Origin of the sequence: Pseudomonas iridis, assembly GCF_017980685.1 — a bacterium.
GTDB lineage: Bacteria > Pseudomonadota > Gammaproteobacteria > Pseudomonadales > Pseudomonadaceae > Aquipseudomonas > Aquipseudomonas iridis.
The window spans coordinates 685621-743291 of the sequence record NZ_JACXXO010000001.1; the positions used below are offsets into that span (position 1 = coordinate 685621).

The 57671-nt window shown below is 59.1% G+C and carries 52 protein-coding genes and 1 pseudogene (2 of these 53 only partly in view); 30 read left to right on the forward strand and 23 right to left on the reverse strand.

The window, feature by feature from the left end:
• Positions 1-57 carry the 3' portion of a 23S rRNA (adenine(1618)-N(6))-methyltransferase RlmF gene (gene rlmF, locus IEQ42_RS03215; RefSeq protein ID WP_150597503.1) on the forward strand. Its footprint begins 963 nt before the window's first position, so 57 of the gene's 1020 nt are visible here — the last part of the coding sequence; the start codon falls outside the window, past its left edge; its stop codon occupies positions 55-57.
• Between the two features lie 190 nt (positions 58-247).
• On the opposite strand, the gene IEQ42_RS03220 is transcribed toward rlmF, so the two are convergent.
• Positions 248-529 (reverse strand): HU family DNA-binding protein, encoded by a 282-nt coding sequence (locus IEQ42_RS03220; protein ID WP_003221909.1) that lies wholly within the window; start codon positions 527-529, stop codon positions 248-250.
• A 395-nt stretch (positions 530-924) separates the two neighbouring features.
• Between IEQ42_RS03220 and yejK the strand changes: the two genes are divergently transcribed.
• A complete protein-coding gene (gene yejK / locus IEQ42_RS03225) occupies positions 925-1929 on the forward strand; it encodes a nucleoid-associated protein YejK (protein WP_150594941.1) in 1005 nt (334 codons plus the stop codon).
• Complete coding sequence (locus IEQ42_RS03230; RefSeq protein ID WP_008083649.1) at positions 1929-2279, forward strand: glutaredoxin family protein; 351 nt, start codon at positions 1929-1931, stop codon at positions 2277-2279. Before yejK ends, IEQ42_RS03230 begins: the two co-directional genes overlap by 1 nt.
• A gap of 93 nt (positions 2280-2372) precedes the next feature.
• Here the strand turns inward: IEQ42_RS03230 and IEQ42_RS03235 are convergent, their stop codons facing one another.
• From IEQ42_RS03235 to IEQ42_RS03255, 5 genes are all read right to left on the reverse strand, one after another.
• Positions 2373-3308, reverse strand: coding sequence for a glutathione S-transferase family protein (locus IEQ42_RS03235; protein ID WP_210702527.1), 936 nt, complete (start codon positions 3306-3308; stop codon positions 2373-2375).
• A 743-nt stretch (positions 3309-4051) separates the two neighbouring features.
• Positions 4052-4354: a GIY-YIG nuclease family protein gene (locus IEQ42_RS03240; protein ID WP_042557776.1), complete on the reverse strand. Its 303-nt coding sequence runs from the start codon at positions 4352-4354 to the stop codon at positions 4052-4054.
• Positions 4355-4393: 39 nt separating this feature from the next.
• Positions 4394-4864 (reverse strand): nuclear transport factor 2 family protein, encoded by a 471-nt coding sequence (locus IEQ42_RS03245; protein WP_210702528.1) that lies wholly within the window; start codon positions 4862-4864, stop codon positions 4394-4396.
• A gap of 209 nt (positions 4865-5073) precedes the next feature.
• Positions 5074-6378 (reverse strand): CynX/NimT family MFS transporter, encoded by a 1305-nt coding sequence (locus tag IEQ42_RS03250; protein WP_210702529.1) that lies wholly within the window; start codon positions 6376-6378, stop codon positions 5074-5076.
• Positions 6368-7027, reverse strand: a complete 660-nt coding sequence (locus tag IEQ42_RS03255; RefSeq protein ID WP_115146337.1) for a FadR/GntR family transcriptional regulator — start codon at positions 7025-7027, stop codon at positions 6368-6370. Before IEQ42_RS03255 ends, IEQ42_RS03250 begins: the two co-directional genes overlap by 11 nt.
• 166 nt (positions 7028-7193) lie before the next feature.
• Between IEQ42_RS03255 and IEQ42_RS03260 the strand changes: the two genes are divergently transcribed.
• Both IEQ42_RS03260 and IEQ42_RS03265 read left to right on the forward strand, forming a co-directional pair.
• Positions 7194-7505: a type II toxin-antitoxin system MqsR family toxin gene (locus IEQ42_RS03260; RefSeq protein WP_150603736.1), complete on the forward strand. Its 312-nt coding sequence runs from the start codon at positions 7194-7196 to the stop codon at positions 7503-7505.
• Entirely contained in the window at positions 7502-7993 is a 492-nt protein-coding gene (locus IEQ42_RS03265; protein ID WP_210702530.1) for a type II TA system antitoxin MqsA family protein, read from the forward strand. The genes IEQ42_RS03260 and IEQ42_RS03265 overlap by 4 nt, the downstream gene beginning before the upstream one ends.
• Before the next feature lie 52 nt (positions 7994-8045).
• Here the strand turns inward: IEQ42_RS03265 and IEQ42_RS03270 are convergent, their stop codons facing one another.
• The 4 genes from IEQ42_RS03270 to IEQ42_RS03285 all read right to left on the reverse strand — a co-directional run bounded on the left by IEQ42_RS03270 (position 8046) and on the right by IEQ42_RS03285 (position 12208).
• Positions 8046-8810 (reverse strand): amino acid ABC transporter ATP-binding protein, encoded by a 765-nt coding sequence (locus tag IEQ42_RS03270; protein ID WP_007905492.1) that lies wholly within the window; start codon positions 8808-8810, stop codon positions 8046-8048.
• 10 nt (positions 8811-8820) lie between these two features.
• A complete protein-coding gene (locus IEQ42_RS03275; protein WP_150617206.1) occupies positions 8821-9918 on the reverse strand; it encodes an amino acid ABC transporter permease in 1098 nt (365 codons plus the stop codon).
• A gap of 10 nt (positions 9919-9928) precedes the next feature.
• The gene (locus IEQ42_RS03280) at positions 9929-11110 is read right to left on the reverse strand and encodes an amino acid ABC transporter permease (RefSeq protein WP_210702531.1); all 1182 of its coding nucleotides are present in this window, start codon (positions 11108-11110) and stop codon (positions 9929-9931) included.
• A 66-nt stretch (positions 11111-11176) separates the two neighbouring features.
• Entirely contained in the window at positions 11177-12208 is a 1032-nt protein-coding gene (locus tag IEQ42_RS03285) for an amino acid ABC transporter substrate-binding protein (RefSeq protein ID WP_210702532.1), read from the reverse strand.
• A 468-nt stretch (positions 12209-12676) separates the two neighbouring features.
• Here IEQ42_RS03285 and IEQ42_RS03290 point away from each other — a divergent pair, with 468 nt between their 5' ends.
• The 5 genes from IEQ42_RS03290 (at position 12677) to IEQ42_RS03310 (ending at position 17927) form a co-directional block, all read left to right on the forward strand.
• Positions 12677-13333, forward strand: coding sequence for an alpha/beta hydrolase (locus IEQ42_RS03290; RefSeq protein ID WP_210702533.1), 657 nt, complete (start codon positions 12677-12679; stop codon positions 13331-13333).
• A gap of 96 nt (positions 13334-13429) precedes the next feature.
• Positions 13430-14908 carry an ATP-dependent RNA helicase RhlB gene (gene rhlB, locus IEQ42_RS03295; protein WP_210702534.1) on the forward strand — a complete coding sequence of 493 codons (1479 nt, stop codon included), beginning with the start codon at positions 13430-13432 and terminating at the stop codon, positions 14906-14908.
• A 140-nt stretch (positions 14909-15048) separates the two neighbouring features.
• Positions 15049-15993: an ornithine cyclodeaminase family protein gene (locus tag IEQ42_RS03300; protein ID WP_210702535.1), complete on the forward strand. Its 945-nt coding sequence runs from the start codon at positions 15049-15051 to the stop codon at positions 15991-15993.
• An 87-nt stretch (positions 15994-16080) separates the two neighbouring features.
• Entirely contained in the window at positions 16081-17208 is a 1128-nt protein-coding gene (locus tag IEQ42_RS03305; protein ID WP_210702536.1) for an NAD(P)/FAD-dependent oxidoreductase, read from the forward strand.
• Between the two features lie 92 nt (positions 17209-17300).
• Positions 17301-17927: a helix-turn-helix transcriptional regulator gene (locus tag IEQ42_RS03310; protein WP_150597492.1), complete on the forward strand. Its 627-nt coding sequence runs from the start codon at positions 17301-17303 to the stop codon at positions 17925-17927.
• Between the two features lie 124 nt (positions 17928-18051).
• On the opposite strand, the gene IEQ42_RS03315 is transcribed toward IEQ42_RS03310, so the two are convergent.
• The 6 genes from IEQ42_RS03315 to IEQ42_RS03340 all read right to left on the reverse strand — a co-directional run bounded on the left by IEQ42_RS03315 (position 18052) and on the right by IEQ42_RS03340 (position 23399).
• The gene (locus IEQ42_RS03315; RefSeq protein WP_210702537.1) at positions 18052-18828 is read right to left on the reverse strand and encodes an ABC transporter substrate-binding protein; all 777 of its coding nucleotides are present in this window, start codon (positions 18826-18828) and stop codon (positions 18052-18054) included.
• Between the two features lie 298 nt (positions 18829-19126).
• A complete protein-coding gene (gene moaE, locus IEQ42_RS03320) occupies positions 19127-19579 on the reverse strand; it encodes a molybdopterin synthase catalytic subunit MoaE (protein ID WP_210702538.1) in 453 nt (150 codons plus the stop codon).
• Positions 19580-19582: 3 nt separating this feature from the next.
• On the reverse strand, positions 19583-19825 hold the full coding sequence (moaD, locus tag IEQ42_RS03325) for a molybdopterin converting factor subunit 1 (RefSeq protein ID WP_210624698.1): 243 nt from the start codon (positions 19823-19825) through the stop codon (positions 19583-19585).
• Positions 19822-20295 carry a cyclic pyranopterin monophosphate synthase MoaC gene (gene moaC, locus IEQ42_RS03330; RefSeq protein WP_210702539.1) on the reverse strand — a complete coding sequence of 158 codons (474 nt, stop codon included), beginning with the start codon at positions 20293-20295 and terminating at the stop codon, positions 19822-19824. The genes moaD and moaC overlap by 4 nt, the downstream gene beginning before the upstream one ends.
• Positions 20296-20533: 238 nt before the next feature.
• Complete coding sequence (locus IEQ42_RS03335; RefSeq protein ID WP_150617200.1) at positions 20534-21925, reverse strand: PhoH family protein; 1392 nt, start codon at positions 21923-21925, stop codon at positions 20534-20536.
• Positions 21926-22274: 349 nt separating this feature from the next.
• Complete coding sequence (locus IEQ42_RS03340; RefSeq protein ID WP_210702540.1) at positions 22275-23399, reverse strand: polysaccharide deacetylase family protein; 1125 nt, start codon at positions 23397-23399, stop codon at positions 22275-22277.
• A gap of 326 nt (positions 23400-23725) precedes the next feature.
• Here IEQ42_RS03340 and yaaA point away from each other — a divergent pair, with 326 nt between their 5' ends.
• The 13 genes from yaaA (at position 23726) to IEQ42_RS03405 (ending at position 41923) form a co-directional block, all read left to right on the forward strand.
• Positions 23726-24505, forward strand: a complete 780-nt coding sequence (yaaA, locus tag IEQ42_RS03345; RefSeq protein ID WP_210702541.1) for a peroxide stress protein YaaA — start codon at positions 23726-23728, stop codon at positions 24503-24505.
• Positions 24506-25314: 809 nt separating this feature from the next.
• The gene (locus IEQ42_RS03350) at positions 25315-26631 is read left to right on the forward strand and encodes a nucleotide sugar dehydrogenase (RefSeq protein ID WP_150594961.1); all 1317 of its coding nucleotides are present in this window, start codon (positions 25315-25317) and stop codon (positions 26629-26631) included.
• 98 nt (positions 26632-26729) lie between these two features.
• A complete protein-coding gene (gene alg8 / locus IEQ42_RS03355; protein ID WP_395593400.1) occupies positions 26730-28214 on the forward strand; it encodes a mannuronan synthase in 1485 nt (494 codons plus the stop codon).
• A gap of 35 nt (positions 28215-28249) precedes the next feature.
• On the forward strand, positions 28250-29419 hold the full coding sequence (locus tag IEQ42_RS03360) for an alginate biosynthesis protein Alg44 (RefSeq protein WP_042557754.1): 1170 nt from the start codon (positions 28250-28252) through the stop codon (positions 29417-29419).
• A 9-nt stretch (positions 29420-29428) separates the two neighbouring features.
• The gene (gene algK, locus IEQ42_RS03365) at positions 29429-30937 is read left to right on the forward strand and encodes an alginate biosynthesis TPR repeat lipoprotein AlgK (RefSeq protein ID WP_210702542.1); all 1509 of its coding nucleotides are present in this window, start codon (positions 29429-29431) and stop codon (positions 30935-30937) included.
• Complete coding sequence (locus tag IEQ42_RS03370; protein ID WP_150688560.1) at positions 30934-32421, forward strand: alginate export family protein; 1488 nt, start codon at positions 30934-30936, stop codon at positions 32419-32421. The genes algK and IEQ42_RS03370 overlap by 4 nt, the downstream gene beginning before the upstream one ends.
• A 26-nt stretch (positions 32422-32447) precedes the next feature.
• Complete coding sequence (algG, locus tag IEQ42_RS03375; protein ID WP_210702543.1) at positions 32448-34019, forward strand: mannuronan 5-epimerase AlgG; 1572 nt, start codon at positions 32448-32450, stop codon at positions 34017-34019.
• 10 nt (positions 34020-34029) lie between these two features.
• A complete protein-coding gene (locus tag IEQ42_RS03380; RefSeq protein ID WP_210702544.1) occupies positions 34030-35490 on the forward strand; it encodes an alginate O-acetyltransferase in 1461 nt (486 codons plus the stop codon).
• Positions 35491-35498: 8 nt separating this feature from the next.
• Positions 35499-36623, forward strand: a complete 1125-nt coding sequence (locus tag IEQ42_RS03385) for a mannuronate-specific alginate lyase (protein WP_210702545.1) — start codon at positions 35499-35501, stop codon at positions 36621-36623.
• Between the two features lie 214 nt (positions 36624-36837).
• On the forward strand, positions 36838-38403 hold the full coding sequence (locus tag IEQ42_RS03390) for an MBOAT family O-acyltransferase (RefSeq protein WP_150594969.1): 1566 nt from the start codon (positions 36838-36840) through the stop codon (positions 38401-38403).
• A gap of 10 nt (positions 38404-38413) precedes the next feature.
• The gene (locus IEQ42_RS03395; RefSeq protein ID WP_210702546.1) at positions 38414-39589 is read left to right on the forward strand and encodes an alginate O-acetyltransferase; all 1176 of its coding nucleotides are present in this window, start codon (positions 38414-38416) and stop codon (positions 39587-39589) included.
• A 14-nt stretch (positions 39590-39603) separates the two neighbouring features.
• A complete protein-coding gene (locus tag IEQ42_RS03400; RefSeq protein ID WP_042557747.1) occupies positions 39604-40260 on the forward strand; it encodes an alginate O-acetyltransferase AlgF in 657 nt (218 codons plus the stop codon).
• Between the two features lie 211 nt (positions 40261-40471).
• Positions 40472-41923 (forward strand): mannose-1-phosphate guanylyltransferase/mannose-6-phosphate isomerase, encoded by a 1452-nt coding sequence (locus tag IEQ42_RS03405; RefSeq protein WP_210702547.1) that lies wholly within the window; start codon positions 40472-40474, stop codon positions 41921-41923.
• Positions 41924-42001: 78 nt separating this feature from the next.
• Here IEQ42_RS03405 and IEQ42_RS03410 read toward each other — a convergent pair.
• Positions 42002-44733: pseudogene (locus IEQ42_RS03410) on the reverse strand (RHS repeat domain-containing protein).
• 183 nt (positions 44734-44916) lie between these two features.
• On the opposite strand from IEQ42_RS03410, the gene IEQ42_RS03415 reads away from it, so the two are divergent.
• Both IEQ42_RS03415 and IEQ42_RS03420 read left to right on the forward strand, forming a co-directional pair.
• The gene (locus tag IEQ42_RS03415; RefSeq protein WP_042557745.1) at positions 44917-45381 is read left to right on the forward strand and encodes a hypothetical protein; all 465 of its coding nucleotides are present in this window, start codon (positions 44917-44919) and stop codon (positions 45379-45381) included.
• 36 nt (positions 45382-45417) lie between these two features.
• Positions 45418-46242 (forward strand): SDR family oxidoreductase, encoded by an 825-nt coding sequence (locus tag IEQ42_RS03420; RefSeq protein WP_210702548.1) that lies wholly within the window; start codon positions 45418-45420, stop codon positions 46240-46242.
• A gap of 26 nt (positions 46243-46268) precedes the next feature.
• Here the strand turns inward: IEQ42_RS03420 and IEQ42_RS03425 are convergent, their stop codons facing one another.
• On the reverse strand, positions 46269-47150 hold the full coding sequence (locus IEQ42_RS03425) for a LysR family transcriptional regulator (protein ID WP_210702549.1): 882 nt from the start codon (positions 47148-47150) through the stop codon (positions 46269-46271).
• 109 nt (positions 47151-47259) lie between these two features.
• Here IEQ42_RS03425 and IEQ42_RS03430 point away from each other — a divergent pair, with 109 nt between their 5' ends.
• Positions 47260-48630, forward strand: coding sequence for an MFS transporter (locus IEQ42_RS03430; RefSeq protein WP_210702550.1), 1371 nt, complete (start codon positions 47260-47262; stop codon positions 48628-48630).
• On the forward strand, positions 48627-49025 hold the full coding sequence (locus tag IEQ42_RS03435) for a DUF4440 domain-containing protein (RefSeq protein ID WP_210702551.1): 399 nt from the start codon (positions 48627-48629) through the stop codon (positions 49023-49025). Before IEQ42_RS03430 ends, IEQ42_RS03435 begins: the two co-directional genes overlap by 4 nt.
• A 126-nt stretch (positions 49026-49151) precedes the next feature.
• On the opposite strand, the gene IEQ42_RS03440 is transcribed toward IEQ42_RS03435, so the two are convergent.
• The 4 genes from IEQ42_RS03440 to IEQ42_RS03455 all read right to left on the reverse strand — a co-directional run bounded on the left by IEQ42_RS03440 (position 49152) and on the right by IEQ42_RS03455 (position 54051).
• A complete protein-coding gene (locus tag IEQ42_RS03440; protein ID WP_210702552.1) occupies positions 49152-50018 on the reverse strand; it encodes an efflux RND transporter periplasmic adaptor subunit in 867 nt (288 codons plus the stop codon).
• A 10-nt stretch (positions 50019-50028) separates the two neighbouring features.
• Positions 50029-50229: a DUF1656 domain-containing protein gene (locus IEQ42_RS03445; RefSeq protein WP_042557739.1), complete on the reverse strand. Its 201-nt coding sequence runs from the start codon at positions 50227-50229 to the stop codon at positions 50029-50031.
• Positions 50219-52411 carry an FUSC family protein gene (locus IEQ42_RS03450; RefSeq protein WP_210702553.1) on the reverse strand — a complete coding sequence of 731 codons (2193 nt, stop codon included), beginning with the start codon at positions 52409-52411 and terminating at the stop codon, positions 50219-50221. The genes IEQ42_RS03445 and IEQ42_RS03450 overlap by 11 nt, the downstream gene beginning before the upstream one ends.
• Before the next feature lie 140 nt (positions 52412-52551).
• Positions 52552-54051 carry an efflux transporter outer membrane subunit gene (locus IEQ42_RS03455; protein WP_210702554.1) on the reverse strand — a complete coding sequence of 500 codons (1500 nt, stop codon included), beginning with the start codon at positions 54049-54051 and terminating at the stop codon, positions 52552-52554.
• Between the two features lie 280 nt (positions 54052-54331).
• Here IEQ42_RS03455 and IEQ42_RS03460 point away from each other — a divergent pair, with 280 nt between their 5' ends.
• The 3 genes from IEQ42_RS03460 to IEQ42_RS03470 all read left to right on the forward strand — a co-directional run bounded on the left by IEQ42_RS03460 (position 54332) and on the right by IEQ42_RS03470 (position 57183).
• Entirely contained in the window at positions 54332-55300 is a 969-nt protein-coding gene (locus tag IEQ42_RS03460) for a LysR family transcriptional regulator (RefSeq protein ID WP_150594981.1), read from the forward strand.
• Between the two features lie 380 nt (positions 55301-55680).
• Positions 55681-56055 carry a DUF6124 family protein gene (locus tag IEQ42_RS03465; protein WP_210702555.1) on the forward strand — a complete coding sequence of 125 codons (375 nt, stop codon included), beginning with the start codon at positions 55681-55683 and terminating at the stop codon, positions 56053-56055.
• Positions 56056-56808: 753 nt separating this feature from the next.
• Positions 56809-57183 carry a DUF6124 family protein gene (locus tag IEQ42_RS03470; RefSeq protein ID WP_210702556.1) on the forward strand — a complete coding sequence of 125 codons (375 nt, stop codon included), beginning with the start codon at positions 56809-56811 and terminating at the stop codon, positions 57181-57183.
• A gap of 81 nt (positions 57184-57264) precedes the next feature.
• Here the strand turns inward: IEQ42_RS03470 and IEQ42_RS03475 are convergent, their stop codons facing one another.
• A protein-coding gene (locus IEQ42_RS03475) for a hypothetical protein (protein ID WP_210702557.1) crosses the window boundary here: on the reverse strand, positions 57265-57671 show its 3' portion. The gene runs 76 nt beyond the window's last position; 407 of the gene's 483 nt are visible here — the last part of the coding sequence; its start codon lies off the right edge, out of view; it ends in the stop codon at positions 57265-57267.

Consider the following 57671-nt stretch of genomic DNA (forward strand, 5'->3'; position numbering starts at 1 on the left):
ACCTTCCAGACCAAGTCCGAACAGCAGATCTGGCGTCGCGAGCGCTGGACGCGCTAAACATTGCATCGACCGACGCAGGTCGATTCTGCTCGCGAAGGCGGCGTGTCAGTCAACTTTAAATATCGACTGACCCACCGCTTTCGCGAGCAGGTTCGCTCCCACATGGGATCGGGCGGCATCGCCAAATCGCAGACACAAAAAAACCGTGCCCGGATCGCTCCGGTGCACGGTTTTTTATTGCTGCGTCTTACTTGTTCACAGCGTCGGTCAGGCCTTTGGCCACAACCAGCTTGATCACTTTCTTCGCAGGGATTTCGATGGCAGCGCCAGTCGAAGGGTTACGGCCAGTGCGGGCAGGACGCTCGGTCACTTTCAGCTTGCCGATACCTGGCAGAGTGATTTCGCCGCCGTTTTCCAGCTGATCGGCAACGATTTGGCCCAGTTGGTCCAGAGCGTTACGCGCGGTGGTTTTCGGCGCGTCGATAGCTTCAGCGATGTCGGCGATCAGTTGGTCTTTAGTAAGAGCCATGTAGTGTTCCTTCCCTATCAAATTCATATGGATTGCAGAGTGCAGTGTCAGCCATCGAGCCCGATCTTCTGGATCTGGCACCCTCGGCGATAACCGCGACGAGTCGGGTTATAGATACCGAAATCAGGGTTTGGTTCGACCTGACAAATGCTGATTGCACGCTTAACGCAGTGACTTCGCGTAAGACCGGGCAAAACTAGCACAGAGACAAGGAAATATCCGCCTCTAGCTACCCATTTGGTCAGCTTTATTGCTCTAAACCGGTAAAAAACTGCATAAGGGTCGCACAGGGCCCAGGAATTGCCCTTCACCCGGCGCCAAAACCAGTGATTGCGGTACACTGGGCGCTTTTTCGGGGGAGCCTGCCCTCCTCCCATCCAACAGCCGAGAAGCCCATGCCGATCCGTCATTGCATCGTCCACCTGATCGACAAAAAACCCGACGGCACGCCCGCAGTTCTGCACGCCCGTGATTCTGAACTGGCGGAGTCGGCGGCCATCGAGAACATGCTCGCCGACCTCAACGAGAGCTACAACGCCAAACAGGGCAAAGCCTGGGGTCTGTTCCATCCGGAATCTGGCGCGTTTCCGTTCAGTGGCTGGCTGAAGGAGTACATGGAAGGTGGCAGAGACTTCACCGCATTCAGCAAAGTGGCGGTCGAGCATCTGCAGAAGCTGATGGAAGAGTCGAACCTGTCGGTCGGTGGCCACGTGCTGTTCGCCCACTACCAGCAAGGCATGACCGACTACCTGGCCATCGCCCTGCTGCACCACAGCGAAGGCGTGGCCGTCACCGACTCGCTGGACGTGACCCCGTCGCGCCATCTCGACCTCGGCCAGCTTCACCTGGCCGCACGGATCAACGTTTCCGAGTGGCAGAACAACAAGCAGTCCAAGCAGTACATCTCGTTCATCAAAGGCAAAAACGGCAAGAAGGTTTCGGAATACTTCCGCGACTTCATCGGCTGCCAGGAAGGCGTCGACGGCCCGGGCGAGACCCGCACCCTGCTCAAGGCTTTCAGTGACTTCGTCGAGAGCGAAGACCTGCCGGAAGAGTCCGCTCGCGAGAAAACCAAGACGCTGGTCGATTACGCCAGCAGCCAGGCGAAACTCGGCGAGCCAATGGGCCTGGAAGAGCTCTCGGAGCTGATCGACGAAGAACGCCCGAAAGCCTTCTACGATCACATCCGCAACAAGGATTACGGCCTGTCGCCAGAGATACCGGCAGACAAACGCACCTTGAATCAATTCCGCCGCTTCACCGGTCGCGCCGAAGGTCTGTCGATCAGCTTTGAGGCACACCTGCTGGGCTCGACGATCGAGTACGACGAAGAGAACGGCACCCTGATGATCAAGGGCCTGCCAACCTCGCTGACCGATCAGCTGAAGCGCCGCAACTGATGCTCGGCAATGTGCTGAAGAAGGTCGCGCTGGTTCTGCTGGTGGTCGTGGTTTATCAGAACTGGGGCAAGATCGAGCGGGTGTTCAACCCGTCGCAGATGGTGGCTGAGCAGACGCGGGCGCAGGCTAATGTCGTGCTCTATGCCACAGACTGGTGCGGCTACTGCAAGCAGACCAAACGCTTTCTCGACAGCAAGGGGATTGCGTTCAAGGAATTCGACATCGAGAAGGATGCCGAGGCGCGCAAGGCGTACGAGGCACTGGGTGGGCGCGGAATTCCGCTGATCGATGTGAATGGCACGTTGATTCGCGGGTTTGATCCGGACGAGATACTCGCTGCATTGAAATAACAGCAAGATCAAAAGATCGCAGCCTGCGGCAGCTCCTACAGGTGCAGCATCAATCCCACTGTAGGAGCTGCCGCAGGCTGCGATCTTTTGCTTTTAGCGTGCTTCGATACGGAAACCGAACCGCGGAAAGTGCACATGCACCACGCCGCCACGCTCGTCTTCGCGACGCACGATCAGCTCCTCACGACCGGCAAACAGCAACTCACCCACCACCGGATCAACCCCGTAATCCGTCGCGGCAATTGCCACCTGCTGGCCTGCCTTGAATCCGTTCGGGTCAACAAACTGTTCATCCGGCAATGCCGCTGGCGTCGCATTGCGTGCAACCTCCAGCGCCTCCTCGGACGTCATTTCGCTCGCAGCGCCATGCCCGAAGCCCAACACACGTCCCAGCCACGCGACGACGGCTGGATACTCATCCACCAGAGGCGCTGTCACGTGGGTCGCCTTGAGAAACCACATCGGGTGCGCCAAAGCAAAGTCGGCAATCGATGGATCGCCGAACAGGAAGTCACCTTGCTCGCGCTGCAACTGCTGCTCCAGACGCGCCATGATCGTCGGCCATTGATGCTTGGCTTGCTCGGTAGACAAACGCGTAGCGCTGCCGCCACTGAACAGGCCGGCACGGTCGGCCATAAACGCCTTGATCGCTTCCGGCGGTAATTTGCCGAAACGCACGGCAACCGATTCCGGCTGGAACACCAGGCTGACGGCATGCTGGAACACCACCGAGTCCGCCCACGTCGCGAAGCTGGCGGTGGTCATCTCCTGACCTTCGGGGAAAAACGACGGCTGCGCCTTCTCTTGCTCCAGTCGGCGGGCGATCAACGAAGTGTCGCAATAGATGTCAGCGCCGATCTGCAACACTGGGGTTTTGCGATAACCACCGGTCAGGGCGGTCAGATCCGGTTTCGGCATTACCGGCGAGATATTCACCGAGCGCCAGGACAGACCTTTGAAGCCCAGCAGCAGACGGGCCTTCTCGGCAAATGGAGAGGTCGGGTAATGATGCAGAATCAACTCGGACATGCTCGGCTCCGCCGCTCAGAAAGTGAGTCGGCAGCTTAGCGCGCATTTACTTAGCAGCCTACAGATCTGGCTGATGGGAACCGATCAGTCAGATTGATAAGACGAGTGTGGCCCCCGAACGAAAAAAACCGCCTCAGCCGAAACCGAGGCGGTCGTTCTCACCTCAATAAACCTTACATAAAGTCATCGAAGTGATCTCGCAGGAATTCGTAAAAGCGAACCGCTTTAAACGATCTCCATACGAGGCTCAGAGTACGCAGCAATAGCTTCATACGTATTGGCCTCCAGTCGGGAGCCAAACCTCCAGCGCGCTTACCGGACCATGTACGCCTTCGGAATACACGCTAGCGTATCCAGTGAGGCGGCCGATTGAGACACCCTTCGAAAAATCATTCCGGCACGGGAGCAACTCCGTGTCAGAGGGCATGAAACCGTTACGCCAATCAGCCAAGCCTCACTAGCTGCACTGTCATGCGAGCGGATGGAGAGTAATCGCGTTTCAGAACCGCCGTTTAAACAAATCGATCTGAAATCGCGCTCTTCCAAAAATCGCCTCAGGCTTGCTCGATGGCAAAAAGACGAATAATCTTCACCCACGCTAGTGTATCCAGTGAGAACAGTAATCCCGGCCGCAAACCGAGGTTTACGAAAAAAACCGCCCCGCAAGGCGGCTTTTTTTTGCCTGCCATTTGCGTGGTAGTCGTCTCTATCCGCAAGGATTTCTACCACCCGACAGAATCTGATCAGTCAGATTGATAAGACGCGACCAGACACTCCTTCGCGCTCTTGCGCAGTTTTTTGATCAACCGCTCCTGCCGCAAGGCGTCGCTCTTGTCGCGACAAAGCTCGGTGTAAACCAGTGCCGTGGCCGGGCTGGACAGGAAGAAGCGCGCGCCTTTGCCGCTTTGGTGCTTGGCAAAACGGCGCGCGGGATCGTTGCTGATCCCGCAATACAACGAACCGTTGGCCGCGCGCACGAGGTAGACGAACCAGGACTTGCTCACTGGCTCGACAACATCGACAGATTTTTCGCTAAGGCTGGTCACTTCGGGATCAAGACGCGTAGGAAACAGGCCGCGATCTTATCAGCGACCGGCCTGAAATGCCTTCAGTCCCTTCAGCGCCTGGGCACGTACAGCGTTGCGCACCAGAGGCGTCCAGCCCAGCAGCAGACCTTTGAAACCCAAGGCCTGACGCGACCAGCGCCACAGATCGAAATGATCGTGGTGCTCGCAGATCTTGCCATCTCGGAACACGAAGCGTGCCTGGATATCGTTGACCACGACGTTGCCGGTCTGGCTGAACAAATACGTCGCCACCCAATGCGCGCCGCCGCTGCGCTCATCGGCGCGAACGTTGTCGAAAGTCAGCGAAAAGTCTTGGGCGCGGGTGGTGAGCATTCGCCACATGTCGCCAGCATCGCGCCCACGCAGCTCACCAAAGGCCGGGTCGCTGAACACCACATCGTCGGTGTAACACGCAGCCATGGCCTCGGCGTCGAGGCGCTGGAAAGCCTGATAGAAGCGGGTGATCAACGCAGCGTGGGCGTCACTCATGGGCAAACTCCAAGGAATGGACAGATTGCCAGCACGATAATCTGCACAGCGCGCAAACACTATCGGCATTCGTGCACCGAATACCATTAGCGTCTTCGTTCAGCACAAATCCTGTAGGAGCATTCGAGTGCAACGAGGCTGCGATCTTTTGATCCTGGTCTTTAAAATCACAATCAGAAGATCGCAGCGTGCCGCAGCGCCTACATGAATCAGATTTTTTCGCTTGTGACCTGCACGTACAACGTACGCCCGGCGCCGAGGCCCGCGATGATCGCCCCCGTGCCAATGATGCCGAAGATCCAGCCCACCGCATTCCAGCCGCCCGTCCAGTCATGCACTACGCCGACTGCAAACGGCCCCATCGACGCCAGCGTGTAGCCGAAACCCTGGGCCATGCTCGACAGGTTGGCTGCGACATGGGAGTCACGCGAACGCAGCACGATCAACGTCAGCGCCAGACTGAATGCACCGCCCTGCCCCAGACCGAGCAGAATCGCCCAGCCCCACAGGCCTTCGATCGGCGCATACAGACAACCGAACAGACCGCCGAGGGTCAGCGCCATCACCACCACGATCGCCAGACGCTGATCCTTGCCACGAGTCGCCAGCCACGGCGCCGCGAGTGAACTGGCGAGCTGAACGATCACCGAACCGGACAGTACCAGGCCGGCCTGGGTCGGCGTCAGACCGCGCCCAATCAGGATCGACGGCAACCAGCCGAACACGATGTAGGCCAGCGACGATTGCAGGCCCATGTACAAGGTCACCTGCCACGCCAGCGGATCACGCAACAGTCCGCGCACGCGATAAGCAACATTGTGCGCACCGTGTTTCTGGCCGACTTGTGGTAGCCAGAACACCGCAGCGACCAGCGCCGGAATCACCCAGAAACCCAGACCCACGGCCCAGCTGCTGCCGAAGTGTTCACTCAACGGTACGCTCGATCCCGCCGCCATCGCGGCACCGAGACACAGCGCCATGGTGTAAACGCCCGTCATGGCGCCGGCGTGTTTGGCGAAGTCGCGTTTGACGATGCCCGGCAGCAGCACGCCAATGATGCCGATACTGGCGCCGCCCAATACGCTGCCGGCAAACAGACCGATCTCACCGAAATTGCTGCGCAGGATAATCCCGCCTGCGAGGGTCAGGAGAATCCCCAACACCACTCGCTCGGCACCAAAACGCCGCGCCAGAATCGGCGCCAGCGGTGCAAACAGACCGAGGCACAGCACCGGCAACGTGGTCAGCAGACCCGCCTGAGCGGCAGACAGCCCGAGGCTTTTCGATACGTCGCTAAGCAGCGGCGCCAGGCTCGACAGCGCCGGACGCAGGTTCAGCGCCACCAGAATCAAGCCCAGCAGCAACAGCCATGGCCGGCGCACCAGCGGATGGCTTTGCTGTACTTGTTCGTCATCAGCCTCGGCATCGATCAGCAGCTCTTCGAGCTCTGCCGTGCGTTTCGGGGCTGTGGATATCTCGTTGCGGGGCATGGATTTCTCGGTTTCAAGGTTCATTGATCAACTGCCTCGATAAGGCTTTGGCCCGTTCCGGGTCGCGTTGTTCGACGGCATCGAGCAACTCGATGTGCAGGTCGAACACTTCCTGACGGCGCGGAACGATGTTCAGCGTCTGGCGCAATTGCGCGCCGACGATGCTGGAAAAATAGCGATACAGCTCGCTGAGCGTCGGGTTATGCGCGGCGTCGACCAAACGGCGGTGGAACACCAGATCGCAGGCGATGTAGGTGTCGAGATCGCCGTGGTAATGGCTGCCGCTTGTGCCGAGCGCTTCACGCAAGGCGACGAGGTCTTCATCGGTGCGGCGCAACGCCGCGAGGCCGATGGCCTCGACCTCAAGGATGTGCCGGGTTTCCCGCGCCTGTTCTAGCGAACAACGCGAGAGCGCCTTGAGGGTGTCCAGCGGATCAATCACCGCACGCAGATAACTACCGTCGCCCTGGCGAATTTCAATCAACCCGGAAAACGCCAACACGCGCATGGCTTCACGCACGGTGTTACGGCTGATGCCCAGCTCGGCGCACAGCTCGGGTTCGGTGGGCAATCGCTCGCCGACCTGCCAGGTGCCGCTGTTGATGCGCTGACGCAATTGATCCAGGGCCTGATCGACCAAGGACCGCTTAACAAGAGGAGAAATGTCTGACATAGGATTCGCCCTTTCATCCAATCATAGGATGAATTTTCCGACATGTTAGTCAGACCCGTGTAGGACGGCAACCACCTAGGGTCAATCGGAGGGAAATGAAGCGGGATTTTCGATTAGTCAAAATTACCCTTTAAGGGTAATTTCAGGGACAGGGTTTTGGTTTCTTATGGAGAAGAACACGCCCCATTACGACTTGGCGGTGATCAAGGCTGAGGTCCGGCGGCTTGGCAGACAAGCCTTCACCAAGACCGCGGAAAAAACCGGTCTGGATCTCGGTTTCAGTTTCACAGAGATGCGAGAGATCGTTTTCGAGTTGCAGAACAGGATGTTGTACAAATCGATGACCAGCTACGACGATCATCGAGTCTGGCAAGACGTGTATCACATCAACTCAAAAGACCTGGAGATTTACATCAAGGTGACCTACCGCCCCGGTGGCGGCCCACCGATAATCTCCTTCAAGGAGAAAAACCCATGAAAACCCGGCAATGTTTCAGCTGTGGTGCCCGTGAGGGAATGAGGCATTTTGAGGGGCGCGGCGAAACCCTGAGTGTCAAAGGCATGGAGCGCCGCGTGGATGATCTTTCTGGCTGGGAATGTCAGCAATGCGGGGAAGTCGAATGGGATGACGACACCGATAGTGCTGATCGCTATACACAAGCAGGTGATGAGTTAGTTATCGCTGCCCGGCAAATGATCGGTGTCGAGATGAAGCGCATACGGCGCAAATTACACCTGACGCAAAAAGAGACGGTGCAACTGCTGTCAGGTGGAGGCCATAACGCATTTTCCAGGTACGAGCGCGGTGAAGTATTACCACCCAAGGCGCTGATGTTGCTGATGCGACTGTTGGATCGTTACCCGTACTTGCTGACCGACGTGAAAACCCTGGGCGAAGGGGCAGACTTGCGCGGAGCGTTCAAATACACCGAGCACAAAGAACACGAAACCCTCACCGTATCCTGACCCCCAAAAAACAAACCCGGCACAAGGCCGGGTTCGTTTTACACATCAGCCATCAATGCAGAATCTGGCTCAGGAACAGCTTCGTCCGCTCATTCTGCGGATTATCGAAGAAGTCGTTCGGTGCCGCCTGCTCAACGATCTCGCCCTTGTCCATGAAAATCACGCGATTGGCCACGGTGCGGGCAAAGCCCATTTCGTGGGTTACGCAGAGCATGGTCATGCCGTCTTCGGCCAGACCGATCATGGTGTCGAGCACTTCTTTCACCATCTCAGGATCGAGCGCCGAAGTCGGTTCGTCGAACAGCATGATTTTCGGTTTCATGCACAGCGCGCGGGCGATTGCCACACGCTGTTGCTGACCGCCGGACAGTTGCCCCGGATACTTGTGCGCCTGCTCCGGAATGCGTACGCGCTCCAGGTAATGCATGGCGATTTCCTCGGCCTTGCGCTTGGGCATCTTGCGTACCCACATCGGCGCCAGGGTGCAGTTCTGCAAAATGGTCAGGTGCGGAAACAGGTTGAAATGCTGGAACACCATGCCGACTTCACGGCGGATCGCTTCGATCTGCTTGAGGTCGTTGGTCAGTTCCACGCCATCGACGACGATGCGGCCCTGCTGGTGTTCTTCCAGACGATTGAGGCAACGAATGGTGGTCGATTTGCCAGAACCCGACGGGCCGCACAGGACGATACGCTCGCCCTGTTTGACGTTGAGGTTGATGTCTTTCAGCACGTGGAACTGGCCATACCACTTGTTGACGCCCTGCATCTGAATAATGCCTTCAGGGCTCACAGGCTTTTTGATTGCTTCACTCATTACAGAACTCCTAACGCTTGTGGCCAGTGTCGAGCTTGCGTTCCAGATGCATGGAATAGCGCGACATACCAAAACAGAAAATCCAGAACACCAGGGCGGCAAACACGTAGCCTTCGGTGGCCATGCCCAGCCATTTCGGATCGGCAGCGGCTTGCTTGACGCTGTTGAGCAGGTCAAAGAGGCCGATGATGATCACCAGACTGGTGTCCTTGAACAGCGCGATGAAGGTGTTGACGATGCCGGGGATCACCATTTTCAGGGCTTGGGGCAGAATCACCAGGCCCATCGAACGCCAGTAGCCCAGGCCCATTGCAGCCGCCGCTTCGTACTGACCTTTAGGGATCGCTTGCAGACCGCCGCGCACCACTTCAGCCACGTAGGCCGACTGGAACAGGATCACGCCGATCAGCGCCCGCAGCAACTTGTCGAAGTTCATGCCTTCGGGCAGGAACAGCGGCAGCATTACCGAAGACATGAACAGCACCGTGATCAACGGCACGCCGCGCCAGAACTCGATGAAGGTCACGCAGACCACTCGAATCGCCGGCATGTTCGAACGTCGACCCAGCGCCAGCACGATGCCAAGCGGCAAGGCGCCAGCGATACCTACGGTGGCGATCACCAGAGTCAGCATCAAGCCGCCCCACTGGCTGGTCGCGACGGTTTGCAGGCCGAATACGCCGCCGTGCAGCAGGCACCAGGCGACAATCGGATAGATCACCAGAAAGCTCAGCCCGTACACCGCTTTACGCGGGAAGCGCGAGATGAACAGTGGCGCCACGCCGATCACTGCCAGCCACACGGTCAGGTCCACGCGCCAGCGCAGGCCGGTCGGGTAGTAGCCATACATGAACTGACCGAAGCGTTGCTGGATGAACACCCAGCAGGCGCCCTCCTTGGTGCAATCGGCCTGGGTGGTGCCGATCCAGTTGGCATCGATGATCGCCCACCCCAGAATCGGCGGAACGATCAGGTAGATCAGGTAGAACGCGAACAGCGTCAGCAAGGTGTTGAGCCAGCTGGAGAACATGTTCGCGCGCATCCATGCCACTACGCCGATGCTACTGCTCGGAGGGGGCATGTCGGGTTTGAAAGTATGAGTACTCATGCGCTTTTCCTTACCGCTCGATCAGCGCAATGCGCTTGTTGTACCAGTTCATCAGCAGGGAAATGCTGATACTGATCGCCAGGTACACGCTCATGGTGATCGCAATCACTTCGATCGCCTGACCGGTCTGGTTCAGCACGGTGCCGGCGAACAGCGAAACCATTTCCGGGTAACCGATACCGGCAGCCAGCGAGGAGTTCTTCGCCAGGTTCAGGTATTGGCTGGTCAGCGGCGGGATGATCACTCGCAGGGCCTGGGGAATGATCACCTTGCGCAGGGTCGGGCCTTCACGCAAACCGAGCGAACGGGCCGCTTCGGTCTGGCCGTGGCTGACCGACTTGATCCCCGAACGCACGATTTCGGCGATGAACGCCGCGGTGTAAACGGTCAGGGCCAGGGTCAAGGCCAGCAGTTCCGGGATAAGCACCCAGCCGCCAACGAAGTTGAAGCCCTTGAGCTCGGGCATTTCCCAGTGCAGTGGAGCGCCGAAGATCAGCGCGCACAAACTCGGGATCACCAGCAGCATCGCCAGACCCACCCAGAACTTGTGGAACGGCTCACCGGTCGCTTCGAAGCGCTTGTTGGCCCAGCGGCACATCAGCACGATGCCGACGATGGCCACCACAATACTGATCACGAATGCCCAGAAACCGTCAGCTGCCAGCGCGGCCGGCATGTTCAGGCCACGGCTGCTGACAAAGAAAGTGTCGCCGAAGTTGTGGCTGTTACGCGGTCCCGGCATGGTCAGGAACACCGCGAAGTACCAGAACAGGATTTGCAGCAGGGGCGGAATGTTGCGGAAGACTTCCACATACACGGTCGCCAGCTTGCTGATGATCCAGTTGGGCGAAAGACGCGCGACACCAATGATGAAGCCCAGCAGAGTCGCCAGGATCACGCCGATGATGGTCACCAGCAATGTATTGAGCAGACCGATCACAAACACGCGGGCATAGCTGTCCGCTTCGGTGTAGTCGATCAGGGTTTGAGCGATGCCGAACCCGGCACTGCGCTCCAGAAAGCTGAAGCCGGAGGTGATGCCCCGGTGTTCAAGGTTGGTTTGCGTGTTATCGAACAGGAACCAGCCCAGGGAGACGACGGCCACGATAGTGACAATCTGAAATACCCAGGCGCGCACTCGCGGATCGCTGAGGCTGAGCCTCTGCTTTGGTGCGCCGATTGAATTTTGCATGAAGTGCCCCGGAAAAAATGGAACAAGAACATCACCCGGCGGTTGGCCCGCCGGGTGATAGAACCATTAGCGCACTGGTGGTGCGTACTGAATGCCGCCGTTGTTCCACAGGGCGTTCAGGCCACGGTCGATTTCCAGCGGAGTGTTCTTGCCGAGGTTTTTCTCGAACACTTCACCGTAGTTGCCGACCTGCTTGACGATCTGCACGACCCAGTCCTTCGGCAGTTTCAGGTCTTTGCCGTATTCACCGTCAGCGCCGAGCATACGAGCGACGTCCGGATTCTTCGTGGACTTGGCTTCAGCTTCGACATTCTTCGAAGTGATGCCAGCCTCTTCAGCGTTGAGCATGGCGTAGCCAGTCCAGCGCACCACGGCCAGCCACTCGTCGTCGCCGTTACGCACGACTGGACCCAGTGGTTCCTTGGAAATGGTTTCCGGCAGAACCACGTAGTCCTTCGGCGAAGCCAGTTTGCTGCGCTGGGCGAACAGCTGGGATTTGTCGGAAGTCAGCACGTCGCAACGACCGGATTCCAGCGACTTGGCGCTTTCATCGGAGGTGTCGAAGGTGATTGGGGTGTACTTCAGACCGTTGCCGCGGAAGTAGTCGGAAACGTTGAGCTCGGTGGTAGTACCGGCCTGGATGCAGATGGTTGCGCCGTCCAGCTCTTTGGCACTTTTTACGCCCAGTTTGCTGTTTACCAGGAAGCCGATACCGTCGTAGTAGGTAATGAAGCCCGGGAATTTCAGGCCCATGCCCGCATCACGGGAGCTGGTCATGGTGGTGTTGCGCGACAGGATGTCGATCTCGCCGGACTGCAGCGCGGTGAAGCGCTCCTTGGCGTTCAACTGACTGAATTTGACCTTGGTTGCGTCGCCGAATACGGCAGCGGCTACTGCGCGGCAGAAGTCAGCGTCGATGCCGAGGATCTTGCCGGTAGCGTCCGGTACCGAGAAGCCCGGCAGACCGTCGCTCACACCACATTGCACGAAACCTTTCTTCTGCACGGCATCCAGGGTTGCACCCGCCTGAGCGAACCCGCTGACGCCGAGTACTGCTGCTGCAGTCACGATCGCCAGAGTGGATTTCAACATCTTCATTCAAACCTCCAGTTTTGCTCTTGTTGTGTCGGAGCTTGAGTCCAGTCGCACCCTTTTGAGGCGGTGTTGACCCTAATTGGCTTTTTATTGGGTCAACCGACGTAAAGACCTTCGCTATGAGTGTTTCAGGAGAAAATCCACATCATGGACAACTCACTTCTCACCAATTGGCCGAACGGGCTGTAGCCCTTTCATATTCGCTAAGCCCATGGCGGCCATTGGCGAACATCCATTACCGGATTCTTTGCATCCCATCGTCAGGCGTTCACTGATAGTGTTACCGCAAGACGCGAGATCGGTTGCACGCTTTAAGCCATAGCAAAGCCCGTACCACACCGGCCGCTGAAGCACATAAGCGACAGGTCAATAGCAAAACTTGTACCCTTGCGACATCTTCTTAACGGATCAACCGGGCGCGCACTTCAATCACGCACTCAATGAGAGCGCCCGCACATATTTGGAGCAGACATGACCGAGCCCTTGATTCTTCAGCCTGTTAAGCCCGCAGACGCCTGCGTGATCTGGCTGCACGGCCTCGGCGCCGACCGCTTTGACTTTCTGCCAGTCGCCGAGGCGTTGCAGGAAAGCCTGCTGAGCACACGCTTCGTACTGCCGCAGGCGCCGACCCGTCCAGTGACGATAAATGGCGGATATGCCATGCCGAGCTGGTACGACATCAAAGCCATGAGCCCGGCGCGCGCGATCGATCGTGATGAACTGGAAGCGTCGGCCGATCACGTCATTGAATTGATCGAAAACCAGCGCGCCAGCGGAATAGACGCCTCGCGGATTTTTCTCGCGGGTTTTTCCCAGGGTGGCGCCGTGGTTTATCACACCGCTTTTCTGAAATGGCAGGGGCCGTTGGGTGGCGTGATGGCGTTGTCGACGTATGCGCCAACATTCAGTGATGAACTGCAGTTATCTGCCAGTCAGCAACGAATTCCGGTGCTGTCATTGCACGGTCAGTTCGACAACGTGGTGCAAAACTCGATGGGCCGCACAGCTTATGAGTATCTGAAAGCCCATGGTGTCACCGTGACATGGCAGGAATACCCAATGGAACACGAAGTGTTACCCGAGGAAATTCGCGATATCGGCACCTGGCTGAGCGAGCGCCTGCGCTGATTCTGCGCACAACGTCTGCCCTTTGATCATCACACTACGCCGCGCCCGTTTCTTGCATTACACTGGCCGGCGTACATTCCTTAACCAATTGATGAGATGACCGTGCTCGAAGCACTCAAGAAAATGTTCGGTAAAAGCGAGGCTGAGCAGCTCGCGCCAGTTACCCGTGCGCCGTCGCACGCCCCCGGTCATCGCAACGATGCCCCGCAGGCCGACCGCCCCGCTCCCGCAGCGGCACCGAAGCAAGAACCGCAACCTGCACCGGCCGCGCCAGTCGCCGCCGAGCCTGCCCGCAGCGAAGCGCCAAAACCGCTCAAGCCGCGTCGCGAACCCAAGCCCAAGGCTCCGGTCATCCCGTGGAAACTCGAAGACTTCGTCGTCGAACCTCAGGAAGGCAAAACCCGCTTTCACGATTTCAAGCTCTCACCAGAACTGATGCACGCCATTCAGGATCTGGGCTTTCCTTATTGCACGCCGATCCAGGCACAGGTGCTGGGCTTCACCCTCGCCGGCAAAGACGCCATCGGCCGCGCCCAGACCGGTACCGGTAAAACCGCCGCGTTCCTGATCTCGATCATCACTCAGTTGTTGCAAACCCCGCCGCCGAAAGAACGCTACATGGGCGAACCCCGTGCGCTGATCATCGCGCCGACCCGTGAGCTGGTGGTGCAGATTGCAAAAGACGCTGCCGACCTGACCAAGTACACCGGCCTCAACGTGATGACGTTTGTCGGCGGCATGGATTTCGACAAGCAGCTCAAGCACCTTGAAGCGCGCCACTGCGACATCCTCGTTGCGACACCGGGCCGCCTGCTCGACTTCAACCAGCGCGGCGACGTGCATCTGGACATGGTCGAGGTGATGGTGCTGGACGAAGCCGACCGCATGCTCGACATGGGTTTCATCCCGCAGGTTCGGCAGATCATTCGCCAGACTCCGCCGAAAAGCGAACGTCAGACGCTGCTGTTCTCCGCGACTTTCACCGAAGACGTGATGAACCTCGCCAAGCAGTGGACCACCGACCCGTCGATCGTCGAGATCGAATCGCAGAACGTGGCCAACGAAAACGTCGAGCAGCACATCTTTGCCGTGGCCGCTGCCGACAAATACAAACTGCTCTTCAACCTGGTCAACGATAACGGCTGGGAGCGGGTGATCGTGTTTGCCAACCGCAAAGACGAAGTGCGCCGGATCGAAGAACGCCTGGTGCGTGATGGCATCAACGCCGCGCAACTGTCTGGCGACGTGCCGCAGCACAAGCGCATCAAGACGCTCGAAGGTTTCCGTGAAGGCAAGATTCGCGTACTGGTCGCCACCGACGTTGCCGGTCGCGGCATCCACATCGACGGCATCAGCCACGTCATCAACTTCACTCTGCCGGAAGTCCCGGACGATTACGTGCACCGCATCGGCCGTACCGGTCGTGCCGGCGCCGATGGCGTATCGATCAGCTTCGCCGGTGAAGACGACTCCTACCAGTTGCCGTCCATCGAAGAGAAGCTCGGCCGCAAGATCAGTTGTGAAACACCTCCCACGCATCTGTTGCGTGCAGTTGAGCGCAAGAGTCCAGAGTAAGTGACACGATAGAAAAGAAGCGCAGCCGGCAACGGACTGCGCTTTTTTTGTGCCCGGCTTTTTTTCCGGAGGATCTTGCCCGACAAAACTAAAAGTCCATAATAGACAAATAAGTTTATATTTCGCATCCGGAGCCTGACATGTCCAGTACGCCCTACGTGATCGACCAAACCCAGGCCCGTGAGCTGCTGGCCCGCATTGATGTGCCGCAGACATTGCGCAAACTGTTCCGCGATCTCGCCGCCGGTAACGCGGTACAACCGGCGCAGCAACTGGTGGAATTCCCGCAGGGCGCTGGTGACTTCATCAATTATCTGGGTGTGCTGGCCGAAGACGGTGTGTACGGCGTGAAGACCTCGCCGTACATCGTCCGCGAGCAAGGCCCGTTGGTGACCGCGTGGACCTTGTTGATGTCGATGCAGACCGGCCAACCCTTGCTGCTGTGCGATGCCGGCGAACTCACCACAGCCCGTACGGCTGCGACCACCGCAGTGGCCGTCGATGCCCTCGCTCCGCTGGATGCGCGGCGACTGGCGATCATCGGCAGCGGCAAAGTCGCACAGGCGCATCTGCATTACGTGAAGTCTTTACGCGACTGGCAAAGCATCAGTGTGTATTCGCCGAGCCTGCAGGAGGATCCTGAAACCCAGGCGCTGCTCACAGCCGCAGCTCCCGGCCTGACGATTGCAACCCGTCTTGAAGCCGCCCTCGCCGATGCCGATGTGATCATGCTCTGCACTTCGTCCGCGGGGCCGGTGATCGACCCGGCGGCACTGAGCAAACCCGCGTTGATCACCTCGATCAGCACTAACGCTCCCCGCGCCCATGAAGTGCCGCCGCAAAGCCTCAACGACATGCAGGTGTTCTGCGACTACCGTCTGACCACGCCGGGCTCGGCGGGCGAAATGCTGATTGCTGTTGAGCAACATGGCTGGAGCACGGACTCGATCATGGGTGACCTCGCCGATCTGCTCAGTGAAAAAGTGCAACGCCCGGATTACCACCGTCACGTGTTTTTCCGCTCGATCGGGCTGGGCCTGGAAGACATCGCCCTGGCAAATGCGATTTATCACCTGAAGCACTGACACCTCGATCCCTGTGGGAGCGGGCTTGCCCGGCTCCCACAGGATTTGCGACAACTTCAACTTTGCAGTTCAACGTGGAGTTTTTTCATGAGCCAGGCAGATTTCATCATCATCGGCGGCGGGATTGCCGGCGCTTCCACCGGTTTCTGGCTGTCGCCTCACGCCAAAGTGATCGTGCTGGAGCGTGAGTCTCACCCGGCCTATCACTCCACCGGGCGGTCCGCCGCCCTGTTCACCGCGGCTTATGGCACACCGCAGGTACGCGCGCTGACTCAGGCCAGCCGTGAGTTTTTCGACCAGCCGCCGGCCGGTTTCTGCGAGCACCCGCTGCTGACCCCGCGCGGCGAGATGACCGTGGATTTCACCGGTGACGCCGCCGAACTCAACAACCAGTACCTGAGCGCCAAAGCCACGGTGCCGGAAATGCAAAGGCTCAGCGCCGATGACGCCTGCGTGCGCCTGCCGATCCTGCGCCGGGAAAAAGTCCACGGGGCGATTTACGACCCGACAGCCTGTGACATCGATACCGACGCCCTGCATCAAGGCTACCTGCGCGGGATCCGCCGCAACCACGGCGAGGTGCACACCGACTGCCAGGTGCTGAGCCTTGAGCGCGATGCCAACAATGTCTGGCAGGTGCAGACCAATGGCCAGACCTTCAGCGCGCCAGTGATCATCAACGCTGCCGGCGCCTGGGCTGACAAGATCGGCGTAATGGCCGGTGCACAATCGCTGGGCCTGCAACCGAAACGCCGCGCCGCCTTCATCTTCGCCGGGCCAGAAGGTGTCGATATCCATCAGTGGCCGATGCTGGTCAGCCTCGACGAATCGTTCTACATGAAACCTGATGCCGGCATGTTCTTAGGCTCGCCAGCCAACGCGGACCCGGTCGAACCCCACGATGTGCAGCCTGAAGAACTGGACATCGCCATGGGCATCTATCAGATCGAAGAAGCCACGACGCTGACCATCCGCCGCCCGACTCGCACATGGGCCGGCTTGCGCAGTTTCGTCGCCGACGGTGATTTGCTCAGCGGATTCGATGCGCAGGTGCCGGGCCTGTTCTGGGTCGCAGCTCAGGGCGGGTACGGCATCCAGACGTCACCGGCGATGGGCCAGGCCAGCGCCGCACTGGTGCGCGGTCTGCCATTGCCCGAGCAACTGCGTCAGTTCGGCCTGAGCAGCAACATGCTCTCCCCTGCCCGGCTCGGTTAATCCGCGCTGCGGATGACGCGCCCAACCGATTGCGGCAAACTCGCAGCGCCCCTGTTCATGTGGGCGCTGACGCTGCCTGGAGCTCCACTGTCATGACCGCCCCCGAACTCGACCCGGCACTGGATAACTTCCGGGCCATCGCCGACGCCATCGCCACGCTGTTCTTTCCCCACGCCGAAGTGGTGCTGCACGATTTGCGCACGCAAAAAGTCGACTACATCGCTAATAACCTGTCCAAACGCGAGATCGGTGACGAGTCGTCACTTGAAGACATGCTCAGCGAGGATGTCAGCGAGCGGAACATCGGCCCGTACGAAAAACTCAACTGGGATGGTCAGAAAATTCGCAGCCTGAGCAGCGTATTGCGCGACAGCGAAGGCCTGCCGCTGGCGGTGCTGTGTATCAACCTGAATATTTCGCTGTTCGAGAATGCCAAGGCTGCGCTGGACCTGTTCCTGTCGCCGAGCAAATTGATCCCGCAACCGGACTCACTGTTTCGCGATGACTGGCAGGAGCGCATCAACACGTTCCTGCACGCCTGGCTGCGCGAGCGCCAACTGAGCCTGAATCTGCTGACCCGCGATCACAAACGTGAACTGGTGCTGGCACTGCATGCCGAGGGCGCGTTCAAGGGCAAGAGTGCCTCGAACTACGTGGCCAATGTGCTGAACATGGGCCGGGCGACGGTGTACAAACACCTGAAGGAATTAAAGGGCTGAAGAGCCGCGGTGATGGATCTGACCCCATCGCTGGCAAGCCAGCTCCCAGAGGGATTTTGATGTACACAAAATCTGTGTACGACTCGATCACTGTGGGAGCTGGCTTGCCAGCGATAGCGGACGATCAGTCGCCGTAAATGTCCGACTTGAAATACTTGTCGGAAATCTTCTGATATTCGCCACTCGCGCGAATGCCATCGATGGCGCTATTCAACTGGCTGACCAGCTCAGTATTACCCTTGCGCACCGCAATCCCCGCCCCCTCGCCGACATACTTTGGATCCTTCAGCTCCGGCCCGACGAACGCATAGCCCTTGCCGCGTGGCATCGACAGAAAGTCATTCAGCGGAATGGTGTCGGCAAAAATCGCATCAAGGCGACCGGCTGCCAGGTCCATGTAGATCTCTTCGTTATTGCTGTAGCGCTTGACGTTGACGCCCTTGGGCTCGAACACCTCGGTGGCATAGCGGTCGGTGGTGGTTGCGCGCTGCACGCCGACATTCTTGCCCTTGAGGCTGGCGTATTGATCATCGACCGTGGCGCCGTCCTTCATCACCAGCCGCGAGGACGTGAAGTAGTACTTGTGGGTGAAATCCACCGACTTCTTGCGGTCTTCGTTGATGGTCATGGACGACAGTGCCATGTCGATTTTCTTCACTTTGAGCGAAGGAATCAGACCGTCGAACTCACCCTCGACCCACACGCACTTGGCCTTCATCTGCGCGCACAGGGCATTGCCGATGTCGTAGTCGAAACCGACGATTTCGCCTTTGTCGGTTTTCGAGGCGAATGGCGGGTAAGCCGCTTCAATGCCGATACGCAGGGTTTTCTCGGCGGCGAACACGCTGCTGGAAGCCAAAAGGCTAAGGGCCAGACCGGTGATGAGGGGAAGTTTCTTCATGTTCGTTCTCTCGCGGGTTGTTGTTGGTTTGGCAAGATGAAGAAGAGCAGCTGGGAGCGGGGAGCTACGAGCGGCAAGACGAAGCTTTTTTGTACTTGGAAATCCATATTGGACTTATAGGTACAAATCGTCAATTAGGGAGGAGAGAGTGTCTGCGAGGTTTTTGGTGTTGCAGATGACCTCATCGCTGGCAAGCCAGCTCCCACAGTCTTTCGCGTCGTGCATATATTTTTTGCGCACCACTGAAACCTGTGGGAGCTGGCTTGCCAGCGATGACTGACTGAAGAACCCTACAGGACTATTTGTTCCAGCGATCCGCCGCCGCATGATCACTGTCGCGCCCTTCCACCCAGCACGGGCCGTCACTGGTGTTTTCCTTCTTCCAGAACGGTGCGCGGGTTTTCAGGTAATCCATGACGAAGGCGCAGGCGTCGAACGCAGCCTGGCGATGGGCGCTGGCAGCGCCGACAAACACGATCGGCTCGCCCGGTTCCAGCGCGCCGATGCGGTGCAGCACTTCCAGTTTCAGCAACGGCCAGCGCTGCTCGGCCTCGATGGCGATCTTGCCGAGGGCTTTTTCAGTCATGCCCGGATAGTGTTCGAGGAACATCCCCGCCACATCCAGGCCATCGTTGAAGTCGCGCACGTAACCGACGAAGCTCACCACCGCGCCGACGCCGACATTGGCCGCGTGCATCGCATTGACTTGCGCACCCGGATCGAACGGCGTGGCCTGGACACGAATCGCCATGGATCAGCCTCCGGTCACAGTGGGGAAAAACGCCACTTCGTCACCCTCGACCACCGGTTCGTCGAGCTGGCACAAGTCTTCGTTGCGTGCGCACATCAGGTTCTGCTCGCTCAATACCTCGGCGCCTTCACGCTGCGCCAACAGCGCGCGCACGTCATCGACGGTGGTGAAATCACCGTCGACCGTTACCGAGTCAACGCCCAGCGCTTCACGGTAACGGGCAAAAAACTTAACTGTCAGCTTCATGCTTGATCCGCCTGAAAGTGCCCGCTCTTGCCGCCAACCTTTTCCAGCAGACGCACGCTGTCGATGGTCATGCCGCGATCCACCGCTTTGCACATGTCATAGATAGTCAGCGCGGCGACGCTGGCAGCGGTCAGCGCTTCCATCTCGACGCCGGTCTGCCCGGACAATTTGCAACGGGCGACGATGCGCACGGTGTCTTCGCCTTCAGCGCTGAGCTCGACTTTGACGCCAGTGAGCATCAGCGGATGGCACAGGGGAATCAGATCGCTGGTTTTCTTCGCCGCCTGAATGCCTGCAATGCGCGCGACGGCAAATACGTCGCCTTTGGGATGGCCGCCACTGACGATCATCTGCAACGTTTCGGGGAGCATGCGCACCAGCGCTTGGGCCGTCGCTTCACGAAACGTCACGGCTTTTTCAGTGACGTCGACCATGTTGGCGCGACCTTGGGAATCGAGATGAGTCAGCACGGGATTACTCCTGATCAGGAGCGGGGATTGTAAACCTGCGAGTCAAATTTCCGCATCATTGATTATGAAATCACCACCAATCCAGTGGGAGCGAGCCTGCTCGCGAAAGCGGAGTGTCAGGCAACATCAATGTGACTGATACACCGCTTTCGCGAGCAGGCTCGCTCCCACCTTTTGATTTTGCATTCACGCATAAAAAAACCGGGCGGCTTTTGGCCGCCCGGTTTGTTGCGAAGGACTACAAATGCGTTTCGGCGTATTCAGCCAGGATCGAGCGAGGCACCCCTTGCAGGGTGATGTGCACACCGTTGGGGAAATCCTTGAAGCGTTCGGTCAGGTAGGTCAGCCCGGAGCTGGTCGCGGACAGGTAAGGGGTGTCGATCTGTGCGAGGTTACCCAGGCACACCACTTTGGAACCAGCGCCGGCACGGGTGATGATGGTTTTCATCTGGTGCGGCGTGAGGTTCTGGCATTCGTCGATAAGGATCAGGCTCTGCTGGAAGCTGCGACCGCGAATGTAGTTGAGCGATTTGAACTGCAACGGCACTTTGCTGAGGATGTAATCGACGCTGCCATGGGTGTTTTCGTCATCCATGTGCAAGGCTTCGAGGTTGTCGGTGATAGCGCCCAGCCAAGGCTCCATTTTTTCCGCTTCGGTGCCGGGGAGGAAACCGATTTCCTGGTCCAGGCCCTGTACGCTGCGGGTGGCGATGATGCGCCGATAACGCTTGCTGACCATGGTCTGCTCGATCGCAGCGGCCAACGCCAGAATGGTTTTACCGGAACCGGCCGCGCCCGACAGGTTGACCAGATGGATGTCCGGATCGAGCAGCGCGTACAGCGCCAGGCTCTGGTAGATGTCACGCGGCTTCAGGCCCCAGGCTTCCTGGTGCAAGAGGGGTTCCTGATGCAGATCGAGAATCAGCAGGCGGTCTTCGTCAATCTCCTTGATCCAGCCAACGAAGCCCTGTTCGTCGATGATGAACTCATTGATATGCACCGCCGGCAAGTTGTCGATCAACTTCACTTCGTGCCATGTGCGACCGTGGTCCTGACGGGTTTCAACCTTGCTCACCAGGTCCCAGAAAGAGCCGGTCATGTTGTGATAACCGTTGGGCAGCAGGGACACGTCATCGACCAGTTGGTCGGTGCTGTAATCCTCGGCCGCGATCCCGCAGGCGCGCGCCTTGAGGCGCATGTTGATGTCTTTGGTCACCAGAACCACAGGTTTCTGCGGATCACGGGTGTGCATATCGATGAGTTGGTTGATGATTTTATTGTCGTTCAGATGCTCGGGCAGAATCAGGTTCGATTCGGCCTGCTTGCTCATCAGAATTGACAGCAAGCCCTTCGGACCGCCCTTGCCGCGCTGAATCGGCACACCCAGCTCGACGTCCTCGGGGGAGGCATCGCCCAGGGTCTTGTCGATCAGCCGGATGGCCTGGCGGCATTCGGCGGCAACGCTGTGATGCCCGCTCTTGAGCTTGTCCAGCTCTTCCAGCACGGTCATCGGGATGGCGACGTGGTGTTCTTCGAAATTAAGCAGGGCGTTTGGATCGTGAATCAATACGTTGGTATCGAGTACATAAAGGATTGGCTGGTTGGAAGGGCTACGTCCGTGATCATCCATACTCGGTCACCTTTGTCAGAGCCATTCGACGCAATACCTCTACAGTGCTGCGCCTCGAAGTGACTGCCGATTCATCTGCCGGGCTTTTATTGAAAGAGGCAGGTGACTTGCACACAAAGTGGGTCTTGGAAGACGCCACCTGTGTTGCAGGTTTCGGCGGTCTGTCTTCGTAATACTCCAAAACCCATGACAGGAAAAAGCACTTTGACGGTTTTTTGAAGTTTATTTTGCAGAGTGACGAAAAGCCCTTGGCGGACTGTCCAGACCTCGCTAAAGTCGGAAGTCCGCCTGCATCGAATTCTGCAAAAAAATCGCCCCAAGCCCAATGTTTTCGGGCTTTCTTAGTTTCTCAGCGAAACCCGTCCAGACAGTCTTCCCAACCGATGCCGCTTTGCGCGGTTTGCGTGATCAGCCACGGCATGGCGGTCTTCACGGCATCCTGTTTCATGTTGAAATTGATCACCCCGTGACGCCACAACAGCATCAGGGTCAGCACTCGCTGCGCACTCTGCGGACCTTTGAGTTTGCCTGCACCGTCCGCGGCATCGATGTCCCACAGCGCCACTTGCAGGCCCTGCGTGTTAAAGAAGCCTTTTGCATCGCTGCGCCGCTGGCCATCCGGCGGACGGAACAGCGGTACATAATTTTCCGGCAGTTTGTTCTTCACCAGATCGGCACTGCGGCGCACCGAATCCTGCCAGTCCTGCCAATGGCTGTGGGAGCGGAACTCCCAACCCTGCACGCCGACGCATTGCTGCGAGAACGTCGCTTGCAGGCCGCTCACGGAACGGTCACCCAGTCGCGCCTGAACATCCTTGCCCAACATGAAGAACGTACCGCTCATGCTGGCCTTGCGCAGGTACTCGGTGAGCCAGTCGGTGTTGTCCGGTTGCGCGTTGGCGGCGCTGTCGAAAGTCAGCAGAAACAGTCGATCATGCATCTCCTCGCCGTTGCGCTCATAGTCGCCGAAACGATCGATTTCGCTGCTGGTCTGCGGGAACAACGCAGCCTTGCGCAGCAATTCGTCCAGGTACTGAAGATGGAAGATCCGGCTTGGCTCGGCCCACCTGGTGTAATAGCTGTCATCACTGACGACGAATTTGGCGGCCTGCTCACGCAGCGTAGGCAAGTCTTCGACGAGGAAGCAGAAAGAGGCGTCCTGATCGCAACTTTGCTGGGCGTAGTTGTAGTTGGCAAGCAAGCGCTGCCAAAGGCGCTCGCGCAGGCTGTTGACGGCATCCAGATTGACCGTGCGCAGGCCCAGACGCTGAGCCAACGCGGCCTCCGTCATCGATTCGGTGCCGAGCAAGCCGCGGGCAAACATGAGGATTTCCGCCCGTGAAGCGACGTCGAACAGCGTCGGGCTGGTCAGTTGCTCAGGCCAGGTGCTGCGATCCAGCGTCGCCACATCGCCCGGCGCCGCGATGGCACCGAAGCTCAACAGCCACGCGGTGAATAAAAGAACAATGCGCAATGGGGTGTCTCCGTTACAAACCCGGGCGGCACTATAGCTGATGTGCAGGGTACAAGGACGCTACCCTCACCCCAGCCCTCTCCCGGGGGGAGAGGGAGCCGATCTTCGTTGATTTCAAAATTTGAGTTCGACTCGATAGCTCAGGTCGGCGGATATCGAAAGAACAACCCGGTCGGTCCCCTCTCCCTCCGGGAGAGGGTTAGGGTGAGGGAAAAATCCACCAGCCGTCGCAAATGCCCGAGCTTACCCCTGCCTATAACCCCCATAGCTGGAGTCAACACCGACAACCCCCTAGAATCGCCTCCACGATTAAAGGAGACGACTTCATGCTGATGGTGATTTCCCCCGCCAAGACCCTCGATTACGAAACGCCGCCGGCAACCCAGCGCTTCACCCAGCCGCAATATCTGGACCATTCCCAGGAACTGATCCAGCAGTTGCGTGAGCTATCGCCGGCGCAGATCAGCGAGCTGATGCACGTCTCCGACAAGATCGGCGGGCTCAATGCCGCGCGTTTCGGCAGCTGGACGCCAGCGTTCACCCCGCAAAACGCCAAGCAGGCGCTGCTCGCGTTCAAGGGTGACGTCTACACCGGTCTCGACGCGCAGTCCTTCAGCGAAGCGAATTTCGATTACGCGCAAAAACACCTGCGCATGCTCTCCGGCCTCTATGGCCTGCTGCGCCCACTGGACTTGATGCAACCGTATCGACTGGAGATGGGCACCAAACTGGCCAACGCGCGCGGCAAGGATTTGTACGCGTTCTGGGGCACGCGCATCAGTGAATGGCTGAATGAAGCATTGGCCGAGCAGGGCGATGATTTGCTGCTCAACCTGGCGTCCAACGAGTACTTTTCAGCTGTCAAACGCACCGCGTTGACTGCGCGAATCATCAATGCCGATTTCAAGGATCTGAAAAACGGCCAGTACAAGATCATCAGCTTCTACGCAAAAAAGGCCCGTGGCCTGATGAGCCGTTTCGTGATCCAGGAAGGCATCAACGATCCCGCCCAGCTCAAGCAGTTCGATGTTCAGGGTTATCGTTACAGTGCTGAACAGTCGAAACCGGACAATCTGGTGTTTTTGCGCGATCACGCCCCCGAATAAAGCATGCCTATTGCACGACTCTTTCTACCAAGAGTCGTGCAGCTCGCACGATGTCGAAAATCCCTCGCCACATATGCCATTTTTATGGCGCCATAAAATCAACCCCCTCTTTTCTAATGGTTAGTTTCACTCGACACTGATCATTTTTTTCAGTAGTGGCACCTAAATTTTTTCACTGTAGTGGCACAAAACTATCTAATGTGATTATTCGCCTGTTATTAAAGGTCGAAAACGAAAGTGCCATCAATTTGAGATTAGTGCCATCTACGACAATATTTCAAGAAATTTCAGCTTTCGCGATGAGTGGACAGGAACTTCGTCCAAATGCATAGCTCATACCACCGGTAACGATTCTCGCCGAGTTTGTACGAGATAACTTACGCAGGGCAGATAGTCATGTAACCAAGTTGTCACAGCAACTTGCCTAGATGACTAACTAGTCTGAAAACAAACTGAAGTACAGGAGATACGCTCCATTAATATCCCCTGCAAGGCCATGACCACGCCCCTATAAACGTGCTCGCCTGAGTACACAACCGCTTGATTTGTATGGCTATTCGCCTGACGTCAAGCGCGCAAACCGATTGCACCAAGGTCTCCAACAATGGAGATCGGCTGCATAACAGGGCAGGTCATAACAACAAGGCCTAGTTGCGCACACCTTGAGTGCACTTATTTAGACACTCGAAAATTAGTATGCCTGCACACGGCATTGTGACGCCTGCGCGCCGCACTTTCGAGTGCACTTTTAACGCTGAACACCATTAACTCCGGCCTTCTTTGGCCTGATATATACAGAGGTAATTGCGATGCGCATCAGCATATTTGGTTTGGGTTACGTTGGCGCAGTTTGTGCCGGTTGCCTGTCTGCACGGGGCCATGACGTCGTGGGCGTCGATGTTGCCAAAGACAAGATCGATATGATCAACGCTGGCAAATCTCCGATTGTTGAACCCGGTCTGGGCGAGCTGTTGCAGCAAGGTATTCAGAACGGTCGTCTGCGCGGTACGACTAACTTCGCCGAAGCGATTCGTGACACCGATCTGTCGATGATCTGCGTCGGTACGCCGAGCAAGAAGAACGGCGACCTGGAACTCAACTACATCGAGGCCGTGTGCCGCGAGATCGGTTTTGTCCTGCGTGACAAGACCACCCGCCACACCATTGTGGTGCGCAGCACCGTACTGCCGGGCACTGTCGCAAACGTTGTCATCCCGATCCTCGAAGATTGCTCCGGGAAAAAGGCTGGCGTCGATTTCGGCGTTGCGGTCAACCCTGAGTTCCTGCGTGAATCCACCGCGATTGCCGACTACGACCTGCCACCGATGACCGTCATCGGCGAGTTCGACAAGGCCTCGGGCGACGTTCTGCAATCGCTGTACGAAGAACTCGACGCACCGATCATCCGCAAGGACATCGCCGTTGCCGAGATGATCAAGTACACCTGCAACGTCTGGCACGCCACCAAGGTGACCTTCGCCAACGAGATCGGCAACATCGCCAAAGCCGTCGGCGTCGATGGCCGTGAAGTAATGGACGTGGTCTGCCAGGACAAGACCCTCAACCTGTCCCAGTACTACATGCGCCCAGGCTTCGCTTTCGGCGGTTCGTGCCTGCCCAAAGACGTCCGCGCCCTGACCTACCGCGCCGGTTCGCTGGACGTCGAAGCGCCACTGCTCAACTCGCTGATGCGCAGCAACGAATCGCAAGTGCAGAACGCCTTCGACATCGTTGAAAGCCACGACAAACGCAAAGTCGCCCTGCTCGGCCTGAGCTTCAAGGCCGGCACCGACGACCTGCGCGAAAGCCCGCTGGTGGAACTGGCCGAAATGCTGATCGGCAAGGGTTACGACCTGAGCATCTACGACAGCAACGTCGAGTACGCCCGTGTTCACGGCGCGAACAAGGACTACATCGAGTCGAAGATCCCGCACGTGTCGTCCCTGCTCAACGCAGACTTCGATTCGGTGATCGACAACTCCGACGTGATCATCCTCGGCAACCGCGACGAAAAATTCCGTGCGCTGGCTCAGCAAGCGCCGGACGGCAAACAGGTCATCGACCTGGTCGGCTTCATGGCCAAAGCCACTGACGCCGGCACCCGTACCGAAGGTATCTGCTGGTAAAGCAGCCCTAAGCGACAAGCTTCGAGCTGCAAGCCAAAGCGTTTCGCTTGCAGCTCGCCGCTTGCGGCTTGAAGCCTTCTCACCTTCGGATGACGGTTATGTCGAACAAGCTCAAACATTTTTTTCTGCAATCCGCCGGCTGGCTTTTTTATCTCAGTCTGCTGATGGGCCTGGCCTTGATGCTGCCCACGTCCACGTTCGACTCCGAGTCGAAGGACTTCATTTTCCTGATTGGCGCCGTGGGTATCTGGCGCTACTCGATGGGTGCAACGCACTTTGTGCGCGGCATGATTTTTCTCTACATCGTCTACCCGCACCTGCGCCGTAAAGTGCGCAAGCTGGGCAAGGCGGCAGATCCGTCGCACGTGTACCTGATGGTCACCAGTTTCCGTATCGACGCGCTGACCACAGCGCAGGTCTACAGCTCGGTGATCCGCGAAGCGATCGACTGCGGGCTGCCGACCACGATGGTCTGCTCCATCGTCGAAATGTCCGATGAGCTGCTGGTCAAAGCGCTGTGGGCGCGCATGAATCCGCCGGATCGAGTGAAACTCGACTTCGTGCGCATTCCCGGTACCGGCAAACGCGATGGCCTGGCCTACGGTTTCCGCGCGATCTCCCGGCACCTGCCGGACGACCGCGCCGTCGTCGCCGTGATCGATGGCGACACCGTGCTCGCCGAGGGCGTGGTACGCAAAACCGTGCCGTGGTTCCAGATGTTCGGCAACGTCGGCGGCCTGACCACCAACGAATTCTGCGAAGTGCGCGGCGGCTACATCATGAGCGAATGGCACAAGCTGCGCTTCGCCCAACGTCACATCAACATGTGCTCGATGGCCCTGTCCAAACGCGTCCTGACCATGACCGGCCGGATGTCGGTATTCCGCGCCTCCGTGGTGACCAATCCGGACTTCATCGCCGACGTGGAAAGCGACTCCCTGCAGCACTGGCGCCTGGGCCGTTTCAAGTTTTTGACCGGCGACGACAAGTCGAGCTGGTTCAGCCTGATGCGCCTTGGCTACGACACATTCTATGTGCCGGACGCGGCAATCCACACCGTGGAACACCCGCCGGAAAAGAGCTTCATCAAGGCCAGCCGCAAACTGATGTTCCGCTGGTACGGCAACAACCTGCGCCAGAACTCGCGAGCGCTGGGCCTGGGCATGAAACGCCTCGGTGCCTTCACCTCGTTGGTGCTGTTCGACCAGCGCGTGTCGATGTGGACATCGCTGCTCGGCCTGACCGTGGCAATCATCGCCAGCTTCAAGTACGGCACCGCGTTCATCCTGGTGTACCTGCTGTGGATCGGCATCACCCGCCTGATTCTGACGCTGCTGTTGTCCTGCTCCGGTCACCGGATCGGCCCGGCCTACCCGGCGATTCTTTATTACAACCAGATCGTCGGTGCGCTGGTGAAGATCTACGTGTTCTTCCGCCTCGACCAACAATCCTGGACTCGCCAGCCCACTTCCCTGACCCGTGATCTCGCCAGCTTTCAACGTTGGTTCAACACTTGGTCGTCTCGGACCATGACCTTCTCCGCCGGCAGCATTTTCGTCGCCGTGCTGCTGATGATGGTCTGACCCGCCCCTATTGAATTAACAAGGAAATCGCCCCTATGAATACCGCCGTCAACGCCAACGTAGTGCATGAATCCGAAGCCCAGCGCCAACACGCCCGAGTGAAAATCCCGGCCAAACTGCGTTTCTTCGGCCCTGACCGGACACCGCTGGAAACCCGCGTGCTGGATCTGTCCGCCGGCGGCCTGGCGTTCAACGCCGGGCAGATGCCGCTGACGATCGGCCAGGTGCACAAGGCTCGCCTGCAGTTTGTGATCGACAACCTCGGTCTGGCCATGGACGTCGAGCTGCAGGTGCGCTCCTTCGACCGCCAGACCGGCCGCGTCGGTTGCCAGTTCCAGAACCTTGAGCCGCAGGATATTTCCACCCTGCGCCACCTGATCACTTCGCACCTGGCCGGCGACATCGTCAGCATGGGTGAAGTACTGGCGACCCTGCAGCGCGACAACTTCACCAAGGCGCGCAAGGTCAAGGACGGCGGCCACGGCATGACCCCGTTCGGGCGTCTGAAAGCCGTGACGTTCAGCGCCGGAATCTTCGCGGTCGGCCTGGTCGCGGCGGGCTTCATTGCCAAATCGGTGTACGGCATGTACTTCGTCAGCCACGCGCAGGCCGGTCTGGTCAGCGTACCGGGCATGAACATCACCATGCCGCGTGACGGCACTGTGCAGAGCCTGATCAAGTCCGACGGCGTTGCGGCCAAAGGCGCGCCACTGGCGACCTTCAGCACCAGCATGCTCGACGTGCTCAAGGGCCACATGCAAGAAGATCAACTGTCGCCCGCCAAGGTTGAAGAACTGTTCGGCAAGCAAATGACCGGCACCCTCACCTCGCCGTGCGATTGCACCGTGGCCCAGCAACTGGTGGCTGACGGTCAATACGCGAGCAAGGGCGATGTGATCTTCCAACTGGTGCCACGCAACACCGAGGCCAATGTGGAAGCACGCTTCTCCTATCGCCAGTTCGGCGACGTGCGTCCGGGCACCCCGGTGAGCTTCCAGATCGCCGGCGAAGACAAGATCCGCACCGGCAAGATCGTCAGCAGCACCAGCCTGAAAAGCGCCGACCTGTCTTCCGACATCCGCGTACAGATCAAGCCTGACGAGTCGCTCGACAGCAGCCTCGCCGGCCGCCCGGTGGAAGTGAACAGCGACCGTGGCCCGAACCTGAACTGGCTGATCGACAAAGCCATGGCTGCCGGTCTTTAAGTCGAGGACATGCCTGTGACTATCACCAGTCTTTTCAGAACGCCACGATCCCTGTGGGAGCTGGCTTGCCAGCGATCGGATCAATGTGGTTTAGCTGAAACACCGAGTCGCCTGAATCGCTGGCAAGCCAGCTCCCACAAAGGATCAGTGTGTGCATTGGCACTGGCAGTGTCTCTGGCCGGTTGCGCCGGCCTGCCCGATCAGCGCCTGGCCAACGAAGCGCTCAAGCGTGGCGACACCGCCACCGCTGCGCAGAATTATCAGCAACTGGCCGATCTGGGCTACAGCGAAGCGCAAGTGGGCCTCGCTGATATCCAGGTCGATAGCCGCGACCCTGCGCAAATGAAACAGGCCGAAGCGACTTATCGCGCAGCGGCCAGTGTTTCGCCGCGTGCTCAGGGACGTCTGGGGCGCTTGCTGGTGGCAAAGCCCGGTTCGACCGAGGCCGAGCACCACGAAGCCGAAACCCTGCTGAAAAAAGCCGCCGCCAATGGCGAACGCAACACGTTGATCCCGCTGGCGATGCTCTACCTGCAATACCCGCGCAGCTTCCCGAACATCAACGCTCAGCAGAAGATCGATCAGTGGCGCAAATCCGGCTACCCGGAAGCAGGTCTGGCGCAGGTGCTGCTGTATCGCACCCAGGGCACTTACGACCAGCATCTGGATGACGTGGAAAACATCTGCAAAGCCGCGCTCAACACCACCGACATCTGCTACGTCGAACTGGCCACGGTCTATCAGAAACGTGCCCAGCCCGAACAACAGGCCGAGCTGATCAAGCAGATGCAGGCCGGTTACAGCCGCGGCACCGTCACCGCTCAGCGTGTCGATTCGGTTGCCCGTGTGCTGGCAGACTCGACCCTGGGCAAGACTGACGAAAAAACCGCGCAGTCGCTGCTTGAGCCAATTGCTCCGGGCTACCCGGCGTCGTGGGTCACCCTCGCGCAATTGCTCTACGACTTCCCGGAACTGGGCGACGTCGACCAGATGATGAAGTACCTGGACAACGGCCGCGCCGCCGACCAGCCGCGCGCCGAGCTGTTGCTGGGCAAGCTCTACTACGAAGGCAAAGTGGTCCCGGCCGACGCCAAGGTCGCCGAAGAACATTTCCAGAAAGCCGTCGGTCGTGAAGTGGCCGCCGACTATTACCTCGGCCAGATCTATCGCCGTGGTTACCTGGGCAAGGTCTATCCGCAGAAGGCCCTCGACCATCTGCTGACCGCTGCGCGCAACGGCCAGAACAGCGCCGATTTCGCCATCGCCCAACTGTTTTCCCAAGGCAAGGGCACCAAGCCCGACCCGCTCAACGCTTATGTGTTCAGCCAATTGGCCAAAGATCAAAACACCCCGCAGGCCGATGAGCTGGCGACCACTGTCGCTGCCCAATTGCCGCCCGAGCGCCTGGCCGAAGCCCAGCGCCTGCTGCAACAGGAACGGGCCAGCCGTGGCGCCCTGAACCCGAACACGCTGCAACTGCACGCCCTGCAAGAAGAAGACGGCGAGGAAAAACTATGAAGCTCAATCCATTCGTGAAGGCCGGTATTGGCCTCACCTTCGCGCTGATCTGGTCTTGCCCGACACTGGCCGCGATGACTGAAAGCAAAAACTTCGGCCTGGAAGTGAAAGTCACCGGCCAGTCCGAAGACGACCGTGACCTCGGTACTGCCAGTGGCGGCGACGTCAACGGTGTCGGCCTCGACCTGCGTCCGTGGGTCTACGGCGAGAGCGGTGCGTGGAGCGCCTACGCCATGGGCCAAGCGGTGACCTCGACCGACATCATCGAGACCGACACCCTGCAGCAGTCCGACAGCGACGGCACCCAGACCACCGACAACGGTGATCGCAAGACCAAGAAAAACTACCTGGCGATGCGCGAATTCTGGGTCGGCTACAGCGGCCTCACGCCCTACCCCGGCGAGATGCTCAAACTCGGTCGCCAACGCCTGCGCAATGACGACGGCCAATGGCGCGACACCAACATCGAAGCGCTGAACTGGACCTTCGACACCACCCTGTTGCGCGCCAACGCCGGTGTTGCCGAACGCTTCAGCGAGTACCGCACTGACCTCAAAGAGCTGGCGCCCAAAGACAAGGATCGCCTGCACGCTTACGCCGATGCCGCTTACCAGTGGACACCGGGCAACTGGGTCGGGATTCGCGGTCACCATACTCACGATGACGGCAAACTCGACTATCCGGAACCCGGCGTTGCCGGCGATTCGCTGGACAAGAAAGAGAATGGCGACATCAGCTGGATCGGCCTGACCGCCGACAGCGATGCCTATAACTGGCGCAACACCAACACCGTCAACTACTGGGGCAGCATCACCGGCATGAGCGGCGACCGCGACACGGTCAACGCGCTGAACGCCGATGGCAGCCGCCCGACGCAAGCCAAACGCAGCGATGACGTCAACGGCTGGGCTACTGACATCGGTGTGCGTCTGCGCCTCGATCCACAGTGGCAAGTCGGTGCCGCCTATGCCCGCGCCAGCGCCGATTACGAACAGACCGGTCTGGAAAGCAACCGCTCGAACTACACCGGTACACGTTCACGCGTTCACCGTTTCGGCGAAGCGTTCCGTGGCGAAATGAACAACATGCAGACCGCTACGTTGTTCGGTTCGTGGATGCTCAATGACGAGTACGACGCCAGCCTGATCTACCACAAATTCTGGCGCGTCGACGGCAACAAGCCAGTCGGCAGCAACGGTATCAACGCCGTCGAGAACAACACCGACGACGTCACCGGCGCCATCTTGTCCAGCACCTCGTTGCCGCTTGAAGACGGCAACAAGGACATGGGTCAGGAGATGGATCTGGTCGTCACCAAGTACTTCAAGCAAGGCCTGTTGCCAGCGGCGTTGAGCCAGTCGATCGATGAGCCTTCGGCCCTGGTGCGTTTTCGTGGCGGCGTGTTCAAGCCGGGCGATGCCTACGGCAAAGAAGTCGACTCGTACATGCACCGCGCGTTCATCGACGTGATCTGGCGCTTCTGATGCCAACCGCCAAGGGAGTGCCCGACATGAACAGTGCCCGCAAAGGCTCACTCAGCCTGCTGGCCGGCGCGATGCTGCTGGCCTCGGCAGGTGCCTTCGCCAGCGTGGAGCCGGCCAAGCCAGCAACCACGGCGAAAGAGCTGCAACAAGCCAAGACGTATACCGTCAGCAGCGCACCGACCGAGGCGCTGAACCTGGCCGCGCCGACACTGCCTGACATCTCCGGCTACACCGCCGAAGCCGCCGCCGCGAAGATCGTTCGCAGCAAAGCGGGCAAGGTCAGCGTGCGCCGGATGATGCAGGAAGACGCCCTGAAGGACTTCATCGGCGGCGACAACAAGATGGCTGAATGGGTGGTGCGTCAGCACGGCATTCCGCAGGCGATCTTCGTCGACGACGGCTACATGAACCTCAAGGATCTGGCGAAGAAACTGCCCAAGCAGTACTTCAGCGAAACCGCGCCGGGTGTGTACCTGGCCAAGTTGCCGATCGTGGTTGGCCGCAAGGGCATCCTCGACATCGACGGCCAGACGCAGGAATTGCGCCTGTCCCAAGAGGCCGGGTCGTTCCTGGTCAACGACGGTCAGCTGTTCGTGCGTGATACCAAAATCACTGGCTGGCGCGAGAAGGAAAACGGCCCGGCCACCTTCCGCTCGCCGAAAGAATTCCGCCCGTTCCTGCTCGCCTGGGGCGGTACCGAGACTTACATCGTCAACAGCAAGATGGCCAGCTTCGGCTACGCCAACAGTAAGTCGTACGGTGTGAGTATTTCCCAGTACACGCCGAACATGGCCAAGGTCCTCAAGCGCGCCGAGCCGACTGGCTGGATCGTCGGTTCCGAGTTCTCGGACATGTGGTACGGCTTCTACTGCTATGAAACCCGCGACTTCGTGGTCAAGGGCAACACCTACAAAGACAACATCGTCTACGGCATCGACCCGCACGACCGTTCACACGGCCTGATCATTGCCGAGAACACCGTTTACGGTACGAAGAAGAAGCACGGGATCATCATTTCCCGCGAAGTGGACGACAGCTTCATCTTCAACAACAAAAGCTACGACAACAAACTCTCGGGCCTGGTGATCGACCGTAACAGCGTCAACAACATCATTGCCTACAACGAGATCTACAAGAACCACACCGACGGCATCACCCTCTACGAGTCTGCCGACAATCTGCTGTGGGGCAACAAGGTCATCAGCAACAAGCGCCACGGCATCCGCATTCGTAACAGCGTGAACATTCGCCTCTACGAAAACATCGCCATGGCGAACGGTCTGACCGGCGTCTACGGCCACATCAAAGACCTGACCGACACCGACCGCGACATCGAGCTCGATCCGTTCGATGCGCAGGTGTCGCTGATCGTGGTCGGCGGTGAACTGGCGGCCAATGGCAGCGGCCCGCTGTCGATCGACTCGCCGTTGAGTGTTGAGCTGTATCGCGTATCGATGCTGGCGCCGACCAAATCCAGCGGCATCAGCTTCAACGGCATCCTGGGCGAGCGCCAGGATGAAATTCTTGACCTGCTGGTGCGCCAGCAGAAAGCCGTGCTGATCGACCCTGTCGAACGCCAGACCGAAATGCAGGACTGAGGATAATTTTATGCACCCACACTTGATCAAATTACTCAGCCTGTCGGCCCTGACCATGGGCATTCTGGCGGCCAGCAATGGTGCCCGCGCAGATGAAGCCAGCGCCGTCACGCCGCCCAAATTCACCGCTGATCCGTGCTGCAACCTGTGCCCGGAAGCGCATGACGCGAAGAACTACACCACGCGTTATCAGCAGAACTTCACCACGCTGGTACAGGCGCAAGGCGACTGGCTGTTCCGTACGCAAGAAGACCTGCGCACCGAATTCAACACCACCCCGGCCGGCTACAAACGCATGCAACAGCTGCACGATGCGTTCAAGAGCAAAGGCGTCGAGCTGGTGATTGTCTATCAGCCGACCCGAGGCCTGGTGAACCGCAACAAGCTCAACCCGCAGGAAAAAGCCGCGTTCGATTACGAGAAGGCGCTGGGCAACTACAAGACCATGCTCGGCCGTTTCGCCAAGATGGGTTACGTGGTGCCGGACTTGTCGCCGCTGACCAATGAATCGCTGCCAGACACCCTGCCCGCCCACGACTTCTACTTCCGTGGCGACCAGCACTGGACACCATACGGCGCACAGCGCACGGCAAAAATCGTCGCCGAGAAGGTCAAGCAGATCCCGGCCTTCGCCGACATTCCCAAGCGTGAGTTCGAGACCAAGAAGTCCGGCCGCATGGGCAAGACCGGCACCTTGCACAACATGGCCGGACAACTGTGCGGTACCAGTTACGCGATCCAGTACATGGACCAGTTCACCACCGAGCCGAAAGGCGAAGCGGGCGACGGCGACCTGTTCGGTGATTCCGGCAACCCGCAAATCACCCTGGTCGGCACCTCGCACAGCGGCAAGAACTACAACTTCGCCGGTTTCCTCCAGGAGTCGATTGGCGCCGACATCCTCAACGTCGCGTTCCCGGGCGGTGGTCTGGAAGGTTCGATGTTGCAGTACCTGGGCAGCGACGAATTCCAGAAAACCCCGCCGAAAATTCTCATCTGGGAATTCTCGCCGCTGTATCGCCTCGACCAGGAAACCATCTACCGCCAGATGATGGCGCTGCTCGACAACGGCTGCGAAGGCAAAGATGCACAGATGACCGGCAGCGCCACACTGAAGCCGGGCAGCAAACAAGAACTGCTGGTCAACAGCAAGAACCTGAACCTGCAGAACAGCAGCCATCAGGTCGACATTCGCTTCGCCGACACCTCGGTGAAAACCCTGCAAGCCACCCTCTGGTACATGAACGGTCGCCACGAGGACATCAAGATCGAGAAGCCGGAAACCTCCGACACCGACGGTCGTTTCGCCTTTGAGTTGCGCACGGACGAAGACTGGGCCTCGCAGAACCTGCTGGCAGTCGAAGTCCAGGGCCCGGAAGCGGGCGCCGCGCCACAGAAAGTCGAAGCGAAAATCTGCAAACGCAACGTATTCCCGGGCGCTGGGCAACAAACCGCTCAGGTCGGGCAATGAGGTCTGCTATGCGAAATCCGAAATTGAAAACTCTTTTAGCGCCGACGCTGCTCGGGCTGGCGATCTTCGCCGGCACCGCGCAGGCCGCCGCGCCATTGCGTCCACCTCAGGGCTATTTCGCCCCGGTGGATAAATTCAAGACTGGCGACAAAAGCGAAGGCTGCGATGCAATGCCGACGCCGTACACCGGCGCGCTGCAGTTTCGCAGCAAATACGAAGGCTCGGACAAGGCTCGTTCGACCCTGAACGTGGAGTCGGAAAAAGCCTTCCGCGACACCACCAAAGACATCACCACGCTGGAACGCGGCACCGCCAAACGCGTGATGCAGTTCATGCGCGACGGTCGCCCGGAGCAGCTCGAATGCACGCTCAACTGGCTGACCGCGTGGGCCAAGGCTGACGCCTTGATGTCGAAAGACTTCAACCACACCGGCAAGTCGATGCGCAAATGGGCGCTGGGCAGCATGGCCTCGTCGTACATTCGCCTGAAATTCTCCGACTCGCATCCGCTGGCGCAGCATCAGCAGCAAGCGCAGTTGATCGAGGCGTGGTTCAGCAAAATGGCCGACCAGGTCGTCAGCGATTGGGACAACCTGCCGCTGGAAAAAACCAACAACCACTCGTACTGGGCTGCCTGGTCGGTAATGGCGACGTCCATCGCCACCAACCGCCGCGACCTGTTTGACTGGGCAGTGAAGGAATACAAGGTCGGCGTGAATCAGGTCGACGCCGATGGTTTCCTGCCGAACGAACTCAAGCGTAAGCAACGCGCCCTCGCCTACCACAACTACGCCCTGCCGCCGCTGGCGATGATCGCCAGTTTTGCCCAGGTCAACGGTGTCGATCTGCGTCAGGAAAACAACGCCGCGCTGAAGCGTCTGGGTGATCGGGTGTTGTCGGGTGTTAAAGACCCGGATGAATTCGAGAAGAAGAATGGCAAAGAGCAAGACATGGACGACCTCAAGGTCGACTCCAAATTCGCCTGGCTCGAACCGTTCTGCACCCTCTACACCTGCCCGGCCGATGTGATCGAGAAGAAGCGCGATATGCAACCGTTCAAGACCTTCCGCCTTGGCGGGGATCTGACCAAGGTCTACGACCCGTCCCATGAAAAGGGCAACAAAGGTTCGTAAGACCAGACGCAAAACCTGTGGGAGCGAGCCTGCTCGCGAATACGGTCTGACATTCAAAAGTGATGTCGACTGACACGACGCTTTCGCGAGCAGGCTCGCTCCCACAGGGGTCAGTGTCAGGTTTAGAGATTTGTGAGTTGGCCCTCCGGTTTTTCGGTGGGGGGTTTGGGGGGGCTTTGGCCCTTGACTGTTGGTTAAAACTGGAGAGATCGGGATGGTATTTTCATCCAACGTGTTCCTGTTTCTGTTCTTGCCGATCTTTCTCGGCATGTACTACCTGAGCGGAATTCGTTATCGCAATCTGCTGCTGCTACTCGCCAGCTACGTGTTCTATGCGTGGTGGCGGGTGGACTTCCTGGCGCTGTTCGCTGCCGTCACGCTGTGGAACTACTGGATCGGCCTGAAAGTCGGTGCTGCCGGCGTACGGACCAAACCGGCGCAACGCTGGCTGTTGCTCGGCGTGGCAGTGGATCTGTGCATCCTTGGCTACTTCAAGTACGCCAACTTTGGTGTCGACAGCATCAACGCGATGATGACCTCGGTCGGTCTGTCGCCGTTCATCCTGACCCACGTGCTATTGCCGATCGGTATCTCGTTCTACATCTTCGAGTCGATCAGCTACATCATCGACGTGTATCGCGGTGACACCCCGGCGACGCGCAACCTGATCGACTTCGCGGCCTTCGTGGCGATCTTCCCGCACCTGATTGCCGGCCCGGTTCTGCGTTTCCGCGACCTCGCCGACCAGTTCAACAACCGCACGCACACCCTCGACAAGTTCTCCGAGGGCTGCACGCGGTTCATGCAGGGTTTCATCAAGAAGGTCTTCATCGCCGACACCCTGGCGGTAGTTGCCGACCACTGCTTCGCCCTGCAAAACCCGACCACGGGCGATGCCTGGCTGGGTGCGCTGGCGTACACCGCGCAACTGTATTTCGACTTCTCCGGTTACAGCGACATGGCGATTGGTCTGGGCTTGATGATGGGTTTTCGCTTCATGGAAAACTTCAAGCAGCCGTACATCAGTCAGTCGATCACCGAGTTCTGGCGTCGCTGGCACATCAGCCTGTCCACCTGGCTGCGTGACTACCTGTACATCACCCTCGGCGGTAACCGTAAAGGTACGTTGATGACCTATCGCAACCTGTTCCTGACCATGCTTCTGGGTGGTCTGTGGCACGGCGCGAACATCACCTACATCGTCTGGGGCGCCTGGCACGGCATGTGGCTGGCCATCGAGAAAGCGCTGGGCCTGAACACCTCGCCACGCAGCCTCAACCCGATCCGCTGGGCCCTGACTTTCCTGCTGGTGGTGATGGGCTGGGTGATCTTCCGCGCAGAGAACCTGCACGTTGCCGGTCGCATGTACGGCGCGATGTTCAGCTTCGGCGAATGGTCGCTGTCGGAACTCAATCAGGCCAGCCTCACCGGTCTGCAAGTGGCCACTCTGGTGGTGGCGTACGTGACGCTGGCGTTCTTCGGCCTGCGTGACCTGTACACCAATCAGCCACCGGTCAAGGCCAAACCTGAAGTCAACGTCGAGGCCGACGGCCCTGCCACTGCAACTCCAGGAATGATCAAAGCGGTGCCCGGCGACAACCCGGCAAGCATCCACGAGCCAGGCTACACCGTCGGCGTCGAAGCCCAGGTGCAACCGGCCTACTGGACCGCTGACTGGTCGCGCTACGCAATGCGCGCCGTGATTCTGCTGCTGTTCATTGCCTCGATTCTCAAACTCTCGGCGCAAAGCTTCTCGCCGTTCCTTTACTTCCAGTTCTGAGGGATCTGACATGACCCGCTCATTACGCATCTTCTACATCGCCCTGTTCCTGGTGACCCTGCTGGTCCTGGGTCTATGGTCGGTTCGCAGCTTCTTCGGCTTCAGCACCAACGCCGAAGCGACGGTGCTCAACGGTCGCTGGACCAAGGCTGTGGAGACTCATTACGACGAAGAGTTTCCGATCAAGCGCCTGGGTACCAATCTCTGGGCCGCGCTGGATTTCAAACTGTTCAACGAAGGTCGTCCGGGCGTCGTGCTCGGTCGCGATCAATGGTTGTACAGCGATGAGGAATTCAACCCGATCGTCAACGAAGAGCTGAACCTGCAAGGCAATTACGCGCTGGTCGAAGGCGTGCGCCAGACCCTCAAAGACAAAGGCGTGAAACTGGTGATGGCGATCGTGCCGGCCAAGGTTCGTCTGTACCCGGAGCACCTGGGTGAAGTGAAACCGGCGAGCATTCACGCCAACCTTTATGAGGACTTCCACGCACGGGTTGCCGCGGACAAGATCCTTGCACCCGATCTGCTCAAGCCATTGCAACAGGCCAAGCAGAACGGTCAGCAAGTGTTCCTGCGCACCGACACTCACTGGACCCCAGAGGGTGCCGAAGTTGCCGCCAACACCCTGGCCAAGACCATCGCCGACAAGTTCCCGCTCAGCGGCGAGCCGCAGCGTTTCGTCACCACGCCGGCGGAAAAGGTCACGCACAAGGGCGATCTGCGTCTGTTCCTGCCGCTTGATCCGCTGTTCGAAAACCTGATGCCGGCGCAAGAGCCGCTGCAAAAGCGCAACACCGTAGCCGCTGGCGAACAACCTGCCGGTGACGACGCCCTGTTCGCCAACAGCGAAGTACCGGTCGCGCTGATCGGCACCAGCTACAGCGCCAACCCGAACTGGAACTTCGTCGGTGCGCTGAAACAAGCGCTGCATAGCGACGTCGTGAGCTACGCCGAAGACGGCCACGGCCCGATCCTGCCGATGCTCAGCTACCTCAAAAGCGATGACTTCAAGAACAGCCCGCCACAAGTGCTGATCTGGGAGTTTCCTGAACGTTATCTGCCTGTGAACAACGAAATCGGTGACGCCGACCCGCAGTGGGTCGCAGAGCTTAAACAAGCCGGCGCACGCCAACAAAACGTAGCTGCAAACACTAAATCCGAGACGCCCGACCGGGCGCAAAACTGAAAGAGAGGTACACCATGACTTTCACTACTACTCCTCGCCGTCTCGCTAAAAGCTTCGCTCTGGTTGCTGGCCTCAGCGTGCTTTCCGTACCTGCCTTCGCGGGTGGCGATGCTGCCCTTTACGGCCCTACGGCGCCAAAAGGCTCGAGCTTCGTGCGCATCTATAACGCCAGCAACGCTGAAGTCAGCGCCACCGTTGGCAGCACCAACCTGAGCGATGTTGCGCCACTGGCCAGCAGCGACTTCAGCTTCATGCCGGGCGGCGACTACAGCGCCAAGGTCGGCAGCCAGACCCTGCCGGTGAAACTCGCCGGTGATCACTACTACACCCTGGTCAACAACGCTTCCGGCGCGCCGCAACTGATCGAAGAGCCGCCGTTCAAGAACAAGCAGAAATCCCTGGTGCGCGTGCAGAACCTCAGCGACAAGCCGCTGACCCTGAAAACTGCCGACGGCAAGACTGAAGTGGTCAAAACCGTTGCGGCCAAGGGCCGTGGCGAACGTGAAATCAACCCGGTGAAAGTCAGCCTGGCGCTGTACGAAGGCGACAAGAAAGTCGGCGACGTGAAGCCGGTCGCTCTGGAGCGCGGTGAAGCGGCGGTGCTGTACGTCACCGGTTCCGGCAGCAGCCTGTCGCCAGTCTGGGTGAAACGCCCGGTATCGACGCGCTAATCAATTTTCCGAACTGACCCGGCTCCCTGTGGGAGCTGGCTTGCCAGCGATGCAGACACCGCGGTTCTGCAGATGCACCGAGGTGATGCCATCGCTGGCAAGCCAGGCTCCCACAGGGACCGAGGTGAGAGTTCGGGTACGAAACAAAAACAAGAGTGAAACGACACAGCGTTCGTGGCTCTAACCCAATCGATTTTATGGAGTAAACAATATGATTCCGGTGATCTTGTCAGGTGGTAGCGGCTCACGTCTTTGGCCGCTTTCGCGCAAGCAGTTCCCTAAGCAATTCCTCGCCCTGACCGGCGAACACACGTTGTTCCAGCAAACCCTGGAACGCCTGGTGTTCGAAGGCATGGACACCCCCATCGTGGTCTGCAACAAGGATCACCGCTTCATCGTCAACGAGCAGTTGGCCAACCGCAAACTCGAATGCCAGCGCATCCTGATGGAACCGTTCGGCCGCAACACTGCGCCAGCCGTGGCGCTGACCGCGATGATGCTGGTCAATGAAGGTCGTGACGAACTGATGCTGGTGCTGCCGGCCGACCACGTGCTGGAAGACCAGAAAGCCCTGCAACGTGCATTGGCCCTGGCCACCGTCGCTGCCGAAAACGGCGAAATGGTGCTGTTCGGCGTACCGGCGACCAAACCGGAAACCGGCTACGGCTACATCAAGTCCACCGCTGATTCGCTGCTGCCCGAAGGCGTCAGCCGCGTCTCGCACTTTGTCGAAAAACCTGACGTCAAACGCGCCACCGAGTACGTCGAATCTGGCGGTTACTACTGGAACAGCGGCATGTTCCTGTTCCGCGCCAGCCGCTTCCTCGAAGAGCTGAAAAAACACGATCCGGACATCTACGACACCTGCCTGCTGACCCTTGAGCGTAGCGCGCAGGATGCCGACACCGTCACGCTGGACGAAGCCACTTTCGCCTGCTGCCCGGACAACTCCATCGACTACTCCGTCATGGAAAAAACCCAGCGCGCCTGCGTCGTGCCGCTGACCGCCGGCTGGAGCGATGTTGGTTGCTGGTCGTCGCTGTGGGAAGTCAACGAGAAGGACGCCAACGGCAACGTCACCAAAGGTGATGTGGTGATTCAGGACAGCAAGAACTGCATGATCCACGGCAACGGCAAACTGGTGTCGGTGATCGGTCTGGAAAACATCGTTGTGGTCGAAACCAAGGACGCGATGATGATTGCCCACAAGGACAAGGTCCAGGGCGTCAAGCAGATGGTCAACACCCTCAACGAGCAGGGCCGCAGCGAAACGCAGAACCATTGCGAAGTCTATCGTCCGTGGGGTTCATACGACTCGGTGGACATGGGCGGGCGTTTCCAGGTCAAGCACATCTCGGTCAAACCGGGCGCGTGCCTGTCGCTGCAAATGCACCACCACCGCGCCGAACACTGGATCGTGGTCAGCGGCACCGCCGAAGTGACCTGCGATGACAACGTGTTCCTGCTCTGCGAAAACCAGTCGACCTACATCCCGATCGCCTCGGTGCATCGCCTGCGCAACCCGGGCAAGATCCCGCTGGAAATCATCGAAGTGCAATCGGGTTCGTACCTGGGTGAAGACGATATCGAGCGCTTTGAAGATATCTACGGCCGCTCCACCCCGATCGAGCGCGGCGTGTCGGTGAAAACCATCGCGCAGTAAATCGATCCGCAAGACAAGAAGTCCTCGCCCAACCCACTGCGTCCCCTATCCGCAGCAGGTTGGGCTTTTTTACGACCTTCACGCCACATTACGATTTACAGTCGTAGCTTTCGAATGCCATTTACCGACTTTCACTGCCCCCGGGATCTTGATTTCAAGTGTTCCGTGGAACGACTTGTCGAGACTGTCCAACATTGTCCGTGAATTCATTCTTCCTACTTGCACCGGACTGATTCCAGAATTGCCTAACAGCACTGCCTTCAACTCTTTCAACCGGCCTTTTATCATCGGAACTGCGCTCATATCGGATGAGTGTTTCGGATCGAGCACATCCGGAGAAGCAAAAAACTCAAGGCTATCAAAGCTGTCGCCAAATGCTTCCTTGAGCCCCCTGTCGTCCTCAAGGTCATACTCTGCGAAATGCGTCATGCCCGCGAGAAATCTGCGCTCGTTCACCTCTCCGTTTATGGCCAAAAGAAAAAAGGTAAATCCCATATTTCCTGCCTTGGTCCAATCCTTCTCGCTGGTATTCCCACTTTTTCCGCCCAACTTCATCTTCTGACTAATGACCAGAGAAAAATTTGACTTGATCTCCATATGAGACGGCACCGCTCCTTTGTTTTCGCGATTATAAGAATAGTGGCGCAAGGAAAATCGCAGAGGCGTGGTTTTTTCAAGTACCGCAGGTGATGCCTTCGCTGTCTTGAACTTCAGTTTGCCTTGGGTGATTTCGCTCATCATTGTGTAAGGCAGCACTCTGTCGGTGTCACTGTAATTTTCCTTGAACGACTCAAATATATCGATTGCGGTGCCTACCGCCGATTCAGATACGGGCTTCTCTCCATATTCGTCAGAAAACGTCAGCGGATTATTGCGAACCATTCGAAAAAGATTGAGGCCATCTGCCTCTACTCCCGCCGGGTCCGGATTAAGCCAGCGCTGCAACCACGGCATGTAATAGCGATAACCGTAGTAGTACAGCCCCGTCGCATCCCGCTCCTTGCCCGAATAACGTAGGGTTTTGTAACTGACTTCGGTGTCCTTGCTCCACGCCGTCTCGCCAAACGGGAGAAATGTTTCCTGACTGATGATGCGGGCATCCTCGCCCAGCTCCAGACTGGTCGAGCCCAAATGATCAGTATGGCTGTACCGATAGAGGTCGTTGGCGCCAGTCGGTGGTGCACTGTCCCAATGTAAAACCTGTACGGAATTGAGACCGCCCTCGGCGCTGATGACTTGCAGTTGTGCTGCGCTGCTACGGTCACTGCGCAATTCCAGTCCCGGTAAATAGCGTACTTCGCCGACGACGCCGCGAGAGTTTGTCTGCAATGAACGCGTCTTGCGCACCCGCTGTCCGCCACCGTCGTAAACGTATTGCTCGATGTCATTGAGCCCACTGACCCGCTCCACCGGCGTGACCGACTGCAACTCATTACGCAGACCCCACGTCAACGAGCGCCCTGCTTCCAGCGTCCGCAGATTTCCACGGGGATCGAACGCCGCGGCGATTTCCTCTTCCGTGGGCGGTACGTCGTTGCGATAAGGCAGACAGCGATTGCTGCATCGCGCGGCTTTGAGCTTTCGTCCGCTGCGCATACCCACATGCTTGAGCTCAAGCAGGTTGCCGGATTCGTCGTAGCGATAGCTCTGGCGGTAATTGCTCAACGCCGCCGGATCATTGCGATCCAGAGACTCTGGCCCCTGACTCGCGGCCCCCGCCTCCCACCCGGTTGCCTCGCTCAATTGGTACAGACTGTCGTACGTAAACCGACTGATGGGGTCGATGCGCTGATTGGCGAAATAACGAATCGGCAGTGCCTTGTCCTCGATGCTCAGCACGTTGCCCACCCGGTCATATTCGTAGCGAAGAAGCTGCAACGCCGTGCCGTTGGCCTTTACAGCACTGCGCTCAAGCAGGCGACCATCTTCGGGCCGATAGGTCAGTGCTGTCAGCACCCCGTTGCCCGCCAACTCCTGCGTGACTTGTCCGTCAGCGTTGTGGGCTATGTCAGAGACCAGCGTTTGCGGCCCGGTTTGATGTTTCAGTTGCAGATGACTGGCGCGCAGACGGCCATCGAGGGTGAACTCGCTGAAATGCCGATTGCCCCGCGCATCGACCTGTTCGATCACCTGGCCCTGTGGCCCGAAACGCCATCGGGTCGTTGCGCCCTCGCCGGGCTCCAGCAACCGTGCCCGTTCATCAATCGGTTCGGGCCAATCCGGCATACCGGGTTGCAGGGTTGCAGGGTGAAATGTCGGCTGTTTTCGCAGCATTGGCCGCTGATGGAAAAGCTTTCGAACAGCAGACTGCCCGCCGGATCATCATGGCGAAGCAACTGGCCGAGCTGGTTGCGGGTCGGGTCAGCCGCATCGGGCTGGCCATACATGAAGCGTTCGACGCATAGCCGAGGTTGCGATTCGCCTTCTTCAAACACCGCCAACGGACGCAGCATCAGATCGTGTTGTGTTTCGCGACGAGTGCCACGACTGTCCCAATCGAACAGCACGTGCGCCCCCACACCGTGCAAGGCGATCTGCATGCCGGCATCAACGCTGTCCGAGCGCAGCACCTGGCCGTTCAGCAAATACACCGAAGTCAGATTCGCCGGAGTCAGCGGATCGCTCATGTGCAACGACCATAAACGTGGATCCCACTGGGCGACAGCGCGCCCGGCTACGTCATGCAACGTGCGGTTGATGCGGGTTTGAGCAGGTTCAACCACCTCGGTGCGGCAATAGTCGACCGTACGAACCGGCAACCCACGCGGGTCGTGCGCCGAAAGCGTCGGTGTTCTGCTGTGCACGTTCATGTGGTTTGCTCCGCACGGTCGCGACGTCCTTTTCGTCTGTCGGCATCAAAGCAGTCGGACGGCATGAATGCCTACTGTCAGAAATTACAGTTCCGACCAACGGTGCATTCGCTTGCGCAACGAATGTCTATTGGGGCGTCCCTTAGGTAGGATGGTGCGCAAGAGTTCAAGGAGCGTTCAAACATGTTCATCGGCGTCCTGCTGGTCATCACCTGGCTGATCCTGTTGCTGCGCTATCCCGCCAAGGCTCTACCGGTTTCGGTCGCAGCGGCCGTCGGTCTCGCGCTGGTGGCGATGTGGGTGGTGTGGCTCGATAACCGCGAGGTCAAGCAACTGGCACGTCTGGAACTGCGCATCAGCTATGCGCCCGAACAATGCCCGGCAGATCGACCGCTGCAACTGAAGATGAACAACGGCAACGACGTCCCGCTGACCGAACTGCGCTGGCGCATCGCGGCCTACGCACCGGGCGATACCGTCAATCTGGCCGATAACCAATACACCGCGCCACGCTATCGCGGCCCCGGCGAGTTGCAGGCTGGCGGCAGTTGGGAAGATTGCCTGCCGATGCCGCCGCTGCGGCCTGGTTATCGCCCACAAACCCTGGAGTTTCGCGCCGAGCGATTGCAGGGCAGCTTCTCCGACTGATCCCCTTCCCCCACCGTTTTGCACAAGGAACGCGCCATGCCTGTTGCGTTGATCACCGGTTGTTCCAGCGGCATCGGCCGCGCCCTGGCGGATGTTTTCACAAGCGCCGGTTACGAAGTCTGGGCCACCGCGCGCAAGTCTGAAGATGTCGCCGCGCTGACATCAGCCGGGTTCATTGCGGTGCAGCTCGACGTCAATGACGGCGCGGCCCTGGAGCAACTCGGCGAGCGAATCAATCAGCAACACGGCGGCCTCGATGTGCTGATCAACAACGCCGGTTACGGCGCCATGGGCCCGCTGCTCGACGGCGGCGTGCCCGCCATGCAGCGTCAATTCGAAACCAACGTGTTCTCGATTGTCGGCGTCACCCGCGCACTGTTTCCGGTGCTGCGCCGGGGCAAAGGGCTTGTCGTGAATATTGGCAGTGTGTCCGGTGTTCTGGTCACGCCATTTGCGGGCGCCTACTGTGCCTCGAAAGCCGCCGTACATGCCTTGAGCGACGCGTTGCGTATGGAGCTGGCACCGTTCGGCATCCGCGTGATGGAAGTCCAGCCCGGGGCGATTCAGTCGAGTTTCGCAAAGAATGCCGGGCATGAGGCCGAGCAGTTGATCAACGAGCAGTCACCGTGGTTTCCCTTGCGTGAAGGCATTCGCGCGCGGGCCAAGGCGTCGCAGGACAAACCGACGCCGGCCCGAGACTTTGCTACTGAACTGCTTAAAGCCGTGCAGCAGAGCAAACCACCACGGCTGATCCGCATCGGCAATGGCAGCCGCGCATTGCCGATGCTGGCGGCGTTACTGCCCAAGGGGTTGCTGGAGTCGACGTTGATGAAGCGGTTCGGCTTGCGTGGGCAACTCTGAGAGCGGGTTGAGCCCATCGCGAAATCTCAACCCCAGCCCTTCATGAAATCAATGAACGCCCGCACTTTAAGCGGCAAATGCCGGGTATCCGGGTACAGTGCGTACACGCCTTGCTGGGCAAAACGGTAGTCCGCCAACAAGCGCTGTAACCGTCCGGCGTCGAGATCTTCCTGGATCAGCCACTGCGGCAGAATGGCCACGCCCTGCCCGGTCAATGCAAATGCCCGCAGCGTTGCCGAGTTGTCCGCAACGATCGCGGTCGTCCCCGGTTTTGGCTGATAGAAATGCTCGCTGCCGGCCGGGTCGGTGACCGTCATTTCCGGTACGCGTCCATGTCCCAGTGTCGGCATCGACTCCAGCGCTGCCAGGGTGCTGACGGGAGCGAACTGCTCGACCAACTCAGGCGCCGCCACTGCAAACACCTCGAACGTCGACAACTGCACCGCGCGCAGATTGGAATCGTGCATGCGCCCGAGACGAATCGCCAGATCAAAACGTTCAGAGATCAGATCCGCGTGGGTCGAGGAAGTGGACAGGTGAATATTCAATTGCGGCTGCTGCTGACGAAACACTTCCAGCGCCGGCACCACCTGCGCCAAAGCAAATTCCACGGTGGTGGTGATGCGCAACGTGCCCTTTAGCTGTGAGTGCTCGGAACGGGCCTCCTCGATGGCCAGTCGCGCTTCATCCAGTGTGCGCAAACAGCGCCGATAGAAGCGCTCGCCGGCATCGGTCAGCGCCAGTTGCCGGGTGTTGCGGGTGAGCAACGTGACGCCCAGCTCCTCTTCCAGCCGTTTGAGGTTGAAGCTCACCACCGCCCGCGTCTGCCCAAGCGTATCGGCGGCGGCGGTCAACGACCCGGCCTCGACCACGGCTTTAAAGGTGTCAAAACGGTCCAGGCTGACCATGTACACGGCACTCCTTGTCAAAATTATTTTGACAAACTAGCAGCCAAACCAGCGTTTTCCTATCGCCAGAAGCGCCCTACCCTGCACGCCTCATCACAGGGAAGTCGCCATGGCCTACCGCTCAAAAGTCGCGCTGGTGTATCTGCTGGGTTTCGCCCTTGATCTGCTCAACATGTTCGCCGCCAGCATTGCCTACCCGGACATCGCCCGGCAGTTGCACGCCTCGGTGACGCAACTGGCGTGGATCACCAACGCCTACATGCTCGGGCTGACGCTGATCATTCCGATGAGCGTGTGGCTGGCGGCACGGGTCGGCGAGCGCCGGCTGATCCTTGGCTCGTTGCTGGTGTTCGCCATCGCGTCTGGACTGGTGGCTCAGGCCGGGTCGATTGAAAGCCTGATCGGCTGGCGGTTGCTGCAAGGGCTGGGGGGCGGGTTGCTGCTGCCGGTCGGTCAGGCCTTGGCCTACCGAGAGTTTCCTGCGACGCAGCGCGCGCACTTCACCGGTGTGGTGCTGTTGGTGGCGCTGATGGTGCCGGCCCTGTCGCCGGCGGCCGGTGGACTGATTGTTCAGGCGTTGTCGTGGCGCTGGATTTTCTACCTGAACATGCCGATGGCGCTGCTGGCGTTCGGACTCGGCCTGCTCTGGTTGAAGCCCGACCAACCCACCCGCGAACGACCGACACTGGACGCACGCGGCCTGCTGTTGGCCGTGTCGGCCCTGAGCCTGTTGCTGATTGCCGTAAGCCTGGCAAGCGCAACCGCAACCCGTCACCTGGCTGGCGCCGTGCTGCTGCTCAGCGCCATAACCTTGTGCGTGTACGTGCGCGATGGCTGGCGAAAACCTGGTGCGGTGCTTGACCTGCAACTGATCAAGAATCCGTCATTGCGTCTGGCCATGCTGATCTACCTGTTTGTGCCGGGCATCTTTACCGGCACCAACATGCTTGCCGTGCTGTACCTGCACGACCTCGGTTTCGGTGCGGCGCAAACCGGTGCACTGATGCTGTCCTGGGCGGCGGCTTCGGGACTGGCGATCATGCTTGGCAAACGCAGTTTCAACCGGGTCGGTCCCAAGCCGCTGCTGATCGCGGGCATGCTTTTGCAAAGCCTGGGCATTGTCATGCTGATGCAGATCGAACAGCCCGCAGCCGGCCCGTTGATCCTCGCCTATGCCCTGATGGGCCTGGGCGGCAGCCTGTGCAGCGTCACCGCGCAAACCCTGGCGTTTGTCGGCATGAGCGCGGAAAAAATGGGCCACTCCAGCGCCCTCTGGAACATCAATCGCCAGCTCGGTTTCTGCCTCGGTGCGGCGCTGCTCAGTTCATTGCTGGGCGCCTTGGGCGCCAACGGTTTCAAATACTGCTTTCTCGCCGCCGCGCTGCTCACGCTCTTGCCGATGGCCGCCGTGCTGCGTTTCGATGCGAGCAAAGTGCTCGCGCTGCTGAACTCACCTGCCCTTCAGGAAAAATCCACATGACTGACCACACCGACTACTTTGCCGAAGTTATCGAAGCGCACGAGGCCATCGAACGATGGTTTGCCGTGGCAGAGGACGAGACTGCTCTGGAGCAATTACTGACACGCTTTTCACCCCGGTTTTCGATGATTACGCCGCTGGGTCGCGTGCTTGATTTCGAAGCCTTGCGGGGATTGTTTCAAATGGCCGGAGGCAAGAAGAACGGGTTCAGGATTGAGCTCAGCGAACTGCGCGCGATTGCGTTGCACGACCGTGGCGCGACGGTGAGTTACCGAGAACAGCAGACGGATGCGAGTGGGTTGCACACGGACCGGCGCTCGACGGTCGTGTTTGAAAAACTCGATTCCGGGCGGCTGGTCTGGCTGCATTTGCAGGAGACGTTTTGCGGGGTTTAGACGTTCGGCATGTTCTTGCAGGACCGAGGCGCCTGCATCGCGGGCAAGCCCGCTCCCACAGGTTTTGCGGCGCGCTCAAAAAACTGTGGGAGCGGCTTGCCCGCGACGGCCGCAACTCGGTCTGCCTCAGTTATCCACAACGTCCTGCTTCACCACCACCGTGCAAGTAATCCCCGCCGCCAACAGCACACCCTCCGGTACTTCATCGATGTGAATGCGCACCGGCACCCGCTGCGCCAACCGGACCCAATTGAACGTCGGATTCACATCGGCAATCAGCTCGCGGCTTTCAGGGTTGTCACGGTCGTAGATGCCGCGGGAAATACTTTCCACATGGCCCTTCAGCACTTCGCCGCTCATCAGTTGCATGTCGGCCTTGTCGCCGACGCGCACGTGCGGCAGTTTGGTTTCTTCGAAGAAGCCGTAAACCCAGAACGAGTTCATGTCGACCAGGGCCATTTTTGCCTCGCCGATGCGCGCGTAGTCGCCGCGATGCACGTTGAGGTTGGTCACGTAGCCATCCACCGCCGCGCGCACTTGCGTGCGTTTAAGGTTGAGTTCGGCGGCTTCCAGTTGCGCTTGCGCGTGCTGATAATCGGCCAGTGCGGCGTCTGCGATGTTGCTGGCGTCGTCGCGGTTCTCCCTGGAGATCACCAACGCATCCATGTCGGCGCGACGATGCGCGTTGACCTTGCGCATCTCCCATGTCGACTTGCGCGAAGCGACCAGCGACTGCGCCTGTTTCACCGCAATACGGTAATGCTCCGGGTCGATCTGCATCAGCAAATCGCCCTTCTTCACCAGGTGGTTGTCGCGAACCGGCACGTTCACCACTTCACCGGTGACGTCGGCGGCGACGTTGATGATATCCGCCCGCACCCGGCCGTCGCGGGTCCACGGCGTGTCCATGTAATGCACCCACAAGGTCCGACCGATCCACAGCGCAAGGGCCAGCACCAGCAGCGTCGCAAGCAGGCTGAAAAACTTTTTCATCAGGACGTTCTCAACGGTAGACAGTCAGCGACATCGCGCCGAACAGACAGGTAAACAGACTCAGGCGCAGCAGCGCCGGGTGCCAGAAGAAGCGGTACAGATCGAACCCCGACAAGAACCGGTCCACCGCCCAGGCCAAGGCCGCGGCGATGAAAAACATCAGGGTCATGGTTGGCATGTACACGCCGTGGAAGGCGATTTCACGAGGCATGGGCAAGTCCTTCGGGCTTGGCGGGTGCGAGCATGGCAAGCGGTGATTGCGGGTCGAGCAAGGACGTGCGGATAAAGTGCAGATAGCTCTTCACCCGACGCAACGCCGAGGTATCGAAGTGCGGCGCGAACGGTTCATCGGTGGCCGCGACACGACTGATCGCGTGGTCGACCGCGACCAGTGCGCGCTCCAGATTGCTGGCGTTGGGGTACAGAAACAGACGCACCAGTGCACGGCCCATAACGCGGATTGCCTGACGCCACGGCTGCGACTCGGCGTACGCCGGATGCACCGGCAGAATCGCCTGTTCCTTGCGCAACTCGATGATCGCGTGGCCGACTTCAAGCACCACGAACATCCAGCGCAGCAGACTCTTTTGTACCTTCGGCTCACCGGCCGCCAGACCGTAGGCCTGATGCAGCAGATCGCGGGTGCGGCTCTCGAAACTCGAGGCCAGCCCTTTGAGTTTGCCGCTGATGGCATAGACCACTTGCCCGCGCAGATCCTGCTCCAACCGTTGCCACAACCAGCGGCTGTTCGGCGGCAGAATAATCGCCCCGGCAGCCGCGCAGACCAGCATGCCGATGACCATGGCGATGTAGTCATTGATGAAGGTGTACGGGTTGTAGACCGTCAGGTTGTCCGGCACGGAACCGGTGCTGAAGAAGATCAGCAAACCGAGACCGACACCGGCGTATTGTGGCCGCGACGTAAGAAACGAGCCGAGCACGATCACCGGCGCGAGCATCACGCACAGCAATGGAAAACCGTCGATCCACGGGAAGATGAAAAACATCTCGAAGAAACCGATCAGCGCGCCGAGAAACGTGCCGCACGCCATCTGGAATGCCATGCGTTTCGGGTTCGGCGTAGCGGCGGACAGGCCCACCGTGGCGGCGGCAATCAGGGTCATGGTCGCGCCGCTCGGCCAAGCGGTGGCCACCCAATAACTGCCCAGCACGATCAGGATGAACGAGGCGCGAATCCCCGACGCCGCCGCTGCCCACCAGTTGGTTTGCGGGGTGAACGGCTCGTCCCAACGCTCGCGTTCGTGACGGTGATCGGCCAAGGACGCGTGGGTCTGTGCATAACTGTGCAGGTCATCGACGAAGCGATAGAGCAACTCGTAAGCGGTGTGGAAATCCAGTTGCTCGGCGTCGCTCGGCTCACTCTCCTGAAACGTCGTGCGCAGGCTGCGCACCCGCGCTGGCAGGCCTTCTTTGTAGGTCGCAAGCGCCGTCGCCAGGCGTGCGGCATCGGGACTGGTCAGGGCACGACCGCTGAAGCTGTCGAGCACTTCGGCCAGGTCCTGCAGACCCGGCCTGATTGCCGCCACGACGTGTTCCTCGCCATTGCCGCGCAGGCGTTCAAGCAACTGGTGCAGGGCATTGAAGCGCGTGGTGATGCCCATGAACTCACTGTTCAAACGGCTGAGGCGACCATTGCGCCGGCGCATGTGCGGGTCTTCGAACACCGTCACGCTGCGCAGCCCTTCCAGCCCCACCGCCTCGGCAATGAAGCGTACGTTGGTCGCCTCAAAGGATTCGGTTTTGCTACGCCCGCGCAAGCCATCGGTGACGAACAGCGCGAATACGCCGAAACGCTGATACAAAGCGTTGCGCATCGCCGCGCTGGCGGTTTGCGGCAGGATCGCGGCGCTGACCACGGTGGCGCAGAGAATCCCCAGTGAGATCTCCAAAACCCGCCACACAGCGGCCATGAACGCGCCGTCGGGGTGCGCCAGCGCCGGCAACCCGACCATTGCGGCGGTGTAACCCGCCAGCACGAATCCATAGGCGCGGAAGTTACGGCAGCGCGCGGCACCCGCCGAGCAGATGCCGACCCAGATCGCCAGCGAGCCGAGGAACAGTTCGGTGTTCTGCGCAAACAGCGCGATCAACGTGACCATCATCGCCGAGCCGGCCAGCGTGCCCAGAAAGCGATAGAAACTCTTGGCGAAAACCTGCCCGCTTTGCGGCTGCATGACGATGAACACGGTGATCATCGCCGTGCGTGGTTGCGGCAATTCCAGACGCATGGCCAGCCACAGGGTCAGGAACGCTGCAAGCAACACCTTGAAGATATAGACCCAGGTCACGCCATCGCTGCGCGCCCAGTCAAAAAAACCGCGGCGCCATTCCAGCGAGTAGAGCCAGCGCAAAGGTGCGGGCAAGGGAGTCATTCAAATGTGCTCAATGAGATTCGGTCTGGTCGCAGAGCCTGTGGGAGCGAGCCTGCTCGCGAATGCGTTTTCATATTCAACGTTGATGTCGACTGATAAACCGCTTTCGCGAGCAGGCTCGCTCCCACATTGGGTCGTGTTCAATGCAGGAGAGCCGGGGTTTTCGGGGCCTGGGTTTTCTCGACACTCGGCACGTCATTGCCAGCACCCAGTCCGCCACCCAGCGCCGTCACCAGTTCCGCATGCGCACTCAACCGCGCCGCCTGCACCTGCTGTTGCACTTGCTGCTGTTTGAACAGCAACGTTCGTGCGTTGAGCACGTTGAGGTAATCGGTGAGGCCGCGCTGATAAGCGATCGTCGCGATGTCGTAAGTCTTCTGCGCGGTGGCCACGGATTCGGCGGCGAACCCTTGCTGCTTGTCCATCGACTCACGGCGAATCAACTGGTCGGAAATATTCTTGAGCGCATTCACCAGTGTCTGGTTGTAATGCGCCACAGCGATGTCATAACCGGCCGACGCTTCACCCAGTTCGGCACGCAGTCGCCCGCCATCGAAAATCGGTAAGGAGATTGCCGGGCCCACGTTGTAATTGAGTTTCTTGCCGGTCAAAAACTCCAGCGCTCCACCGCCAGTGGCCATGAAACCGAGGCTGCCGACCAGATCGACGTTGGGATAAAACCCGGCGTGCGCCACATCGATGCCACGCGCCTGCGCCGCCACTTGCCAGCGGCTGGCGACCACATCCGGACGCTGACCGAGTAATTGCGCGGGCAGTGCCGAAGGCAGTTTCAGCGCCGCACCAAGCGACAGCGTCGGGCGCTGCAATTGCGCGCCCGCCCCCGGCCCTTTGCCGGCCAGTGCGGCGAGTTGATTGCGACTGAGGGCGATCTCTTCGTCCAGCGCATCAAGTTGCCGATGAGTCTCCGGCAACGGCGTTTGCGCCTGGCTGACTTCAAAGTGCGTGCCGATCCCGCCGTCCAGACGCTTTTGCGCCAGATCGAGAATCTGCTGTTGCTGCGCAAGCGTGGCCGCGACGATGTCGCGCTGGGCGTAATGCAGCGACAGCGCGACGTAGGCGCGCACGATGTTGTTCTGCAACTCCAACTGCGCCAACCGCGCCTCGGCAACGCTCATGTGCGCCAGATCCACCGCCCGTTCGCTGGTATTGCTTTCGCGGCCCCAGAGGTCGAGGGCGTAGCTGAAACCCAGCGCGGCGTTGTTGTCCCAAGTGGTGGTATTGGCCAGCTCACCCGGGCCGTAGAACTGATCGGTCGGCCAGTTGTGGCGCTTGAGGGTCGACTCGCCATTGATCTGCAATGACTCGGCCGCTTCAGCGACACCGGCCATGGCTTTGGCCTGACGCACCCGCGCGGCGGCCATGGCCATGCTCGGGCTGCCTTGTATGGCGAGGTCGATCCAGCGGTTCAGTTGCGGGTCGCCGTAGGCTTGCCACCATTGTGCGGCGGGCCAATTGGCGTCACGGGCGGCGTGGGCGATGGCGTCGTCGGTGGCCAGTGCATTGGCTTGCAGCGCCTTGCCCTGCGGGGAAATACCTTCGGTTGATAAGCAGCCGCTGAGACCCAGGGCGAAAGCCAGAACACTGAGCGGCAAAAGCGCTCTGTTGATGCGACGCGGCACAGCTGCGAATTCCTGAGAAGGGGATATGGCGGGGCTTACTCACTCTGTAGGAGCTGCCGCAGGCTGCGATCTTTTGATCTTGATCCCTTAAAACAACATCAAAAGATCGCAGCCTTCGGCAGCTCCTACAAGGAACGGCGCAATTCTAGGTGGGCGCCTTGGCCGCGATAAGCTGGGAATCCTGTGAATCTTTGTTACCGTTAACGAGATAATCCCTTGGTCGGGGGTTTCGACCCCAAAACTTCGTGTCACAATTTGCCATCTGCCTTGAGAGCATCCCATGGACACTTTGCAAAACATGCGCGCCTTCAGTTGCGTGGCCGAAGCCGGCAGCTTCACCGCCGCCGCCGTGCAACTCGACACCACCACCGCCAACGTTTCGCGCGCGGTCTCCAACCTGGAAGCCCACCTGCAAACCCGACTGCTCAACCGCACGACCCGGCGCATCGCCCTGACCGAGGCCGGCAAGCGTTATCTGCTGCGCTGCGAACAGATCCTCGCCTACGTCGAAGAAGCGGAGGCAGAAGCCAGCCAAGCCCACGCCCGCCCGGCCGGACAGCTGAAAGTGCACACCATGACCGGCATCGGCCAGCACTTCGTCATCGACGCCATCGCCCGCTATCGCAAGACACACCCCGACGTGACCTTCGACCTGACCATGGCCAACCGCGTGCCAGACCTGCTCGATGAAGGCTACGACGTCTCCATCGTCCTGGCGCGCGAACTGCCGGACTCGGGCTTCGTCTCGCAGCGTCTGGGCATCACCTACAGCATCGTTTGCGCCTCACCGGCCTACGTGAAAGCCAACGGCTGCGCGCAAAAGCCCAGCGACCTGCTCAACCACGCCTGCCTGCGCCTGGTCAGCCCGGTGATCCCGCTGGAGAAATGGGCATTCGACGGCCCGGAAGGTCAGGAAATGGTCACCATCAACAGCTCGCCATTCCTGGTGAACTCCGCCGACGCGATGAAAACCGCAATCATCAGCGGCATGGGCGTCGGCGTCCTGCCGGTGTACGCCGCCATCGAAGGTTTGCGCAACGGCACGCTGGTGCGGGTCATGCCGAACTACCGCTCGCAGGAACTGAACCTGTACGCGATCTACCCGTCGCGCCAATACCTGGATGCGAAGATCAAAACGTGGGTCGAGTATCTGCGCGGCTCGCTGCCGGAAATTCTCGCAGCGCATCAGGCAGAACTGGCCGCCTACGAACTCAGCGGCAGCCTCGCCGGCGCCCGCGTCGCCAACTGACGTTAAACAAAACGCGCCTCCTGTAGGAGCTGCCGCAGGCTGCGATCTTTTGACCTTGATGTTTAACAATCAAAAGATCGCAGCCTACGGCAGCTCCTACATTTCGGGGTTTTCGCGGAAGTTTCCGACAGGTTTTGAAGGTTGCTCGTCGGAAGTGCGGTGGATAGGGTTTGGGGGTCGCTGACGAATCAGCGACCGGACTTGGTCGTCCGGGTTTAGAATGGCGCACTTTTCAAGCTTGCTTAATGGCGAGCTGTGCGTGGGAGGGCCTCGGCCCTGCCGGGTTTCCATTCCCTGGTCGACCAACCCGCGTACGGTTCGCCACCCTTCTGCTTGGTCGCAGCGTCTGGCGAACTCCACATCCCGAATGGAGTTTCACCTTGAAAAAGCCGACACCAAACCCACCAGAAATCGACAACACCTCCCCCTACGAATCCCCCGATTCGAAGAAATTCCACGAAGCCGCCGAGCGCGCCCTCGACCACTACCTCAAACCCAATGCCCTGACGCTGCGCTTCCACAAACCCAGCACCATGTTCCAGGTCGCGCCTGATCAAGACAACGAAAGCCTGCTGGTCCACGCCTGCGAATCACTGGCACAAGCCAGCCTCATGACCAGCGACATCGCCGCCTACATCGACCTCCCGCAACGCCGCACGATACTGGCGATTCAGCAGATCATCATGCTGGCGGAACTGGCCGTGAATCGCGTCCTGGATAACGTCGACATCCCCCAACCCGCACCACACAGCTGACCCCTTGCAGGAGTGAGCCTGTTCGCGATGGCCGGCTCACATTCAACATCGTTGGTGCCTGACACATCGTCATCGCGAGCAGGCTCACTCCTACAATTTGAATCGCATACAACCTGCTAAAAATCGGTCGGCTGTCAGGCCGCCATTGCTGGCAGACCAGCTCCACACAAAAGCAACAGCAAGATCAAAAGATCGCAGCCTGCGGCAGCTCCTACAGGGGGGGCGAGTACAACCCGCCAGCGGCAGAGCCGCACCACTCAACAGGATGAGCGTTAGCTCGGCTGCAGCTCTTGATCTTGATCCACAGATCCCTTCATCGCCCACGCACGCGTTGCCAACTTATTTTCAACACACTGCGAATCCTGTAGGAGCTGCCGCAGGCTGCGATCTTTTGACCTTGATGTTTAAAAATCAAAAGATCGCAGCCTACGGCAGCTCCTACATTTCTGGGTTTTCGCGGAAGTTTCCGACACGTTTTGAAGGTTGTCCGTCGGAAGTGCGGTGGATAGGCTTTGGGGGTCGCTGACGAATCAGCGACCGGGTCTGGAAAACCCGATTTCAACTACCAAAGCTCATGGCATACTGCGGCGCTTTTTCTGCTCGCGATGTTATGGCGGCTGTGCGCGGGAGGCCCTTGGGCCTGCCGGTTTTGGTGAGTTGGCCGGTTTTTCCAGTCCGCGCACGGCTGCCACCCTTACGTCTGGAAAACGAAAAGTGGCGGCTTCAACTCAACTTGCCATGAGTATGTTCACCATGAAAAAGCCAACACCCAATCCGCCCGAAGCGGATAACACCACGCCTTACGAATCCCCCGATTCGAAGAAATTCCACGAAGCCGCCGAGCGCGCCCTCGACCACTACCTCAAACCCAATGCCCTGACCCTGCGCTTCCACAAACCCAGCACCATGTTCCAGGTCGCGCCCGATCAAGACAACGAAAGCCTGCTTGTCCACGCCTGCGAATCACTGGCACAAGCCAGCCTCATGACCAGCGACATCGCCGCCTACATCGACCTCCCGCAACGCCGCACGATACTGGCGATTCAGCAGATCATCATGCTGGCGGAACTGGCCGTGAATCGCGTCCTGGATAACGTCGACATCCCCCAACCCGCGCCACACAGCTGACCCCTTGCAGGCTCGCTCCTACCGCTTGAATCGCTTGCGCCTGCGTGAAATATGTCCCCGCTGACGAAGCAGCTCCCACAGCTATTGAGCAGGCTTGGCTAATTTCGCCACTCTTTCGAGACCTGAAACGTCGATGAACGATCCATTTGCCTCTAATGGTGGCTGTGTGCCGCTTTGGAACTTCAACTTGAATACAGCACGGAAAGTCCCAGCAATCGGGTCAAACGTCACATTAACGGATCCGCTGTCATCGCCAGCTGAATAAGGGATACTTTCCTCTTGGCCGTCTGAATTTTTCTCATACAAAAAATAGATAAATGACCAGATTTTTCCACCCGCTGTATATTCATGTTCTCCATTTTGAATATCGGCTTCAAAAAGGATTTGTAATACCGCACGCCTTTGCGAATCGAACGTTTGATTGGCGCTTACCAGCACGTCGCGACCATCCGTTTCAAACCTTTCAACACTTCCGTTGAATGGCGAGA

Coding starts and splice junctions, on each gene's coding strand:
- IEQ42_RS03300 (WP_210702535.1), top strand. CDS start 15,049: ATGTCCAGTACGCCCTACGTGATCGACCAAACCCAGGCCCGTGAGCTG.
- alg8 (WP_395593400.1), top strand. CDS start 26,730: ATGTCGAACAAGCTCAAACATTTTTTTCTGCAATCCGCCGGCTGGCTT.
- IEQ42_RS03440 (WP_210702552.1), bottom strand. CDS start 50,018: ATGAAAAAGTTTTTCAGCCTGCTTGCGACGCTGCTGGTGCTGGCCCTT.
- IEQ42_RS03395 (WP_210702546.1), top strand. CDS start 38,414: ATGACCCGCTCATTACGCATCTTCTACATCGCCCTGTTCCTGGTGACC.
- IEQ42_RS03335 (WP_150617200.1), bottom strand. CDS start 21,925: ATGGATGATCACGGACGTAGCCCTTCCAACCAGCCAATCCTTTATGTA.
- IEQ42_RS03350 (WP_150594961.1), top strand. CDS start 25,315: ATGCGCATCAGCATATTTGGTTTGGGTTACGTTGGCGCAGTTTGTGCC.
- algG (WP_210702543.1), top strand. CDS start 32,448: ATGAACAGTGCCCGCAAAGGCTCACTCAGCCTGCTGGCCGGCGCGATG.
- IEQ42_RS03370 (WP_150688560.1), top strand. CDS start 30,934: ATGAAGCTCAATCCATTCGTGAAGGCCGGTATTGGCCTCACCTTCGCG.
- IEQ42_RS03275 (WP_150617206.1), bottom strand. CDS start 9,918: ATGAGTACTCATACTTTCAAACCCGACATGCCCCCTCCGAGCAGTAGC.
- IEQ42_RS03400 (WP_042557747.1), top strand. CDS start 39,604: ATGACTTTCACTACTACTCCTCGCCGTCTCGCTAAAAGCTTCGCTCTG.
- IEQ42_RS03415 (WP_042557745.1), top strand. CDS start 44,917: ATGTTCATCGGCGTCCTGCTGGTCATCACCTGGCTGATCCTGTTGCTG.
- IEQ42_RS03360 (WP_042557754.1), top strand. CDS start 28,250: ATGAATACCGCCGTCAACGCCAACGTAGTGCATGAATCCGAAGCCCAG.
- IEQ42_RS03385 (WP_210702545.1), top strand. CDS start 35,499: ATGCGAAATCCGAAATTGAAAACTCTTTTAGCGCCGACGCTGCTCGGG.
- moaE (WP_210702538.1), bottom strand. CDS start 19,579: ATGGCGATTCGTGTCCAGGCCACGCCGTTCGATCCGGGTGCGCAAGTC.
- IEQ42_RS03390 (WP_150594969.1), top strand. CDS start 36,838: ATGGTATTTTCATCCAACGTGTTCCTGTTTCTGTTCTTGCCGATCTTT.
- IEQ42_RS03310 (WP_150597492.1), top strand. CDS start 17,301: ATGACCGCCCCCGAACTCGACCCGGCACTGGATAACTTCCGGGCCATC.
- IEQ42_RS03265 (WP_210702530.1), top strand. CDS start 7,502: ATGAAAACCCGGCAATGTTTCAGCTGTGGTGCCCGTGAGGGAATGAGG.
- IEQ42_RS03445 (WP_042557739.1), bottom strand. CDS start 50,229: ATGCCTCGTGAAATCGCCTTCCACGGCGTGTACATGCCAACCATGACC.
- IEQ42_RS03405 (WP_210702547.1), top strand. CDS start 40,472: ATGATTCCGGTGATCTTGTCAGGTGGTAGCGGCTCACGTCTTTGGCCG.
- IEQ42_RS03380 (WP_210702544.1), top strand. CDS start 34,030: ATGCACCCACACTTGATCAAATTACTCAGCCTGTCGGCCCTGACCATG.
- IEQ42_RS03420 (WP_210702548.1), top strand. CDS start 45,418: ATGCCTGTTGCGTTGATCACCGGTTGTTCCAGCGGCATCGGCCGCGCC.
- IEQ42_RS03470 (WP_210702556.1), top strand. CDS start 56,809: ATGAAAAAGCCAACACCCAATCCGCCCGAAGCGGATAACACCACGCCT.
- IEQ42_RS03250 (WP_210702529.1), bottom strand. CDS start 6,378: ATGAACCTTGAAACCGAGAAATCCATGCCCCGCAACGAGATATCCACA.
- IEQ42_RS03305 (WP_210702536.1), top strand. CDS start 16,081: ATGAGCCAGGCAGATTTCATCATCATCGGCGGCGGGATTGCCGGCGCT.
- yaaA (WP_210702541.1), top strand. CDS start 23,726: ATGCTGATGGTGATTTCCCCCGCCAAGACCCTCGATTACGAAACGCCG.
- IEQ42_RS03235 (WP_210702527.1), bottom strand. CDS start 3,308: ATGTCCGAGTTGATTCTGCATCATTACCCGACCTCTCCATTTGCCGAG.
- IEQ42_RS03285 (WP_210702532.1), bottom strand. CDS start 12,208: ATGAAGATGTTGAAATCCACTCTGGCGATCGTGACTGCAGCAGCAGTA.
- IEQ42_RS03425 (WP_210702549.1), bottom strand. CDS start 47,150: ATGGTCAGCCTGGACCGTTTTGACACCTTTAAAGCCGTGGTCGAGGCC.
- rhlB (WP_210702534.1), top strand. CDS start 13,430: ATGACCGTGCTCGAAGCACTCAAGAAAATGTTCGGTAAAAGCGAGGCT.
- IEQ42_RS03280 (WP_210702531.1), bottom strand. CDS start 11,110: ATGCAAAATTCAATCGGCGCACCAAAGCAGAGGCTCAGCCTCAGCGAT.
- IEQ42_RS03290 (WP_210702533.1), top strand. CDS start 12,677: ATGACCGAGCCCTTGATTCTTCAGCCTGTTAAGCCCGCAGACGCCTGC.
- IEQ42_RS03450 (WP_210702553.1), bottom strand. CDS start 52,411: ATGACTCCCTTGCCCGCACCTTTGCGCTGGCTCTACTCGCTGGAATGG.
- IEQ42_RS03230 (WP_008083649.1), top strand. CDS start 1,929: ATGCTCGGCAATGTGCTGAAGAAGGTCGCGCTGGTTCTGCTGGTGGTC.
- yejK (WP_150594941.1), top strand. CDS start 925: ATGCCGATCCGTCATTGCATCGTCCACCTGATCGACAAAAAACCCGAC.
- IEQ42_RS03430 (WP_210702550.1), top strand. CDS start 47,260: ATGGCCTACCGCTCAAAAGTCGCGCTGGTGTATCTGCTGGGTTTCGCC.
- IEQ42_RS03245 (WP_210702528.1), bottom strand. CDS start 4,864: ATGAGTGACGCCCACGCTGCGTTGATCACCCGCTTCTATCAGGCTTTC.
- IEQ42_RS03270 (WP_007905492.1), bottom strand. CDS start 8,810: ATGAGTGAAGCAATCAAAAAGCCTGTGAGCCCTGAAGGCATTATTCAG.
- IEQ42_RS03220 (WP_003221909.1), bottom strand. CDS start 529: ATGGCTCTTACTAAAGACCAACTGATCGCCGACATCGCTGAAGCTATC.
- IEQ42_RS03460 (WP_150594981.1), top strand. CDS start 54,332: ATGGACACTTTGCAAAACATGCGCGCCTTCAGTTGCGTGGCCGAAGCC.
- IEQ42_RS03260 (WP_150603736.1), top strand. CDS start 7,194: ATGGAGAAGAACACGCCCCATTACGACTTGGCGGTGATCAAGGCTGAG.
- IEQ42_RS03255 (WP_115146337.1), bottom strand. CDS start 7,027: ATGTCAGACATTTCTCCTCTTGTTAAGCGGTCCTTGGTCGATCAGGCC.
- IEQ42_RS03435 (WP_210702551.1), top strand. CDS start 48,627: ATGACTGACCACACCGACTACTTTGCCGAAGTTATCGAAGCGCACGAG.
- moaD (WP_210624698.1), bottom strand. CDS start 19,825: ATGAAGCTGACAGTTAAGTTTTTTGCCCGTTACCGTGAAGCGCTGGGC.
- algK (WP_210702542.1), top strand. CDS start 29,429: ATGCCTGTGACTATCACCAGTCTTTTCAGAACGCCACGATCCCTGTGG.
- IEQ42_RS03315 (WP_210702537.1), bottom strand. CDS start 18,828: ATGAAGAAACTTCCCCTCATCACCGGTCTGGCCCTTAGCCTTTTGGCT.